The following is a 53630-nucleotide window of genomic DNA, read 5'->3' as shown; positions in this document are numbered from 1 at the left end:
CGGTCGATGAAGAATTTTGAGAGATTCATGGCTCCGCCCCCGCGTGCAGCGCCTAGCGCTGCACGACGTGCTGGTTGGTTTCAGTGGACGCCTGCTGCGTGCCGCGCGCGCCCATTTCGGCGACTTCCATCTTCAGAAGTGCGCCGGGACGCACACGCTGCAGGCCGTTGACGACGATACGGTCGCCGGATTTCAGGCCCGCGGTCACGATCCGCAGGCCGTCGACCGCGCCGCCGAGCGTGACCGGGCGATAGACCGCACGGCTGTCGTCGCCGACCAGCATGACGAACTTCTTGTCCTGGTCGGTCCCGACGGCGCGCTCGTCGATCAGCACCATCGTCTGCTCTTTCGGCTGGCCCATGCGCACGCGGGCGAACTGCCCTGGAATCAACCGGCCGTCATCGTTCCTGAACACGGCGCGGACGCGGATGGTGCCGCTTTGCCCGTTGACCTGGTTGTCGATGAGCTGGATGTGCCCCTTGGCGCTGAGGCCGCCTGAGGTCACCATGTCGACCGGGATCTGATCGAGATTGCCGCGCTTGCCGGAGGCGTCTGCGATCGAGTTCAGCGCACGCAGCACGACCTCCTCATCCGCATCGAAGCTCGCATAGATCGGATTGACCGACACCAGCGAGGTCAGCACCGGCGACGAGGTGCCCGCGGCGACCAGATTGCCGACCGTGATCTCGATCCTGCCGACCCGGCCGTCGACCGGTGCGCGGACCTCGGTGTAATCGAGATTGAGTTTTGCCGTCTGCAACGCCGCTTCGGCCGCCTTGACGTTGGCGATCGCCTCGCGATTGGTGTTGTCGCGCTGGTCGAAGTCGCGCTTGGTCACGATGTTGTTGCCGACCAGCTGGGCGCCGCGCTCGACTTCGCTCGCGGTGAACACAGCGCGGGCCTTGGCGGCCTCGAGCTGCGCCTGGGCACGGTCGACCTCGGCGGCGTAAGGCGCGGGGTCGATCTTGAACAGGATGTCGCCGGACTTCACCAGCGCGCCTTCGGTGAAGTTGGTCGCCAGGATCGCGCCCGCCACCCGCGGCCGGAGTTGGACGCGGTCGACCGCCTCGAGCCGGCCCGAAAAGTCGTCGAACAGCGTGGTCGGGCGCGGCTGGATCACGGCCACGGTCACCGGCACCGCCGGTTCGGGCGCGGCCGCTGTGGCGGTCGCCTGGGCGGCATGAAAATAGTGGCCGGTCGCGATCGAACCGGCGACGCCGAGGGCGCCGAGGATCACAATACCGCCGACGACGCGTCGGAAACGGCCGGAACGGGGATTTTGGGTTGACGAGGGCATTCACGCGCTCCAGATATCTGTAGTGTTCACTACAGATGTGGAGCTGGACGCCGGTTCGCAAGATACTTATGTATCGAGCACTATGATTTTCTTAGCGCATTCGTGGGGAAATGAGAAGCCGCGGAAAAACATCACGTGCAACAAGAGGATAAGCAGGGACAATCCGTCACAGAAACGGCACCCGGCTTACGGAGCAACGAAAATGGGTATGGGACGCCCCCGCGCTTTCGACGCGGATGCCGCTTTGGACCAGGCGATGGACGTGTTCTGGCGCCATGGTTACGAGGGCGCGACGATTGCGCAACTCACCGAGGCGATGAACATCAATCCGCCGAGCCTCTATGCCGCCTTCGGCAGCAAGGAAGGCCTGCTGAAGGCCGCCCTCGACCGCTACACCGAGCGCCGTGACGCCTGGATGGAAAAGGTCTTGGGCGCCGCCACTGCCCGCGAGGTGGCCGAACGATTTCTGATGGAGCACGCGGACGCCCAGACCGATCCCGCCAACCCGCCCGGCTGCCTGCTGGTCCAGGGCGGCCTTGCCTGCGGCACCGGCTCGGAAAATGTTCCATTCGAACTGGCGGCGCGTCGCACCCACACCGAAGACCAGTTGCGCGAACGCTTCGTCCGCGCCAAGGCCGAACGCGACCTGGACGAAAGCGCCGATCCGGCCATGCTTGCCCGCTATCTCTCCGCGGTCACATCAGGCATGTGCGTAATGGCCTCCTCGGGCGCCGACCGCAACGCGCTGCGCGAGATTGCGGCGGTGTCGCTGAAGGCGTTTGATGAGCAGGCGAAGGGATAGCGCGGTTCACGTCCTGCGCACGCGAGCCCCAACGCAGTTGGGAGTGACCGGCGATGCATCACTGGACCAGCTGGCTGCCAGGTCTCAACACGCTCCGTCGATATCAAGCGGCGTGGTTTCCACACGACATCGTCGCGGGGCTTGTGCTCGCGACCATGCTGGTCCCGGTCGGCATCGCCTATGCGGAAGCGTCTGGCTTGCCGGGCATCTACGGACTTTACGCGACGATCATCCCGCTGCTCGTCTACGCGTTGTTCGGGCCGAGCCGCATCCTCGTCCTGGGACCGGACTCGGCGCTTGCAGCCATCATCCTCGGCGTTGTCGTTCCGCTATCGGGCGGCGATCCCATGCGCGTGGTAGCCCTCGCCGCCATGATGGCCATCGTCTCCGGAACGATATGCATCGTGGCGGGCGTCGCGCGGTTGGGATTCCTGACAGAGCTTCTCTCCAAGCCGATCCGCTACGGCTACATGAACGGAATTGCCCTGACCGTGCTGATCAGCCAGCTGCCAAAGCTGTTCGGCTTCTCCATCGAAAGCGATGGACCTCTGCGCAGCCTCTGGGCGATCGGCGGAGCGATCCTTGACGGAAAGACAAATTGGGTCGCCCTCGGGATCGGTCTTGCCACTTTGGCGGTGATCCTGCTGCTCGCACGGAACAAGCGGTTGCCGAGCATTCTGATTGCCGTCGTTGCGGCGACGGTCGTCACCGGCGTGCTCGATCTCGGAGCGCGCTACGGCGTGACAGTTTTGGGTTCGCTTCCCCAGGGCCTGCCGGGATTCGCCATTCCCTGGATCGGCTATGGCGATATCGTGCAGGTGCTGATCGGCGGTGGCGCCGTCGCGCTGGTGTCATTCGCCGACACCAGCGTGCTTTCGCGGGCCTATGCGGGACGATTGGGCGATCGCGTTGATCCCAACCAGGAGATGGTGGGGCTCGGCGCGGCCAATCTGGCGGCCGGCTTCTTTCAGGGCTTTCCGATCAGCAGCAGCGGATCGCGCACGCCCGTTGCGGAAGCTGCCGGAGCGCGCACCCAACTCACCAGCGTCATCGGCGCGCTTGCCATCGCCCTTCTGCTGCTGATGGCGCCGAACCTGCTTCGGCACTTGCCCAACGCCGCATTGGCCGCCGTCGTCATCGCCGCCGCGCTCGGCCTGTTTGAGTTCAGCGATCTCAGGCGAATCTACGCCATCCAGCAGTGGGAGTTCTGGCTATCGGTGGTCTGCTTTGTTGGCGTGGCCGTGCTGGGAGTGATTCCGGGAATAGGCCTCGCCATCGTGATCGCCATTGTCGAGTTCCTGTGGGACGGATGGCGCCCGCATTCCGCCGTGCTGGGTCGCGCTTCCGGCGTGAAGGGTTATCACGACATCACGCGATATCCGGACGCCCGCCAAATCCCCGGGCTGGTCCTGTTCCGGTGGGATGCGCCGCTGTTCTTTGCCAATGCCGAGTTCTTCAAGGAACGCGCACTGGATGCCGTGGCGAAATCTCCGACGCCGGTGCGCTGGCTGGTCGTTGCGGCCGAGCCGGTCACCAGCGTGGACGTGACCGCCGGCGACATTCTCGCCGAGTTGGACGAGGCGTTGCAGGCGCGGAAGATCGAGCTGTGCTTTGCCGAGCTCAAGGATCCCGTCAGGGACAAGCTAAAGAAATTCGGCTTGTTGGCGCAGCTTGGCGAGAACAACTTCTTCCCGACCATCGGCGTCGCCGTTTCGCGTTACCTCGAGATCAACGCCGATGTCACTTGGGAAGACTGGGAAGACCGGGCTATATCCTAGGTTCAACCCCGACCGTCCGGGCGCACGTCACCACATCGTCTGGCGCGCGCGCTCCGGCCACTCGCGATCGTAGGTCTCGCCGCCGACCGTGTGCTCGCTCATCTCGGCGAGGATCTGGCCCGGCGTCGGCAGGGCCTTCGGATCGACCTGCTTGTCCGGATTCCAGAGGTCGGAGCGCACGATCGCGCGGGCGCACTGGAAGTAGATCTCGTCCACATTCATCACGATCACCGTGCGCGGCGCCTTGCCTTCCATCTTGAACGAGGCCAGGAGCTCCGGCTCGGCCGAGATATAGGCGCGGCCGTTGACGCGCAGCGTGCTCCCCGAGCCCGGAATCAGGAACAATAGCCCGACCCGGGGATCGCGAACGATGTTGCGCAGCGAATCGCAGCGATTGTTGCCGCGGCGATCCGGCATCATCAGCGTCTTCGCATCATGAATGCGGACGAAGCCCGGCAGATCGCCGCGCGGCGAGCAGTCGAGCCCCTCGGGGCCAGAGGTCGCGAGCGACACGAACGGCGACTTCTCGATCAGCACACGATAGAGCGGCGTCACGTGATCGGCGACCTTCACGGTCGACGCGTCATTCGGGAAACCGTAGATCGCCTCAAGCTGCTCGATCGTAGAAATCACCGACATTCGTGCATTGCTCCTCTGCTGTTAGTCGTCCCAGCGTTCGCCCTTGATGATGCGGACAAGCTGTCGCGCGTGATATTCGGCGGTACCGGAATTGATGATGGTGAAATCAGGCGTCGCCGTGCTCTCGTCGACGGTGCGTCCCAGCCGCCGTGCGAGCCCGCCGTCGCTGGCACGCCCCCGCGCGGCCAGTCGCGCGGCAAGTACGTCCGGCGGCGCCGTGACCGACACCACAATGGCATTGGCATAGTTGCGGCGGGCGGCCGCGATCACCGTGCGCGAGACGTTCGCGATCACGGTGCGCCCGGCGCGGATATCATCGTCGATCACCAGCGACAGCGCGTAGCGATGGCCATGCGCGTCCCAGTACATGGCGTAGTCGCCGGCGGCGACCGCGCGCTGGAACGTTTCCGCACTGACCTCCTCATTGTCTTCCGACACCGACGCCTGGCGGGTGATCAGCCGGCGCGCGAACACAATGTCGCGATCGTCGGCACAGGCCGCCTTCGCCAGCCCCAGCAGCGTGTCCTTGCCGGCGCCGCTCGGGCCGACCACCAGGATCAGCCGGCCGGGACCGATCGTGGTGGCGTGCTGCGCGGCGACGGCAGGGAGTTCGCTCATGCGACCCTGGCTCCTTCGCGCCAGACGCTGCGCACCACCGGCAGATCGCGCGCGACGTGCACGCGGATCAGATCGGCCCGCCTGCCGACCGCGATCTCGCCGCGATCGGCGAGCCCGACCGCCTCGGCCGGCGTCTTGGTCACGGTGCGGACGGCCGAGGCGAGATCGATCGCCGGCACATGAAGCGGCAGCTGCAGCGCCGCCATCAGCAGGCTGGACGGGATGTAGTCCGACGACAGGATGTCGAGCATGCCCTCATTGGCGAGATCGACGGCGGCGATATTGCCGGAATGCGAGCCGCCGCGCACCACGTTCGGCGCGCCCATCAGGATGTCGATGCCGGCGGCGTGCAGCCCGCGCGCGGCTTCCATCGTGGTCGGGAATTCCGCGACCGCGACCTTGTCGTTGACGGCGTCGACCACGTTTTCGTCGGTGGTGTCATCGTGGCTCGCCAGCGGGATTTTGTACGCATGCGCCAGCGCAACGATCGCGCGGGTGTTGGCGACGGCATATTCCTTCTGATAAGCGAAGCGCCGCGCGAACAGCACGTCGAGCTGGGCGTCGGTCATGCCGCCGCCCTTGCCGCGGTAATAGTCGCGCAGCTTCACCTCGTCGCGGAACTGGCGCTGGCCCGGGGTGTGGTCCATCAGCGACATCAGCCGCACGTCCGGCCGGTCGATCAGCTCCTTGGCCTCGGCGACGACATCCGGCATCGGGACTTCGCAGCGCAGATGCAGGAAGTGATCGGCACGCAGCAGATTTTCCTCGCGCGCCGCCGAGATCGCCGCCGCCAAGACGCCGGCGCGGCCGTCGACATCCTCGGCGCCGTCCTCGCGCCAGACCCGCAGCGAATCCAGCACCGTGGTGATGCCCGAGGTCGCGAGCTGCCCGTCATAGGAGATCACGGCCGCGATCGGGTTCCAGAACACTTTTGGCCGCGGCACGTAGTGCATCTCGAGATGATCGGTGTGCAGCTCGATCAGTCCGGGCATCAGCAGATCGCCGCCGGCGTCCTCGGCCGCCTCGGGCGCCCTGCCCTCGCCGAATTCGGCGATCCTGCCGTCCGCTATCGCGACCCAGCCCTGCTCGATCACGCGGTCGGCGAGGACCAGCCGGGCGTTGCCGATGATGGTGTCTTGCTTGGCGGTCATTTCAAACGGTCCTTCAGGCAGCAGCGGCGAACGAGGTCACGTCGACGATACGATCGGCAATCAGATGACGGATTTCGTCGTCATGGACAATCGCGACCATCGCGACGCCCCTGGTCTTTTTCTCTGCAATCAGCTCGACCACCACTGCGCGATTCGCCGCATCGAGCGAAGCGGTGGGTTCGTCGAGCAGCAGGATCGGCAGGTCCGAGATGAAGCCGCGCGCGATATTGACGCGCTGCTGCTCGCCGCCCGAGAAGGTCGAGGGCGGCAAGGTCCAGAGACGCTCCGGGATATTCAGCCGACGCAGCAGGCCGCCGGCGCGTTCGCGGGCCTCCTCGCGCGCTACGCCGTTGACGATCAGTGGCTCGGCGACGACGTCGATCGTCGCTACCCGCGGCACCGCGCGCAGGAACTGGCTGACATAGCCGATCGTCGAGCGGCGGATGCTCAGCACCTGGCGCGGCTCGGCGGTCGCGAGGTCAATCACCTTGCCGTGGTGGCGGATGCCGATCCGGCCGCTGTCGCAGCGGTAATTGCCGAAGATCATCTTCAGGATCGAGGATTTGCCGGCGCCCGACGGGCCGGACAGCACCACGCATTCGCCTGATACGACGTGGAACGAGACGCCGCGCACCACGGGCAGCTCGACGCCACCCTGCAGATGCATGGTGAAGGTCTTCTCGGCGTTGGTGAGTTCGATCATCGCGGTCATTGTCAAGCTCATGGCGGAAGAATCGAGGAGACGAGCAGCTGCGTATAGGGCTCGCGGGGATCGTCGAGCACCTGGTCGGTGAGGCCGGTCTCGATGACGCGGCCGCCCTTCATCACCATCACGCGGTGCGACAGCAGGCGCGCGACGGCAAGATCGTGGGTCACGACGATGGCGGCAAGGCCAAGCTCGCTGACGAGATTGCGCATCAGATCGAGCAGCCGCGCCTGCACCGAGACGTCGAGACCGCCGGTCGGTTCATCCATGAACACCAGCCGCGGCTCGGTGACGAGGTTGCGCGCGATCTGCAGCCGCTGCCGCATGCCGCCGGAATAGGTCTTTGGCGCGTCGTCGATGCGGCCGACATCGATCTCGACCCGCTCCAGCCAGGTCGATGCGGTGTCGCGGATCCGGCCGTAGTGATTCCAGCCGACCGCCATCAGCCGCTCGCCGACATTGGCGCCCGCCGAAACGCCCATGCGCAGCCCCTGCGCCGGGTCCTGATGCACAAAGCCCCAGTCGGTGCGAAACAGGAAGCGCCGTTCGGCCTCGCCGAGTTCGGCAAGATCGCGCAGCACGCCGTCGCGCATCCGGTAGGACACGTGCCCCGCGCTGGGCGCAAGCTGCGCCGACAGCAGCTGCAGCAGCGTCGACTTGCCCGAGCCGGATTCGCCGACGATCGCCAGCACTTCGCCGGGATAGAGCGCGAACGAGACGTCGCGGCAGGCCGGAAGCCGGCCGTAGTTCTTGCCGAGCCCCTCGGCCACCAGGAGCGGCTGGTCGGTGTCGAGGCTTGCGAGCTCAGACATGCGCCTTCTCCTTGTGCGGCGCTGCGCTCTCGGTGCCGTGATGGCCGGCGGCCTGGCGCTGCTCGCAGAAGTCGGTGTCGGAGCACACGAACATCCGCCCGCCTCTGTCGTCGGTGACGATCTCGTCGAGATAGGAGAAGTCGGCGCCGCACAGCGCACAGGGCGCATTGAAACGATAGCGCGTGAACGGGTGATCCTCGAAATCCAGCGAGACCACCGTGGTGTAGGGCGGGATCGCGTAGATGCGCTTCTCGCGGCCGGCGCCGAACAGCTGCAGCGCCGCGCAATTGTCCATCTTCGGGTTGTCGAATTTCGGCGTCGGCGACGGGTCCATCACGTAGCGTGCATTCACCTTCACCGGATAGGCGTAGGCGGTCGCGATGTGGCCGAAGCGCGCGATGTCCTCGTAGAGCTTGACATGCATCAGCCCGTATTCGGCGAGCGCGTGCATCCGCCGCGTCTCGGTCTCGCGCGGCTCGAGGAAGCGCAGCGGCTCGGGGATCGGCACCTGATAGACCAGCACCTGCCCGGCGTGCAGCGGCGCTTCGGGAATGCGGTGCCGGGTCTGGATCACAGTCGCATCCGTCGTCGACGTCGTGGTCGCGACACCCGCGGTCTTGCCGAAGAATTTTCGGATCGAGATCGCGTTGGTGGTGTCGTCCGAACCCTGATCGATCACCTTCAGCACGTCGTCGGGGCCGAGGATCGCGGCCGTCACCTGCACGCCGCCGGTACCCCAGCCATAGGGCATCGGCATCTCGCGGCTCGCGAACGGCACCTGATAGCCGGGGATCGCGATCGCCTTCAGGATCGCGCGCCGGATCATCCGCTTGGTCTGCTCGTCGAGATAGGCGAAGTTGTACGTCGGCGCGTTCATTCCGCGGCCTCCTGCAGTTCCACCGCCTGATTGGCCTCGGCAAACTCCTGCCGCAGCTTGCGCAGTAGGCCGAGCTCGGACTGGAAGTCGACATAATGCGGCAGCTTGAGATGCTCGACGAAGCCGGTCGACTGGACATTGTCGGAGTGCGACATCACGAACTCCTCGTCCTGCGCCGGCGCCGCGGCCTCCTCGCCGAGCTCGCGCGCGCGCAAGGCACGGTCGACCAGCGCCATCGACATGGTCTTGCGCTCGCTCTGCCCGAAGGCGAGGCCATAGCCGCGGGTGAAGCACGGCGCCTCGGTCGTCGAGCCCTTGAACTGGTTGACCATCTGGCATTCGGTCAGCTCGATCGCGCCGAGCGGCACCGCGAAGCCGACATCTTCGGCTGAGAATTCGACCTCGACCTCGCCGAAGCGGATCTCGCCGGCGAAGGGGTGGTTGCGGCCGTAACCGCGCTGCGTCGAGTAGCCGAGCGCGAGCAGAAAGCCCTCATCGCCGCGCGCAAGATTCTGCAGCCGCAGATCGCGATCGGCCGGGAAGCTCAGCGGCTCACGCGTGAGGTCGCCGACCGGCGTGTCGGCCTCGGCCTGCGGCGAAGACTCGATCAGGCCGTCGCGGCCGAGAATGTCGGTGACCCGCGGCGTTGCCGCCTGCGAGGCTTCCGACGTCGCCGGTTGCTCCGGCACAAAGCCTTCCGCGAGCTGCGGATCAAGCAGGCGATGGGTGTAATCGAAGGTCGGGCCGAGGATCTGGCCGCCCGGAACGTCCTTGAACGTCGAGGAGATGCGCCGCCGCACCTGCATCTCGCCGGTGTTGACCGGCTCGGTGGCGCCGAAGCGCGGCAGCGTGGCGCGGAACGCCCGGACCAGGAAGATCGCCTCGATCATGTCGCCGCGCGCCTGCTTGATCGCAAGCGCCGCGAGCTCGCGATCGTAGAGCGAGCCCTCGGTCATCACCCGATCGACGCCGAGCGCGAGCTGTTCGGAGATCTGCGCCAGCGTCACCTCGGGTACGTCGCGATCGCCGCGCCGCTCATGCGCGAGCAAACGGTGGGCATTCTCGATGGCGCGCTCGCCTCCCTTGACGGCTACATACATCGCTCACACTCCGCTTGCGATCAGCCGCGTGGTGCGCGGGATCGCCACAATGGCATCGTCATGGACCAGCACGACATCGATGCCGCGCGGGAACAGGACCTCGTTGATCGACAGCCGATCGAACAGGTCACGCGGCTTGATCATCGCCTGCAACAGCGCGCTGCCGTCGATGCCGGGCCCCTTCAGCTCGAAGGCCGGGCCCTGCGTCAGGCTGTCGACCTGCAGGATCAGCGTGGTCGAACGATCCGGATATTCGCTGCTGCCGAACGCGAAACGCTCGAGCGCCGGCAGCTTCGCCGCGTCGCCGATCAGCGCGAAGCTTGCGATCGAGGAATCCGCGACCACCGGCGCACTGGCGTGAAACTTCAGCCAGCGGGCGACATCCGGCGTCGCCGACATCGCGGCATCGAGCCAGATCGGCGTGTCGTGATCGAATAGCGTCAGCGCGATCGCGGCCGCGCCGCGCATCATGCCCGCGGGCGTGCCTGCGCTCGCCGCAACGCGCTGCACGCTGCCCGGACGCGCCATCGCATCCATCACGGAACGGAACGTTGATTGCGCCGACAGCACCTTGTCGGCAAAGCCTGCGGGCATTTCGGCAATCGTCGTCATTGCATTACCCCTCACCGCGCACCATCGTGTAGAAATCGACCCGCGTCGCCGCGGTCTCGGCGGCCTTGCGAGTGCGTTCGGCGTTCATGGCTACGCGCAGCGGCGCGATCACCTTCGCCTCCACCTCGCCGGACAGTTCCGTCGACTGCACCATGGCGTCGCACAGCGCGATCATCTGCGCCTTCTGCGCGTCGCGGCCGAGCGTGTAGCCGTAGCCGACCTCACCGGTCGCAAGCCGCACCGCCGCGCGCGACACCGTCGCCTCGCCGAGATTGAACGGCGCGCCGTCGCCGCCGATCCGCCCGCGCACCATCACGAGGCCGTTCTCCGGCTCGCGCAGGCTCTCATGCACCGGCACCGCGATCGCCGCGAGCTTGCCTGCGATGTCGGCCGCGGCGGCGTGCGCCAGCACCGTCATCGCGGCCTTGCGCTGGGCCTGTTTGCTGTTTGGTCCGGTCGAACTCATGGGCAACCTTGCTTGCATCAAGTTGTCTATGATAATAGACAACTTGATAGCCAAGCGCCATGACTGTTTCGTGACAAACCGACGATTTCTGGTATCACCGCACGATGAGCATGCAGGAAAGTTCCGGCGTCGCCTTGTGGCGGCAAGTTGCCGACGGCATCGAGCGCGGCATCGCTGACGGCCGCTTTGCCGCGGGCGAAAAGCTGCCGGGCGAGATGGAGATCGCCGAGACTTACCGGGTCAACCGCCACACCGTGCGGCGGGCGCTCGCCGCATTGGCCGAGCGCGGCCTGGTGCGCGCCGAGCGCGGCAGCGGCACCTATGTCGAGGCCCAGCGCCTCGCCTATCCCCTGCGCTCGCGCACAAGATTTTCGGAGATCGTCGGCGCCGGCGGCCACGAGCCGCGCGGCCAGCTGATCGAGGCCGGTGAGGATATCGCCAACCGCGAGATCGCGCGTGAGCTCGGCCTGAAGATCGGCGCACGGCTGATCCGGATCGAAGCGGTGCGGCTCGCCGACCGGACGCCGATCTGCGTCTCCACCACCTGGCTGTCGGCCGAGCGGTTTCCCGATGCCGGCAGCGTGTTCGCCAACGTCCACTCGATGACGAAGCTGCTCGGGCATTACGGCGTCAAGGATTACCACCGCTCCTCGACCCGGATCACCGCGGCGATCGTCGATGCGACCGACGCCGCGCGGCTTGATCTGCCGCTGGGGCGGCCGGTGCTGGTGGTCGACGCGACCGACGTCGAGATGCTGGACCAGCCGCTGGTGACCAAGCGCTCGCGCTTCGCCGCCGAGCGCGTGGAGTTTCTGGTCGAGAACGGTTGACGTCGCGCCCTTCTCCCTCGCCCCGCTCTTGCGGGGAGAGGGTCGGGGTGAGGGGCTATCTCCGCGAGTTCACTAGATATGAGTTCGGGGATACTCCCCTCACCCGGCGCTACGCGCCGACCTCTCCCCGCAAGAGCGGGGCGAGGTGTCTCTCTAGGCCACCGCCCTTTGACCGATAATCGCAAAGCGCAGCTTGCTCGAGATGAAGTCGATCGCCGCGACCGCGATCAGGATCATCAGGATCAGGAACGACACCTTCTGCCATTCCAGCACGCGGATCTGCTCGGCGAGCTGCAGGCCGATGCCGCCGGCGCCGACGATGCCGATGATGGTGGCCGAACGCGTGTTCGACTCGATGAAATAGAGCACCTGGCCTGCGATCACGGGCAGCACCTGCGGCAGCAGGCCGAAGCGGATTTCATGCAGCGTATTGCCGCCGGAGGCACGGATGCCCTCGACCTGCTTGCGGTCCGCCGCCTCGATCGCCTCCGAGAACAGTTTTCCGAACGCGCCGAAGTCCGACACCATGATCGCAAGCACGCCGGCGAACGGCCCGAGGCCGACGACGTTGATCCAGACCAGCGCCCAGATCAGCGTGTCGACGCCGCGGATCGAATCCAGGAAGCGGCGCACCGGAAAGCGGATCAGGTTCGAGGGGATGATGTTGCGCGCCGCCAGCAGGCTGACCGGCAGCGCCAGCAACGCCGCAAGCGTGGTGCCGAGCAGCGCGATCGACAGCGTCTCGCCGAGCGCCTGCATGTAGAGCGGGAACGACGCGCCGGGATTCGGCGGGATCATCAGCATGGTGATCCAGCCGAGCTGGCTGAGGCCCGCGATCAGCCTGGACGGTGAAAAGTCGAGATCGACCAGGCCGTACACGAAGACCGCAAGCGCTGCCACGGTCATTGCCGGCAGCGCCAGCCGCGCCGAGGCGGGCCGGTCGAAGGCGCTGGGATATTTTGCGCGCAGCTCCTCGGTATTCGGCTTCGGCAGCTGGCTCATCGCCGCGTCTCCTTGCCGAACAGCCGGCCGCGCAGCCAGCCGGTCGAGATGTCGATGATGAAGACGGTGATGATGATGGTGACCAGGATGGCGCTGACGTCGGAATAGTAGAACTTGTGGATCGCGACCACGAGCTCCTGGCCGATGCCGCCGGCGCCGACAAAGCCCATCACCGAGGCTTCGCGGACGTTGATCTCGAACCGCAGCAGCGCGTAGCTGGCGTAGCCCGCCGACACCTGCGGCAGCACGGCAAAGCGCATGCAGGACAGCCAGCTCGCGCCGGTGGAGCGGATGCCCTCGACCGGCTTCATGTCGGCGTTCTCGACGATCTCGGCGAACAGTTTTCCCAGCGCGCCGGTCGAGTGGATCGCGATCGCCAGCACGCCGGCCATCGGCCCAAGGCCGAACGCGATCACGAAGATCAGCGCGAACACGATGCCGGGCACCGTGCGGGCGAATTCAAGCAGCCGGCGCACCGCAAAGCGCAGCCACGGCGCCGGCGAGGTGTTCTGGGCCGCGAAGAAATTCAGCGCGAAGGCAAACACCGCGCCGGTCAGCGTGCCGACATAGCTGATCAGCACGGTCTCGCCGAGCATCCTCAGCCATTTCTTCCAGCCCCAGAACCATTCGGGAAAATCGGTCCACACCCGCGCGCCCGATTCGAGCGTCAGGATGCGGTCGAAATAGCTGACGAAGTTGCCGAAATAAGTGAACAGCGTGCGCAGGTTCACTTCCGCGCCGAACGCGGCGATCACCAGGGCAGCGCAGAATATTGCCGCCGCCAACGCGGCCTTCAGCCGCTTGCGCGAGACCGAACTGCGGTAGGCCTCTTCCAGCGTTGCCAGTTGCTGCGCCGGAAGAATGGATACGGCGGTCGCCATCGACGCGTGCCAGTCCGGTTCGGAGTTAAGAACAAAGGCCGGGCTGTCAGGCCCGGCCTCGTGACGTCAGCCGAACGATCAGCTCGCCTTCTTCTTGCGCAGAGCGTCGACGAACTTGATCAGCTCGATCGTGCCATCCCAGTCCTTGGTGGTGGCGGGATGGAAGCCCTTCTTCTGGCCGTCGGAGAGACGGTCGAACGCGGCCTTGTCCTTGGTCGGAGCTTCGAAGAAGGCCTTCGCGATCGCGGCCTTCAGGTCCTCGGGCAGATCGGCGTTGTAGGCATAGGGTCCGTTGATGATCGGCGCCGACTTGTGGATGATGCGGAAATCGTCCTTCTTCATCGCCGAGCCGTCGGCGTTCTTCAGCATGCCCTTGGTCAGCATCTGCGCGAGTGTCGAATCGTCGTCGCTGGTCCACTGGTTGGCGGCCATGTCGACGGTGCCCTGCGCCAGCGCCAGCACCGCGTTCTCGTGGCTGCCGGTGAACACGACCTTGCCGAAATAGGTGTCGGCGTCGGCGATGCCCATCTTGTCGAGCTCGAAGCGCGGCACGTTGTTGCCCGAGGTCGAGTTCGGATCGACCAGGCCGAGGTTCTTGCCCTTCAGATCGTCGACGCTCTTGTAGGGGCTCGAGGCCTTGACGAAGAACACCGAGTAGTAGCCGGTCGAACCGTCGGCGTTGATGTCGTTGGCGAACGCGTCGGACTTGACGCCGGTCAGGCGGGCGCGCGCGAACGAGGCCGAGCCGTAGCTGGCGATCTGGATGTTGCCGGCGCGTTGACCTTCGATGACGGCGGCGTAGTCATTGGCGATGCGCAGCGTGACCTTCACGCCGAGCTCCTTCGACAGATACGCCACGAACGGCGTCCAGCGCTCGGTGACGCCGGAGGCGTTCTCGGCCGGCACCACCGCGAAGGTAAGCTCCGGATATTTTGCCTTCCACTCCTGCGCGGATGCGGAACCGGTGAGCGCCAGCGCGGCGACGCCGGCCAGAACGATGCGACGAGTAAACATGACTACCCCTCTTTATTATGGTTGCACCTGTTGGCCGGGCAAAATGCCCGGCCATTCAGATTGGAAAACGCGCGACGCTCAGGCCGCGGCGGCGGTGCCGAGTGCCGGAACGGTCGCGCCGTCGGACGCGGGCATTGGCGCGCCGCCCATGACGTCGTTGGCCTCGAGGTCGTAGAGCTCGCGGGCGATATGGTCGGTCAGCGCCGCCGGGGCGCCATCGAACACCACGCGACCCGCCGCCATGCCGACCAGGCGATCGCAATAGGTCCGCGCCAGGTCGAGCGAGTGCAGGTTGCAGAGCACCGTGATGCCGAAATGCTTGTTGATGCGCAGCAACGCATCCATCACGATCCTGGTGTTGCGCGGATCGAGCGAGGCGATCGGCTCGTCGGCGAGGATGATGTCGGGCTCCTGCACCAGCGCGCGAGCGATCGCGACACGTTGCTGCTGGCCGCCCGAAAGCTGGTCGGCGCGCTGCGCCGCGAGTTGAGCGATGTCGAACTGATCGAGTGCGGACATCGCGAGCGCCCTGTCCTGCTCCGGCCAGGCTTGCGCCAGCGAACGCCAGGACGGGATCTGGGCCAACCGGCCCATCAGTACGTTGGTCAGCACATCAAGCCGCCAACCAGATTGAATTGCTGGAAGATCATCGCCGAGCGCGCCCGCCATTGCCGCAGCGCCTTGCCGCGCAGCGCGGTGACATCGGTGCCTTCGAACAGGATACGGCCGGAGGTCGGATCGGCGAGACGGTTGATCATCCGCAACAGGGTCGACTTCCCGGCACCGGAGCGGCCGATCACACCGACAAAGCTGCCCGGCGCGATCGAGAAGGACGCATTGTCGACTGCGGCTTTTGTGCCGAACCGGCACGTCAAACCTTCCACCACCAGCATGTAATGCTCCAACCGCGCCGTGTTGGGCCATCGCTATCCCCGGTGTTTTACAGTTATGTGACGCGACGTTGCGGTGCGGCGATCGTCCACACCCGCTCTCTTGCCGTCATCGTGACGTCATGATGTTGTCATCAAGCATCCCGATGACGAGCGCGCATCTCCCGGAAGCCAAAGATTTGCAAGATTTGCGGAGGCCCTGATGGCCGGAAAAACACTCTCGGTTGTGCCGACCCTCGACCCGACTGCGTCGGTCCGCGAGAGCAAGCTCGGCAAATATACCGAGGTCGGTGCGCGCACGATCCTGCTTGAAGTCAGCATGGACGACTATTCCTACGTCGTGAACGACAGCCAGATCACCTACACCTCGATCGGCAAGTTCTGCTCGATCGCGGCGATGACCCGGATCAATCCCGGCAACCACCCGATGCATCGCGCGACACAGGCGCATTTCACCTACCGCGCCAGCGCTTATTTTCCCGGCGAGAGCGACGACACCGACTTCTTCAACTGGCGACGTGCGCATCACGTGCATATCGGCCATGACGTCTGGATCGGTCACGGCGCGATCCTGCTGCCGGGCCGCAACATCGGAACCGGCGCTGTTGTTGCCGCCGGCGCGATCGTGACCAAGGATGTGCCCGCGCACACCATCGTTGCCGGTAATCCGGCGCGCCTGGTGAAGCGGCGCTTCTCCGAGACAACAGCGGATCGTCTCGCTGCGCTGGCGTGGTGGGACTGGGACCATGAGACACTTCGCCGTGTCCTGCCCGACTTTCGCAAGCTCGCGGTGGAGGAATTCCTCGACAAGTATGAGGCCGAGGCCGTATCCCAAGCACAGGCCAAACAACGGAGTGCCGCATCGTGACGGACATTTTCATCGAGGGCGGGCGCACGCTGGTTGACGGCGGATTGGTCGAGACCTCGCTGCGGACCGCAGGCCGCGACATCGGCGCGCTCGACGCCGAACAAGGCCGCGCCGCGCTTCACATCAATGCCGGCGGGCTCTTGGTATTGCCCGGCATCATCGATCTGCACGGCGATGCGTTCGAGCGGCAGATGATGCCGCGCCCGGGCGTCGACTTCCCGACCGACGTCGCGCTCATCGATAGCGACCGGCAGGCGATCGCCAACGGCATCACCACCGTGTTCCATGGCACGACCTGGTCGTGGGAGCCCGGCCTGCGCAGCGCGGAGAATGCGCGCAAGCTGCTCGATGCGATCGAGGCGCTGCGGCCGCTTCTCGCCGCCGATACGCGCTTCCACCTGCGTCACGAGACCCACAATCTCGACGCCGAAGCCGAGATCATTCAATGGCTCACCGAAGGCCGCATCGACCTGTTCGCCTTCAACGACCACAGCAATGTCAAACCGAAGAAGCGCAACCAGTCGGCCGAGCGCGCCGGGCTTTCGCTCGAGGCCTTCAACGAGCTGATCGACCGGGTCGTCGCGCGCCGTCCCGAGGTGCCGGCCTCGATCGCAAGGCTGGCCGCCGCGGCGCGCGCGGCCGACATCCGCATGCTGTCGCACGACGACAACAGCCCGGCGATGCGTCAGGAGTTTCGCGCGCTGGGCGCGGCGATCGCCGAATTCCCCGTCAACGAGGAGACCGCGCGCGATGCCGCCGATGCCGATGACTTCATCGTGTTCGGTGCGCCCAATGTGGTGCGCGGCGGCAGCCACACCGGCTGGACCAAGGCATCCGACATGATCGCAAAAGGCCTCTGCTCGGTGCTGGCGTCGGACTATTATTATCCGGCGCAGCTGCTCGCGGCGTTCCGCCTCGTTGCCGACGGCATCCTGCCGCTCGCCAGGGCCTGGGACCTGATCTCGTCTGCGCCGGCGCGCGCCGCGGGGCTCGCCGACCGCGGCGTGCTCGCCGCCGGCCGCCGTGCCGATATCGTCATCGTCGACGACAAGGTGCCGCTGCGGCCGCGTGTCGTCGCCGTGATATCAGCCGGACGGCTGGTGCATCTGGCGGATGCAAGCTGCTTCGTTCACGCGCTCGCGCCGCGCAAGACGGTTGCGGCGGCATAGTCAGGCTTTATTCTGCTGCCATGGCCCCCACTCCGCGCTACGCGATCTACTATGCGCCGTCACCTGACAGCGCCCTGCACCGCTTCGGTTCGACGCTGCTCGGCTATGACGCCGTGTCGGGCGACGAGCTGCGGTTTCCCGATGGCGTCGCGCCCGACTGGCGCGAGGTCACCGAGGACCCGCGCAAATACGGTTTTCACGCCACGCTGAAGGCGCCGACTGCGCTTGCGGACGGCAGGAGCGAGGCCGAGCTTCTCGACGCCTGTGCCGCCTTCGCAGGCCGCGCGCGGCGCATTCCCCTGATCGAGCCTGTTGTCGATGCCATCAGCGGCTTCATCGCCGTGATCCCGGCGAAGCTCTCCGACGAACTCCAGCAGCTCGCCGCCGATTGCGTCACCGAATTCGACGCGTTCCGTGCGCCACTCACGCAGGAAGATCGCGCGCGACGCAGACCCGAACGGCTCACGGAGCGACAGCGCGACTATCTCGACCGCTGGGGCTATCCCTACGTCATGGAGGAATTCCGCTTCCACATGACGCTGACCGGGCGGCTGAGCGACGAGCGGCGCGGCCCGATCATGGCGCGGCTGCGCGAGCGGTTCGCCGCGATCGAGCTCACGACGCTCGCGGTCGACCGCATCGCGCTGTTCAAGCAGGCCGACAGCGCATCCCGCTTCCGCATCATCGGCAGCTGGCCGCTGCGGACGTAGCAGCGCCGCTATTCCTCGACCCGGGTGCGGGCGATGATCTCGGCGGCGCCCTTGTCCAATAGCTCCATGCCGACGGCGCGGCCGAGTTCGCGCGGCCGGTCCGAAGGCCCGCGCCGCGTCACCTCGATGAAGCCGGCCCCGGCCTCGTCGAGCACCGAGGCACGCAGCGTCATCTCAGCCCCCGCAAGCGTGGCGTGGCCGGCGATCGGCGAATTGCAGTGGCCGTTGAGCACCCACAGCACCTCGCGCTCGGCCTCGGCGGCGAGCCGCGACGGCGCGTTGTCGATCCCGGCAAGCCGCGCACGCGTCGCCCAGTCGGTCTCGACGCATTCGACCGCGACGACGCCCTGGCCGACCGCGGGGAGCATCTCATCGACCGAGAAGTCATGTGCGATGCGCGCGGTCATGCCGATGCGCTCGAGGCCGGAGCGCGCCATCACCAGCGCATCCGCCGGCCCCACCTCGCCGCCATCGGGCAGCCGCTGCTTGGCCCCGCGATCGAGTTTTGCAATTCGCGTGTCGGCGGCGCCGCGGAAATGAATCACCGTCGCTTCAGGAAACAGCCTGCGCAGATAGGCGGCGCGGCGCACAGCGTTGGTGCCGATCATGAAGCCTTTCCCGCGCGAGGCGCGAAACGCATCCAGCGTCAGACCCGGCCGCAACACGAGCGAATCGTTGGCCGCATCGCGCGCCAGCATCGCGGCGAGGACCAGACCCGGCGTCTCCTCATTTCCCGGCACGTCCTTCAGCGAATGCATCGCGGCCTGCAGCGTGCCTGATCGCATCGCCTCGCGGATCTCGGCGACGAACGCGCCACCCTTGCCGCCGTGACGCAACAGCTTGCTGGTCTGGTCCTGGTCGCCGCGGGTCTCGAACTTGACGATGTCGACGGCAAGGTCCGGCGCCGAGGCGCGCAGCAGCCGCGCGACCTCGTCCGTTTGCGCAAGCGCCATCGCGCTCTTGCGCGTCCCTATCCGCAAAACCTGTCCCGACACGAAATCTCCGCTGCGCGTCATCATCAACGGCTGGGGATTAGAACAAAAGGCCAGTCAAAACAACGGTTTTCGCCGTTAGCCGGCTCCGCTCAGGCGATCTCCTCGACAAGCGCGGCGCCGGCCTCGCGCATCGCCGCGGTGGCGGCGGCAAGCGAGCCGCCGAGATCGATGGCACGGCAGCCCGACAGCACGACCGCGGTCTCGAAACCGAGCCGCCGCGCATCGAGCGCCGAATACTGCACGCAGAAATCGGTGGCGAGCCCCGCCATCACGACGCGCTTGAGGCCGCGCTCGCGCAGATAGCCGGCGAGCCCAGTCGGGGTTATCAGGTCGTTCTCGAAGAACGCCGAATAGGAATCGATCGCGCCGCGGAAGCCCTTGCGGATCACGAGCTCGGCGCGGTCAGTCGCGAGGTCGGGGTGAAACCCGGCGCCAGCCGTGCCCTGGATGCAATGATCCGGCCACAGCGTCTGCGGCCCATACGGCATCGCGATCGAGGAAAACGGCGCAGCGCCCGGATGCGAGGTCGCAAACGAGCTGTGGCGCGCCGGGTGCCAGTCCTGCGTCAGCACCACATGGTCGAAGCGGCTGGCGAGCCGGTTGACCACCGGCACGACGGCATCGCCGTCCGCGACCGCAAGCGCGCCTCCCGGGCAGAAATCGTTCTGCACGTCGATGATCAGGAAGAGATCGTCGGGCAAAATCTTCATCACGTTCCGATCCGCAAGGACGCGCGCAGCTTGCGCAGGCAGGCGATCACCGACAGCGCAGTGATGCGGCCGGTCTTCGGGTTCTCCGAGGGGATGTTCTCGATCATCATCGAGAACCGCGCCGAGTCGGAATCGACTTCGATCCGGTGGGTGTTGCGCGTCACTGTCGGGTCGGCCCAGATTTCCACCCTTGTGCGGTCGGGCCCGATGCCGGCCAGTGACAATGCCACGGCGACGTTGAGATTGGCCGGAAAGCCCTTGGCGGCGTCGCGCGCGCTGCCCTCGAAGATGCGCAGCGGCTCGGTGATCCCCTCGATCTGAATGTTGTTCTCGACCAGATGCGGCGCGCCGACGAGCCCCGCGACGGGCTTCCGCGTCACCAGCTTGGCCGAATGAATGGTCCCGATCGCCGCCGCAGTCACCGCATCGAGCCCGATCAGCGCGCCGGTCGGCACGATGATCTGGCCGCCATGCGCCCGGGCGAGATCGACCAAGTCCTCGTTCTGCAGCAGCGCGCCGACGCTGAGCACGACCGCGGTCTTGCCGCGCGCGACCACCGGGGCCACGATCGAGCGCACCAGCTTGCTCGGCGCGCACTCGACCACGATGTCGGCGACATCGGCGAGCCCGTCGATCGGCACCAGCTTCGGCGCAGAGTTGAGCTCCGCAACCCAGCCGCTGTGCTTGTCCGGACTGTTTGCCGACACCGCAACCAGCATCAATCCCTCGATGCCCTGATCGAGCGCCTTGACGACGTCAGTGCCGATCGCGCCGAGGCCGGCGACCGCCACCCGCAGCCTTGTCTTGCCGTCAGCCATCATTTTCCGCCGGCGAGCATCTTGACCAGGCGATAGAGATACTCCTCGCCCTCGTAGAACGACTTGACCAGCACGCGCTCGTCCTTGCCATGGTTCCGGTTGTCATCGACATCGGCGCCGAGCCCGGAATGACCATAGGTCGGAATCCCCGCATTGCGCAGATAGCTGCCGTCGGTCGCGCCGGTGCTCATGGTAGGGACGATTTCGGCATTCGGCCAGAACTCCTTCGACAGCTTCTCGATCGATCCCATCACCTCCTCATTCAGCGGCGACGGCGGGCTCAGCACGGCCTTGCCGGTCGGGGTCACCTCGATCTGCTTGTCGGCGAGCACGCGCTCGATCGTCGCCTGGACGCCGTCGACCGGCTCGCCGGGCAGGATCCGGCAGTTCACCTTGGCGGTCGCAAGCTGCGGCAGCGCGTTGATGGCGTGGCCGCCCTCGAGCATCGTCGCGACGCAGGTGGTGCGAAGCTGCGCATTGTAGCCGGGATTTTCCGACAATCGCGCCAGCGCCGCCGGTTCGGGCTGCGGCGCCAGGATCGCCTTGATGTCGTCGGCATGCGACTTGTCGACCTCGGCGATCTTCGCGAAATAGATTCGCGTGGTCTCGTTGAGATTCATCGGGAAGCTGTAATTGGAGAGCCGGACGAGGCCTTCGGCGAGGTGGTAGATCGCGTTGTCCTTGCGCGGCAGCGATGAGTGGCCGCCGCGATCCTTCACCGTGAGCTGGTAGCCGACCGAAACCTTCTCGCTGGTCTGCACGCTGTTGCGGATCGCCTTGCCGTTCTTGAGGCCGACGCCGCCGCCTTCGTTCAGCGCGAATTCGGCGTCGATCAGGTCACGGTGGTTCTTGATCAGCCACTGCATGCCGAGGCCGTTGGCATCGAGGATCTCCTCGTCGGTCTCGAGTGCGACGATGATGTCGCGGTCGGGCTTGTAGCCCTCCTTCTTGTAGCGGATCAGGTTGGTGATGAAGGCCGACGCCATGAACTTGTCGTCGCTAGAGCCACGGCCGTAGAAATAGCCGTCCTGCTCGGTGAGCTTGAACGGATCGACCGTCCAGTCCTCACGGAGGGCTGGGACGACGTCGAGATGGGCAACCAGGAGGATCGGCTTGCGCGCGCCGGAGCCGGGCAGCCGCGCCACCAGATTGCCCTTGCGCGGCGCCGGCGAGAACACGTGCACGTCGGCCTCAGGGAAGCCCGCCGCGCGGAGCCGCGCGCCCATCGCCTCCGCCGCCTTCTGGGTATCGCCGGTCGCGGTGGTGGTGTTGATCTCGACCAGTTCCTGATAGATGCCGCGGGCAAACTGCTGCTGCTCGGTCAGCCCCTGCGCCGTGGCACCGGTTGCGAGCAGGACCGGACCAAGTGCTGCTGCGAGCCGCAGCGTTCGAGCCATGTTTGGGGCCTTGTGCGACATCGTGCTCTCCCGGATTCCACCGCCTCAGTGGAGACGAATTCAGACAGGCGACACGCGCTTTGGCAAGACGGCGAGCCCTTCAATTTCCGCGCGCATGCTCCGCAGTTTCGCGCACGCCATTTGGAGTCCCTATTTGGCATCCTTGGCCGCGATCACCTCGATCTCGACCAGGAAGCCGGGATTGGCGAGCGCCGCGACGCCGACCACCGAGCGGGCCGGCAGGTTCGGCTGGCTGCCGCCGAAGAACTGGGTGTAGCCCTCCATGAAGGCCTTGAAGTCCATCGGTGCGGATGCGTTGTGCACCAGGAACACCTGCATCTTGACGACGTCGCCCATGCCAAGCCCCTGGCCTTCGAGGATGCCCTTGATGCGATTGAGCACGCCGACGGTCTGGGTCTTGGTGTCGCCATAGGCCTGCGGGCTCGACGGATCGGCATCCTTGTTGGCGACCGGCGGCACCTGGCCGCTGACATAGACGGTCGTGGTGTTGCCGGTGACGGTGACCGCCTGCGCGATCGGGAACGTCGAATTGGGAATCGGATGCCTGATCACGTCAGCCGAGGCAGCGTTTGCCACCACCGACAGCGCGGCGCCCAACAGGATACCTGTGACTTTCATCAAACTCTCCCCGAATTATTTGTTAGGGCGGGCGTCCTGGACATCCTTGGCCGTCACCGCGTCCTGATAGGTGTTGCCGAAGTGCGTCCGCAGATAATTCACAACGGCGGCGACCTGACCATCGGTCATCATGTCGCCGAACCCCGGCATGCCGCGGCGGCCATTGATGACAAGGAAGATCGGATAGCTGGCGGATTCGAGATTCTTGTTGCTGGCGAGTGCCGGATAAGTGCCGGCGCCGCTTGCGCCTGTGGCATCCGGCATGTGGCAGCCCTGGCAGACATTGCCGAACAGCTCCTCGCCGGTCATCTCCACGAAGCGGTAGCCCGAGGAGAAAGTGCGCTTGCCCGTGGCGTTATCCTGCCCCACCGCCACGGTGGCGGACAGCAGCGTCAACGCGGCAACCGCCGATATGCTGATACGCATCATCACGTCTTCACCACGCGTTCGTGCAATCGGCTGATGGCGTCGAGCGCGGACAGGATCGCGCCTTCCTGCCAGGCCGGCAGTTGCGAGGCATGCTCACCCGCCAGCGCGATGCGGCCGTCGATCTGGCAGAGATTGCGGTAATGCTGCGCGCGCCCGGCGTCGGTCCATTCGCCGGCACAGCCGAGCGTGAACGGCACACGATGCCAGGCCACCGCGACGCCGTTCTCGAATTCGCTTTTGTACTGCGGATGGATCTTGGCGCCGAACTCGACGGCACTGACGACGCGCTCGGCCGGCGTCATCGCCGTGAACTCGAAGGAATTGGCGCCCCCATACATGTAGCCGCCGAGCAGGACACCGCGTCCGCCACGGTTGAAGCCATAATTCGGATAGCCGATCTGCCGGATCGGCAGGTCAGTGTAGCTGATGCCGCCATAGATCGCCTCATCCTCCTCCCAGAACCGCCGCTTGAACTGCAGCCCGATCTTCACCGAGGCGGCATAGGATACGGAATCGATCGCATTCTTCATCGGCCCGCTGACGTCGACCGGCAGCTGGCTCAGGATCGGCAGCGGGATGGTGCAGATGCACCAGTCGGCGGTCGCCTGCTGCACCGTGGGTGGACCGCCCGTGTCGACGTAGCTCACGGTGACGCCGGAGCCATTCTGCTGGATCTGCGTGACCTTGGCGTTGTAGCGGATGAGATCGCCGACCTCGCGCGCGAACGCCTTGCCGATCATGTCCATGCCGCCGACCGGCTGGAACATGGTGGTCTGGAAGTCGTAGCGCGCATAGCTCTGCAGATAGCGCCACATCCGTGACCGCAACAGCTCCTGCAGTGAAATCGGGTCGCTCGGCAGCGGATCGTCCATCAGGCCGCCGCCGGGATCGCGCGTATAGCCGCGGAACTCGGCGGAGACGAGGTTGGCATTGTACTTGTAGTCGCGGTCCAGCGCGCCCCAGTCGCGCATCGCCTGCAGCAATATCTCCTGATCTTCCTTGGTGACGACCTCGTCGAGCCTGCCCTGCTGGGTGACTTTCGCGAGCAGCTCCGACACCTGGCCCTGGAAGTCCGCCTTGATGCTGCGGAAGCGTTGCGGCTTGCCGTCGAATGCGCGCGTCGCGTGCAGATAGGCGTTGTGGTTGAGCTGGAGGAAGGGTTCCAGCGTCACGTTGAGCCGGCGGCAGTAATCGAGCAGCGCGCGGTGATGATAGGGAATTCGCCACGGGCCGGGATTGAGATAGAGCCCCTGCTCGAACTGGCAGGTCTGCTTGAAGCCGCCGAGCTCGGTAAAGCTGTCGCCGCCGCGGATCGACCAGTTGCGGCCACCGGGCCGGTTGTTGAATTCGAGGATCTGGACCTTGTAGCCGGCCTTGCGCAGTTCCAGCGCCGCCGTCATGCCGGCAAGCCCGGCGCCGAGGATCAGCACCGAAGCGCCCTTCACATCGCCGGCGAGCTTGAGCGGCCCCTTGTAGGCAGACTCGGATGCGAAGCCGAGGCTCGTCATCGCGTGATACATCGCCGAGCTGCCGGCGATGGTGCCGATCAGCGCGAGCAGATCCCGCCGCCTGATCACAGATTCGTTCTGCACCCGCGTTCACCCAGCCGCTGATTTCGATGGCGAAGGGAAACGGTTGATGCGATCCGTGTCAAGGAAAGCCGCACGCTTCGCCATGCACCCACACGCGCTTTTGATGCAGCAGGTGATCGATGCATCACACCACGCGCTCGCGATGCACGCGCCGGCAATCCATTTCGAAGTCAAGCCCAATCACCGGCGGCCGGTCGAAATGCCAGGTCAAGCCGTTGCGTAGCACGCCGCGGTGGCCGAGCTCGCTTTCGAGCACGGGATAGGCGTCGTGGACGGTATAGAGTTGCACGGCGGTGGTGTCCTGCCAGGTGCCGTCGAACGCGCTCATCCGGCGTTCCATCTCGTTAGCCACGAATTTCGCTTTCGCCAGGATGCCGGCCGGACTGGTGTCGCCGAGGGCCACGGTGTGATCGCGATAATTGGCCTTGCCCTCGACCGACTCGCCGCTGCCGGCCACGACGAAGCTCGACGGTGCGTCCTTCGCAGCCGGCACCGTGTAGGAGAAGGCGTGGAACGACGGCTCGGCGGGCGGATCGAGCTTCGGGCAGACATTGCTGCGCGCCACCGGATTGACGCCGTCGCGCATCACGCCCCATTCGATCAGCGTCTTGATGTAGATCGCGTTGAAGGCCTTGAACCCGTCTTCGGTGAACGGCGCCGGCGAGCGCAATTCGCAGGCGCCGAATGCAGTGAGCGGACGGCCCGCGGACTTGAGGATGTCCGCGATCCTGTCAAAGCCCGCCTTCAGCGGCACCGGTTGAGAGAACCAGACGCGCTCGATCGCAAAACCCGGCAGCGCACTGACGCCGCAGGAATATTGACTGACGCCGGGCATGAAACGGTAGCCGCTGTCGAGGGCCTCGATGGTGTTGGTCATGTTGCCTCGTGATGGAAAGTGGATGCGGTCGTCACGATAACGTCTCGCGGCGGAGGATACTCTCGATAAGTTGTAAAACAACGCGGTGTCGTCACCCGCGAAAGCGGGTGATCCAGTATTCCAGAGACGCCTGTGCTTGAGCCGAGAGGCCGCGGCGTACTGGATCGCCCGTTTTCACAGGCCTGCACCGGAGAGAATGAGAGCCCGGCTCCTTCCCAGGCGTCGTCCCGGCGCAGGCCGGGACCCATACGCCGCGGCGGGTGTTGCGAACGGTACTCGTCGTAACAGCGTTGCGCGACAAGCAGCATCGGTGGTTATGGGTCCCGGCCTTCGCCGGGACGACGGTGAATGTGTGGCACGGCCTGTGAGTCAAACATCCGCATTCTCGCGACATGATTGCCCGAGCTTTGCTTCTCGTTCCGCCCTCTCCTCTAGCAGAGGGCGCAGGGAACGCCGGGTGCCGATCGCACCCATGGGTCCGGTGCAACAAAAAGCACCGGAGGTAGGACCACAGGTGTAACCGGAAACAACCCGGCTTTCCCTGCGCGATGGGTTACGGCTTACTTCGTGCTCTCCCCGGCGAGACTGGGCTTGTTTGTCACCGTCTTCGCAAAAGCGTTTGCGCGCTTCGCGAGGAGACACCTACCACTAGGGCGTCAGGACCACACGGCCCTATTTTGGCCTTGGGCGAGCCTATCTGGCCCCAAGAGAGCCTATCTAAGTGCTTCTAAAATAGGCCCTTTTGGATTTATCATTTTCCATCAAGGCAGCAGGCCGCGCCGCTGATCTGCCCCGGCTGGGGCAAGGCCCCAAGCCCCGCCTTTCCGCCTCGGCCTGACCGCCGAGGTTAGGGGGTCAGAACCTCGCACCGAGCGAGACTTCTGAAAAAAGGAAATTTCACTCATGAGAAGCTATCAGGCGATCACCACCAAATATTTCGGCGCTTCCAATTCCAAAGGCTCGCGGATCAAGGCGAGCGCGGCGGCGGGCAGCATCACGCTCCATCTCGACAACGCGCTGAGCATCGAGGCCAATCATGCCAAGGCGGCGCGGGCCCTCGCCGAGAAACTCGGCTGGCGCGGTGCTTGGGCTATGGGCGGGATGCCCGATGACCAGGGCTACTGTTTCGTATGCTCCGATATCGGAGCCGCGCCCGCCTTCATCACCGAGGGCGCTGATCGATGACCGAGCAAGAGATCATCACCGCCCGCATCGCTGAGATGACGCACCAGTTTCGCGATCTGCAGGCCGCAATCCGGCAGCTGGAGATCAGGCGAGCGTCGCACACTTTGCATTCCTACCGCCAAACCGAGCGAGCTGCCTCGCATTAGCTGCGAGCCGCTCCCTCCCGCCCCCGCCACCGAAAGGTCGCGGGGTTAGGCGGTCAGAACGCCCCGCATTCCGCGCGGCCTTCTGAAAAACGAAAAACTGCAAATGACTACCAAGAAAATCCACCCCGCCGATGTCGCCGATCTCGCGCTCATCCCGGCTTGCAAGAAATTCACCGCGACGATCCTGAAGAACAACAAGCCGCAGACCACCGAGCATGACTCGCTCGCTGCTGCGCGGATCGAAGCGGCGAGGCTGAACGCTACCGCGAACAATAGCCGCAAGGCGCTGGTGTACGCGATCACCGCCGAGGGCCGCGCGATCCTCGTGCCCGCATTGTATGGCCGCACGCCAGCCGATGCAGGCAGCGAAGCAGCGAAGGCCGATGATAAGGCGCGCGATGCGGCGAAAGCTGCGAAGCCAGCCGAGGCCGCCAAGGCAGAGAAGCAGGCCAAGCCAGCGAAGAAGGCCAAGGCCGCCAAGCCAGCCAAGAAGGCGAAGCCCGAGGGCAAGTCGAAGGTCGAGATCGTGATCGCGATGCTGCTCCGCAAGAAGCCAGTAACGCGCGCCGATATCGCCGAGGCGGTTGCATGGCCTTCGATCAACATCAAGGCGATCTGCACTCGCAAGGGGATGAAGCTGAAGCAGGCCGCTGACGGCACGCTCTCTGCCTCGGCTCCGAAATAACCCATCGATCAGGGCGGCCTCGCAAGGGCCGCCCGCAATGGCTTTCAAAGGATCATCATCATGACAAACTATCTGACCGAGTTTTCCGACTTCCCGGCCGCCGATATGCGCCGCAAGGCTTCGAGGACTCATCATGGCACAATGATAGCTGCCCGAACTTCACCAGCGCCGAGCTGGGCCTGCGCATCTGGATTGACTACTTCGATCCAGCGAAGCGCGAGATCAGCGCGGGCGGCTCACGCTTCACGCTGGAGCCCGCCGATAATCTCGATGACATCACCGATCCGATCTGCACCGATGACCGGGCGGTGATCCTCGCGGCCGTTGAAGAAGAGCGCGCCGAGATCACCGCTTGCCTCGCCGAGTTGGAGAAGGCCGAAGGCGCGGCCCTGCATTGGCAGCTCGACAACAAGAAGTTCGCGGTGCTGGAGAAGCGCGGCTTGATCAAAAGCGAGGGCGATCTGCTGATTCATCCGAAGGCCCGCAAGGTGAGCGAGCTGGCCTTCACGATGCAGCAGCCGAAGGATATGCGCGTGCTCTACATGGGCGACAACGAAGGCCCTGCCATCATGATGCTGTTGATCGCAAACTTCAATGCGGGCCGCAGCTGGTATGGCCACGACAGCGAGGAAACTCTGCGGCTGGAGATGGAGTCGCGCGGCTGGTGCGAAGGCCTGCACAGCAATGGCCACTACCTCGTTCTCGATCTGGAGCACGCGCATCTGATGCCGCACCCGGATCATCCCCGCAACGAAACCGAGAAGTAAAAGGAACGCTTCCAATGTCAAAGCGAGCATTCATTCCCGCGCTGATCGCCTGCACTTTCTTCGCGGTCATCGCCGCCGAAACCATCGCGCTGGCGAGCGGCCTGCAGTTCGGCCACTTCGCCTTCTGGATCATCGGCTTCGCGATCAGCGCCTTCCTGTACCTGCTGCCGAGCTATGTAGCTTGGCGGCGCGATCATCATGCGCTGCTGGCGATCTTCATCGCCAACCTGTTTCTCGGCTGGTCCTTCATCGGCTGGGTGGCTTCGCTTATCTGGAGCTGCACCCCGGTGAAGCCGCCGCGCCAGCTCTCCCTGATGGAGCGCGCCCTGATCGAGCGCAACATCGCCGACCATCTCTATCTTTGAAAACGGAAACCATCACCCATGACGATTCAAAATCCAAAGCCATCGGACGGGAAACGGATACACGGCGTGTACTGGCTCCACCTCCCAGAGCACACCGATCCCTTTACGCAAGGCTATGTCGGTATCACCCATCGTAAGAGCCGCCAGAAGGAGCACAGGGACAGCAGGCGCATTCCGTCCGGTTTCATCTTCACGGTTCTAGCCGAGAATCTCACGCGCTTTGAGGCTGCGACGATGGAGTGGGAGCATCGCAAGGAACGCAACATCGGCTGGAACACCAAGAAGGGCGGCGGCAAATTTATCCGCGCTCTAATGGCGAGCGGAGCATCACCCAATGTCTAACCTGATCTTCAAAGCCGCCGATGTGCTGCGCGTAGTCGAGCACACGCTCGCTGCGCCGAAGCAGTGCGCGGCCTTCACCGGCCCGGTCTCCGAGCCCTCGATCTTGCTGGTGCATGACGAGGGCGTCTATCTGATGAGCAATGGCGAGCCGCGCGATATCGCCGAAGGCGAGCGCTCGTATGTAGCCCACGCGCTGGGCTGCAATCCGAAGATCGACAGCGATTGGTACGACACCAGCCGCGATCTGGTCGGCGGCGATGACTTCGGCGAGGCCCTGCCATGGGCCGCCGAGATCAAGCAGCAGATCGAGCAAGGCGCGCAAGAGATCATCATCACCCTAACCGCCGACTCGCTGGAGCTGCAGCAGCTCCCGAGCCGCAAGCATTGAGGAGCATCACCATGCCGCAGAACATCACCAACAAGGACTGCATCGGCGAAGTGAAAAAGCGCGAAAAGATTTACGACGCGGAATGCTCGGGCCTGTACGTCAGCCTGAGCCCCACCGCGCCGCCGACCTTCTCGCTCAAATACACTTGCCGGATCACCAAGCAGCGCGCCACCCAATGGCTGGGCATCTATCAGAAAGGAGGTGAAGGCAGCCCAGCGCGCGACGTAGCCTATTGGCGCAGGGAAGCCATGAAGCTGAAGATCAGGATCGGCAACGGCGAGGACATCGCGCAGGCCGCGCGGCAGGCGCATGACCGGCAGGCCAAGCAGCAGCTGACGGTCGGCCAGCTGATCGATCAGCGCATTGCATGGATCAGCGAGGAGATCGAGGTGCGCCGCCACACCGAGGACGGCGTCATCATCAAGCGAAAGCCGCGCATGAAAGACTGGTCGAACATGGCCAGCCATCTCAATCGCTTCGTGCGGCCTCGGCTCGGCTCGATGGTGGCGCGCGAGGTTACCAACGATGATATCGCGCAGCTGCAGGCCGACATCCTCGCGGGCACGCTGATCATCCGGAACGGCAAGGCCGCCAAGAAGGGCTCGGTCTCCAGCGCGCGGCATATGCGTAAGGCTGTCTCGGGGCTGTTCAACTGGGCGGCTGAAGCTGGCCGCAAGTATGTCAGCACCAGCCCCTGCGTGAATTTGCCGGCGCTGCCGCAGGAGGAGCCGCGCAAGCGCAAGCTGAGCCCTGACGAGATCAGGATTCTCTGGCATGGCCTGGACCGGCCCGACATGCCGATTGATCGCCGCATCTGCCTCGCGCTGAAGTTCGCGCTGGCCTCGATGCTGCGCTCGGTCGAGATGCTGCACATCCATCGCGATGAGCTGGGCCGCGATGGCTTGGCCAGCAAGCTGCCGCTGGTGGTGATCCCCGAGGAGCGCGTGAAGAAGGGCCGCGAAATACATCAGCCGCTGAGCGATCTGGCGGTCGAGATCGCGAAGGAAGCGATGGGCAATTATCCATGGCTGTTCGCGGGCCGCTTCGGCACCGAGCCGCTGAACCGCAAGGCGATGGCCTGCGCGCTGCGCGGCAAGACCAAGCTGGTAAAGGGAAAGGTGGTGATCCAGAGCGAAGGCATCTGCCGCATGCTCGGGCTGAAGCCCTTCACGCCGCATGATCTGCGGCGCACCGCTGCCAGCCTGATGGGCAACATCAAGGTGCCGCGCTCGATTATCTCGCTCTGTCTCGACCACACTATCAAGAGCGACGAGCATGGCGATGTCTCGCCGATCACCGGCAAGCATTACGATCAGGCCCCCCGCATCGCCGAGAAGCGCGAGGCCTTGCAGCTGCTCGCCGATGAGATCAGGCGCATCGTCGCCGAGCCCGTGCAGGCGCAAGAGGAGATGAAGCGTGCGGCCTGAGCGAATATGCGGAAAGTGACATAGCTAAAAACGTTAGCTGATAAGGCCTCGCTCCGGTTGATCCGGGGCGAGTTATTTGTTGGCATCGGGTTCTGCAGCGAGGTGCGAGAATGCATCCGATGCTGCAGCCGATTTTTCCGACCAAGCTGGCCATCGCTTCAGGAGCCCTGTGGTGCGCGTGGACGGTCGCCGCTGTCTTGGTCCATACCGGCCAAATTTCCTCACCAGCGCCTGCGGCTGCTGATCCGCCGCCGCCAATTCCGGTGCTGGCTCGCTCGGATCGCCTGCCGCTGCCGCAGGCCTTCGATGATCGCTGGCGGGCTCCAGCCCCAGCTGTGCAGCATGCGATCATGGCTGAAGAGCCCCAGATCAAGCCAGATAAGGCCAGTGGGCCTCGCTTGAAGCCAAGGCATGCCAAGCGCCATGCAGATCGCGTAGCGCCCGAGATAGGCCAAAACCTGTTCTGGTCCGCCGAAGGGACGCTTGGCATAGACGACCCACTCGAGCTTGCGGAGGGCGTTGAGATGGTGGTCGAATGCCGCCGGTTCGGCGAGGTGACCAAGGTGGCCGAAGAACTGAAGCTTGGTGCTATCGAACGCCGCCTGCAGGCGCTCCAGGAATAGCCGACGATACAATCGTGACAGGACACGAACGGGAAGGAAGAAGCCGGGGCGACGATGGACCCAGCTTCCATCAGGGGCGATCCCGCCCGCCCGGCACGAGGCAATGTGCATGCGGATGATGCGTCAGGGTCTGGCCCCAGGTATGGAGAATCGCGATCATCCCGGTCTCGGCACCGAGATGCTTCGGGTCGGCGCTGATGAGACGTATCGTCTCGGCTGCCGTTTTGAGCAGGATGTCGTAGACCACCGCCTTGTTCTGCAGCGCGATGGCGGCCACGGGCGCCGGCACGGTGAAGACGACGTGGAAATAGGGGACCGGCAGCAGGTCGGACTGGCGATCAGCGAGCCATTGGGCGCGTGCGAGGGCTTGGCATTTTGGACAGTGCCGATCGCGACAGCTGTTGTAGGCGACGCGAACCAGGCCGCAGTCGTCGCACCGCTCGACATGGCCCCCGAGCGCTGTTGTGCGGCACGCCTCGATGGCCGCCATCACACGGCGCTGGTCGGATGAAAGCCGAGAGTCCTGCGCGCCACGAAACGCGGCGCCGTGGCGGCGGAAGATGTCCGCCACCTCAAGCACGGGGCGCATATGCGCAGCTCAGTCGGGTGGGATCACCGTGATGGAGAGCCCATCGAACGGGCTGGTTGTGCGGGCGAGCAGATTGGTCGCAACTTGTGCGTAGCGCGCGGTCGATCCGAGGTCGGTATGTCCGAGCAACACCTGAATGATGCGGATGTCGATCCCGCTTTCCAGAAGATGGGTCGCAAACGAGTGCCGGAGAGTGTGGACAGTGATCGGCTTGGCAGTCCGAGCGCGGCGGCGGGCGGCCCGGCAGGCTTGGCCTCAGAGACCTCCATGCCGCCGAATTTGGCCTTCCAATTGTAGATCGTCGCCTCGGAGATTCCATGCTTGCGAGCCAGGTCGGCCGTCTTTGCACCAGCCTCATGCTCCTTCAGCACCGCGATAATCTGCTCTTCCGTAAACCTTGCTCGCTTCTTCTGTCCGTCCTTCGTCAGGCCGGACTCTAACTCCATCTGGAGGAACTACGCAGTGGCAGGTCACGACCTGGTGCTACGTTTCGGGCAGCAGGTGTCGGTGAAGGTTGTCGCCCTGACCGACAGCCTCCGCCCCCCGGGCTTAATCGGCAGATGCGCAAGGCGATCGATCGACAGCGCCTCTATGAGGCGTCGGCCGAGGTCCAGGGCATCAAATGCGCCAACCTCGTCAGCAACAGAGGTTGTTTAGTCAAGCGCATGCAACAGCTCGTCGGAGTCCTGAAGGTGCTCATGGCCTCCAGTTCGAGGAGCGAAAGGGGCGGACCTTCATCAATGCAAATAATCCTTCACGAAAAGCAAAATGGCGTTCTCGATCTGGTCGTCGTCAACCGATCGCAATTCGAATTGCTTTGCGCGCGATTCGAGGTTCCGTTGATCTTCGTAATGCACTTTTAACACCCCATTTACGGTTGCCTTGAAGATGCACCGAGATGCGTTGGCTGTTTTTTGAGGATCACTTGTATACAAGCAACGAGTGCCTACATAGCCGAAAGTCGCCTTTTCGGTTTTGGCGTAGAGCTTCCGTCCGCCCTTCATGGCGTCATTTAGCTAGCAACGCACCTTCCACCTTCGAATCTGGTGGCCGGGAGAGCGCTGAAGCAGCGCACAAGCATAGCACGCGACCAAGCTAGTGGGCCTGTGCGGCGCGACACTTTAGGGTATACGGTTAGCCCGATGAGTTGTGCAAAGACCCATTCTTTTGTGACCAGCCATGGCGCGCCATTACAACGAGCAATTTCGTCAGCTCTGGATCGACGCGGGATACAGTAAGCACGCCGGGAGCGCTGCTGTTGTCCCGCCTCCGCCAATAGAGTATCGGCGAGTCTACTATTTGACTTCAGCCGAATATGGGCTGAGCAACATTGTCTTTGGCCGAATCAAGGTCTCACGACTATCGACGCTCAATGATCCATTTGAGGTACTGTGTCATGGTGCTTTGGGCCACGTTGTGAAGCGGCAGCTTCTCGACCTGAAAGATCGGCTCGACGCGACATTAGGGTTGATATGCTTCAGCGCTGATTGGACTGATCCCGCACTCTGGGCGCATTACGGTGATCGCAATCGAGGCATTTGTCTCGGAGTTGATATCCCGAGGGGGATGCTGCGGCAGATTGACTACATGACGGATCGGCTTCAAGGGAAAATCAACTCCGCTCATTTGGCGAGCCCAAGCGAAGCTCTCATCGATCAATTGCTGACGACGAAATTCTCAAGTTGGAAATACGAGGATGAATTTCGCCGGATCGTAGCGCTTTCCGATGCGAAACAGGAAGGACATCTGCATTTTCTTGATTTCGACAAAAATCTGCGCCTCGCTCAAGTAATTGTTGGACAAACCTGCCACCTAAACTGGGAAAAGGTCAAAGAGACGACCAAGAAAATGTATCCGAGCGCTGACGTTTGCAAGGCGCGCCTTGCCGACAACTACTTCAAGCTCGTTCCGGACGAGGATACGATCCCGGACCCGCGCGAGATCAAACCATGGTGGAAATAGTCTACATCCTGGATGATCGACCCAACCTGCACAACATGAAAAAATTGGCCGAAGACCGCCGCTACGCCGATCCCGAGAAGGCGGCGCGCCGCCTGATGGAGCACGCCCGCGCCTTCGAGCCGGTGCGGGACGGCCGGATTTATATTGAGAAGTTAAACAACCCCTTCCTATTCGAGGACAAGGCCTCCGTGGCTGAATACAGCGCCGGTCTCAAGTATGCGATCGTTCATGGTTGGCTGGAGCCGGTCCATGAGAGCGGGACCTTCACCCGGATGACTCAGGCTGGAAAGGACCTGTTCGCCTGAGCTGCGCGCTAGCAGCCCTGTGAATATCCGGGACAGCCGTCCCAATCATCGCAATGCTACCCTGCATTGTGCCAACGTGCGTATTCACCGATTCGCTTACTTGTGACAGACAATGGCTGATTTCGAATTCAACGATCGCGCCGACTTCCAGAAGATGGTTGATGCGCGGATCGAAGAAACACTTACCCTCGAATACAAGGCATCGCCCGCGCTATCGCGAAACAGTAAGGACGTACACGAGCTGTGCAAAGATGTGTCAGCTATGGCCAACTCGGCCGGAGGGCAGATCGTTTATGGAATTGAAGAGGACAAGAAGACCTGCAAGCCAGCCAAGGTCGATGATGGTGTGGTGGATGACAAGATCACGCGAGAGTGGATTATCCAAATCCTGAACTCCAAAATCCAGCCTCGCATTGACCGCGTGAGCGTTCAGCGGATTCCGTTGAGCGACAAAGGCCACGGATTTGTCGTTTCCGTCGAGCCGACCTTGACCGGCCCTCACCAAGCCCCGGACAAGAAATACTACAAGCGCTTTGAACTCCATGCCGTGCCGATGGAGGATTATGAAATACGAGACGTCCTCCGGAGGTCCACTATGCCTGACCTTGCGCGTGCGCTTCACGCTGAGCTGGCCGATCTAGTCGCGAGATGCTGCTTCGATTCGGAGAACAAGTGGCGTCAGTATTGGCCAGCGAGTGCGCAAGGCACTACCTTGGAAAAACATGAACTGCGGAGCTTTGCACCGGCAGAACCAACGATATTTGCCAACGCCTCGGGCGAGCTGGGGTTACTGGGCAAAGATGCCCCGTTGCGTCTGGTTCAATTCTATAACAGCTTAGCTGCGCTGCGACGGGATATCCGCGACATTGCCGATGGTCTAACTGGCAACCCGGCAAACGCGAGGCTCGTTCGGCAGGTCGCGCAACGCTTCCTTTTCACCCTTCAACCCGGGCTTGACGCCCTTCGCGCGCTGGAACATTTGGTACCGGATGCGGAGAAGGTCGAGGAAGCCGCGATTAAACCTTACGACGCCACTCGCCAGATTGGACCGGCGCCCGATGGGACTCTTCAGGATCGTATCCATCAACTTCTGCGATAGAAAGAACTTCCAATCTTTGCGCCGATGAGTCTCTTCGAGATAACCATTACGTCCCGTGCTGGTACCACCGTCTCGACCGCGTTCGACCAGCTTGCGGCACACGGCCGAGCTTGACTGTGCCTATTTATTGAGGGAGGAGCGATGGCTGATTTGCCGACGTTATCAGTCATCCTCCGGTATCGTTTTCAAAACGGCCTCGGCGTTTTCTGGTACTGTCTTAAATAGTGTTTGGAGGTCACTCAAGCCCAACACCGGAGCGGAACGCATTTGATCCTTTGCAGTAGCCTTCGAAACGTCGATCTCGTTGAAGCGGGCCTCCATCTTTCTGAAATGGGCGTAGCAGCCAATATCGATCGCAAATGCTTGGAAGTTTCCTGTCTGTGATTTGTGCGTGAGAGCGCTTCCGGCTTGATGGATGATGCGATAGTCAACGAGGCGGCTGAAAAGCGTTCTCCAGTTCTCGTCCTGCTGGAGCAGTTGCTCGGGTATTAGAAAGATGTTCGTTTTTTTTGCTAAGCAGAACTCCCTTAAAACATAGATACCGGCAATCAAGACGTTTTGTTCGTCGATTTGCGAATCTTGCTTTAGCTCCTCAATTCGCCGCTCCAGATTCGATCTACTGAGAACGCGCACCTCGTCTTTTCCAACTGCCTCACCCTCGCTTTGGCTCATTGCTTCCAAAAAGAGGGAAAGCACGTCGCGGGGAACGCCACCGCCAGCCATCACCAGCCGGGCGAAGCCTTCACCCTTAAACAGAGCATCTAGCTCATGCTTATCCATCCCAGCTCGTCGGCCGTACTCCATCAGGATTTGCCAATTCTGGGATTCCGTTCTGCCAAAAGTACGCATACGACGGAGGCCGCCTGATTGACGCATGCGCGCGGGCACGGCGAGGTCTATGATGGCATTGGGTGAAGGGTGAAGGTCAGGCGGCCTGCTGATTGGCTGGCTTGTCGGCCTGGCGCAGGAGCTTCCATTCCCAGGGCAAGAGCTCGTGCAGACGCGATGCGGGATGATCGGCGATACGGGCCAGGACGTCGGCGAGCCAGGCCTTGGGATCGACGTCGTTGAGGCGACAGGTCGTGATCATCGTCAGCATGATGGCGGCACGGTCGGCGCCGCGTTGGCTGCCGGCGAAGGTCCAGTTGCGCCTTCCCAAGGCGATGCCTCTCAATGCGCGCTCAGCGCAATTGTTGGTCAAGCAGATCCTGCCGTCGTCGAGGAAGCGGGCGAAGCCGTCCCAGCGCCTGAGCATGTAGTTAATCGGCTTCAGGACCTCGGAGGAACGCGAGAGGGTTTCGCGCTCGCGGAGCAGCCAGGCATGCATGTCCTCGAGAAGTGACTTACTCTGTTCCTGGCGAGCGGCACGCCGCTCGCCGGCACCGCGGCCGTTGATGGCGCGCTCGATCTCGAACAACGTATCGAGGCGTCTGACAGCCTCCAGCGCGATCGGGGAGACCGGTTTGCCTTTCTTGCCTTCCCGAGCATTTTTCTCGATATCAGCCAGCTCGAAGAAGCCCCGCCGCGCATGGGCCACGCAAAACGCCGGCGTAATCGGCAGCGCCTTCTTCTGCGGGTCGAACAGCGGCTCGAAGCCGCTGTAGCAATCCGCCTGCAAGATGCCGGCGAAGGCGGCCAGATGTCTCTGTGGATGCTCGCCTCGTCGGTCGCTCGAGGCGTAATAGACCGCTGCCGGCGGCGCAGGCCCGGCGAACGGCCGGTCATCCCGCACATAAGTCCAGATCCGCCCGGTCGTGCACTTGCCCTTCGCCAGAATACGGATGGTGGTGTCGTCGCCATGAAGGCGCTCGGCAGCGAGCACGTGGCGTTCGATCAAGTGGAAGAGCGGCATGACGGCGAAGGTCCCGTGGCCGACCTGGTCGGCCAGCGTCGACAACGGCAGGTCGATCCCCTCGGCCTTAAAGCGCGCACTCTGGCGGTTGAGCGGGATATGCATGCCGAACTTGTCGAACAGGATCGTCGCCAGCAATTGTGGGCCGATGAAGCCGCGCGGCGTGGCATGGAACGGCGCGGGCGGCTGGCTGATCTTCTCGCAATCGCGGCAGGTGAACTTCTCGCGTACCGTCTCGATCAGCTTGAAGCGGCGCGGGATCTCCTCCAGCGTCTTGGTCACATCCTCACCGATCTTCGCCAGCCGCGATCCACCGCAGCAGGCGCAGGTCGTTGGAGTCTCAATGACGACGCGCTCGCGTTCGATATCGTCAGGCCATGGCTTGCGCACCGGCCGCTTGCGCATGAAGGGGCGGACGTTCTGCGTCTTCGCCGCTGCGGCCTGTGCGGCAAGCTCATCCTCGCTCGCCGTGGTGACGAGTTCTTCGAGCTCCAACTCCAACTGCTCGAGCAGCCGTGCCGAGCGCTCGGATGTGAGCGTCACGAGAGGATCACGGGTGCCTGGGCTTGACTTGCGCGGAATGCTCTGGATAGCGCGGTCGGGATGATTGACGCCGCCGGCGCGCGGTGATGGGTTGATCCCGGTTCGGAGCGGGCAACGGGGATCAGAATGACCAGCGAGTCGCAGCTGCGCGAGAAGCTTCGGAAGATCGAGGCGTTGTTCGTGGGGGCCGGAACTGCTGGTGAGCGCCTTGCAGCGGAAGCCGCGCTGCAGCGGGTGCGGGCCCGGGTCGAGGAACTTGCTCGCCACGATCCACCGATCGAACAGCAATTCTCACTTCCCGACCAGTGGTCTCGGCACCTGTTTCTGGCGCTTTGCCGCCGATATGGGCTGCGGCCGTTTCGTTATCGCCGACAGCGACGTAACACGGTGATGGTCCGTGCGTCACGGGGCTTCGTTGATCGAGTCCTGCTGCCCGAGTTCACCGAGCTGGAGGGTGCGCTGCAAGTGTATCTGCACGAGGTAACGCTGCGCGTGATCCGCGAAGAGATCTACGACGACGCCAGCGATGCGCAGGAAGTTCCCGACGCCGTGCCGTCGAACTGATCAAGCGGCGAGCTTTGGCTCCGAACCATCGCGCTCGGCTTTCCAATTCCACGGCAGCAGCGTGTTCAGCTGATTGATCTTGGTACGTCCGGAGACGATGCGCTCGAGAACATCAGTAAAATAGTGCCGTGGGTCGATGTCGTGAAGCTTTGCGGAGTTGATGAGTGATGCGAGAGTGGCCCAGGTTTCGGCGCCGCCCTCACTGCCTGCGAACAGATAGTTTTTCTTTCCCAGCCCGATCGGCTTGATGCTGCGTTCGACCGTATTGCTGTCGATCTCGATGCGCCCATCATCGATGAATCGCGTCAGGCCATCCCAATGGTTGAGGGTGTAGCGGATCGCCTTGCCAAGGCCGGATTTCTTCGAGACTTCCAGCAGTCGCGCCTCGAGCCAGGGCTTGAAGTCCTCGATCAGCGGTCTGGTGTCGGATTGTCGCACCGCAGCTCGCTGCGTCGCCGGCAAACCGCGAATGCGATCCTCAATGGCGTAGAACATCGCGATCCGCTGCAGCGCTTCCGCGGCAATCGGCGATTTCGTCGCGATGTGGACGTCCCAGAACTTCCGCCGCGCATGCGCGAAGCAGAACGCCAGTTGTACCAGACGGCCGCCGTTTTTAATCAGCCCCTTGTACCCGGCGTAGCCGTCGACCTGCAGGATGCCGTCGTAGTCTCCAAACAGCTGCCTGGCGCGGATTGCCTTGCGATCCTCGGCGAACACGTAGACTACTGCCGGCGGCGCCGGGCCGCCCCACGGGCGGTCGTCGGTGGCGATCGCCCAGAACTGGCAGACTTTGGTTCTGCCACGGCCGGGATCGAGAACTGGCAGCGGCGTCTCGTCGGCAAACAGCCGCGGGTAGGACATCACTGCGCGGCGCAACAGCGCGTGAAGCGGCTTCAGCCACCAGGCGACGCGGCCCATCCACGAGGCCAGCGTTTGCCGGTCGAGCGTGATGCCTTGGGCGGCAAACATCTGTTCCTGGCGATACAGCGGCAGCTGGTAGCCGTATTTCATCACCGCGACGTGGGCCAGCAAGGCTTCCGTCACCATTCCACCGTCGATCGCCTGGGCCGGCGCGGGTGCCTGCAGAACACCCTGGCGGCATCCCCGGCAGCCGTACCGTGGACGCATGATGCGCTTGACCCGGTACTGCATCGGAATGACGTCGAAGGCTTCCTTGACGGTCTCCCCGATCTTGTGCAGCTGCTCGCCGCAGCAAGGGCAGATGTGGCTCTCGATATCGATCACGACATCGATGCGCGGCAAATGCTCCGGAAGCTTCCCCCGGTTGCGTCGCGCCGGTCGCTTTCCACGGCCCTCCGCTCCGTCAGGCAGCCTGCCTCCGGTCACGTCGTCGTTGGCGGCGGCACGAACCGCCTGTGCCCTGATGGTGAAGAGAGACAGCTGTCCGATATCCAGTGTCTCGGAGCGCGGACCGAAGATCGTGCGCTTGTACTGGGACAGGATCATCAGGAGCTTGTCGTTCTCCTGGATCGCAGCGTCGCGTTGGGCGATCGCTGCATCACGCTCGGTCGCCAGCGTGCTGCATTCCTCCGACAACGCCGCAAGCCGTGACGATAGCGTCATCACGGCTTGTCGGAGCAATGCTGGATCGGAAGGCAAATCACTCATGCAGAGCGATTCTACAACAACTCCGCATGAGTGACGAACGACTCTTGATAATGATCAACCAGCTCGCATCGGCTGATCCACAACTCGCATCGGCACACGCTTCCAGTCCGAGCCATCGAGCAGCACCGAGAGCTGAGCATGAGATAGCGACATGACGCCTTCCTTGATCGGCGGCCAGGTGAACTGCCCCTCGATTCTTTTGTAGTAAAGGACAAGGCCGCTTCCATCCCAAGTCAGGATCTTCACGCGATCTCGGCGCTTGGAGCGGAAGACATAAAGTCCGCCGTCGAACGGATCGGCTCCAAAGGCCTCGCTCACCAGCATCGCCAGCGAGTCCATGCCGCGGCGGAAATCGACCGGCTGCGTCGCAATCCAGATCGACAACCCAGCTCGAAGCCCGATCATCGACCAACCGTCCCGACCGCCGCCAGCACCTCGCACAGTGCCTCCCGGTCGACTGTCCCCCTGACACGGATGCGAATCGCGCCGACCTCGATCTCGATCGCCGCCTGCTCCTCACTCGGGCGCCCACAGCCGGTGATCGCGACCGGCACAAAGCCAGGTGGCATGCCTCTGTCCCCGCGCTCCGCGACCTGCGCCCGCGTAGCCTGGCGACGCCAGAGAAACAACAGGCTTGGACTGATGTCGTGTCGCCGCGCCACTGCGGACACGCTTGCACCCGGCGCAAAACTCTCCGCAACAATCGCCGCCTTCGCATCGGTCGACCAGCGCCGACGTCGGCCCGTCCCGGTGATGATCTCGACACGCTGCAGCGTGTCGGCGCCGTGTTCGAGGATAGGCATATGCCTATCCTTATCGCTATCCTTACGACTATCCTTTGACATTGTGACCTCGCGACAAACCATTCCGCGAGATCTTCCTAGCCGACCAGATCAACCCTCAGCGCGTGGTCTCCGCATGACGCTCACGCTCGGATCGCTGCCCGTGCAGTTCGCGTTTCAGCTTCTCGATGCGCAACTCGAGATGAGCGATCAGCGCCTCGGTATCCGACAGTTTCGCCTGCGCATTCGCGGCTTGCGCCTGCCAGTTGGCGGCCTTCGCCTCGGCTTTCTGTCGCGCCTCACGCTCGGCCTGCAGCGCCGCCAGGGCACTGACAAGGTCCGATGGAAGATCATCCGGCTTCGATATCATGGAGCCATTGAATCAGATCGAGCAGCAGATTCAAACCGTAAAACGACTATCCGACCCGCGTCGGACGCTGGGTTTCTTGAGGGTTGCGCCAATCGATCCCGGACAACAGATAGCTCAACTGCGCCGGAGAGATCGTTACCGATTCACCAGCAACCGATGGCCAGATGAACCTGCCTCTCTCGAGTCTTTTGGTGAACAAGCAGGCGCCCTGGCCATCGTGCCAAATGACCTTCAATAGATCACCGCGTTTGCCCCGGAAGCAGAAAAGACCGCCGCCCATGGCGTCGCGCTTGAGCACTTCCTGCACGCGCAGAGCCAGGCTCGGAAAGCCGCACCGCATGTCGGTATGGCCCGTCGCCAGCCACACCCGCACGCCCGTCGGGATCGGGATCATCGGCGCGCCAGGCCCCGAGCAATTCGAACGACCGCCTCGATATCCGCACCGGGGCCGAAGACCACGCGCAGCCCCTGAGGGCTCACGATTTCGATCTGACCTGTCTCGACAGCTTCCGTCGTTGGCGGCGTACTTGCCGCAACTATCGCAGGGACGAATGTCGGGCCGATCGAATCCTCTTCGGCCGGATCATGACAGGTCCAAGCCTTGCGCCAGCTCAGCAGAAGCTGACGTGATATCCCATACCGGCGAGCCGTCGCCGACACCAGTCGTGGCCCCGAGAAGCTCTCCTCTACGATTCTGAGCTTCTCCGCACGCGTCCAGCGTCGCCGCCGACCGGTCTCCACCAAATCCATGCGGCTCAGCACCGCACTGTCCTTATGTCCGTCCATAAGGACAGTCAGCTACAGATCGGAAAAACTCGCAAGACGGCCGCCCTCGGACGGATACTGCCAAAATCGCTGAACGTATAGTCAATGTTTATCGGCTGATAGTCGTGACGCTCCTGCGCACCTATAGGCTGCCCTTCTCGATCCGCAAACATTGTCGAGGCATGCCGCATTGTAGCGATCTTAAAAAACAGCGGCACGTCCTTGCAGAGCCTATGGATGTAGTCGACAACAAAGGCTTGGTCGGCTCGCTTTAGATGATAAAGATCATCGATCTGCAAGAAAATGCATTTGACGTTCGTCGAGACAGCAAAAAATTCTCGGATGCTTTTCTTCAGCTCGGGCAGCCAGAGGTCTAATTCTTGTAGTTTTTGACGGTGGCTCCTGAACGATCGTTCGGTTTCGCTTTTTGTCTTCCTAGAGCCTCCAAGTGAGAAGTTCACAGCTTCCGCATGAAGTCCGGCCTCACTATTCAACGCATTCTCATTAGCAGTCGTCTGTCTGATATCTTCCTCTTGAACATCTGGTGACTGGTGCATCGTCGCCAGTTTGGCGCGGATACTCTTGATGATTTCCTTGGTTCTCCTCTTCCTACCGAACCAACCGGAAAGATGGGAATCGATTTCTTCGAACAAGGACGACAGGATTTCGATCAGGACATTTGGAAATGTGTGCTGTTTGAAATCCTCACAATTCAGATAGATTGCTTTGATCTCTGGCGGAAGCTGCTTCGCAGAATCATGAAGCAATAGCGTCTTTCCACAACCGCGCCGAGCAAAGACGGTGTGATTTTGCCTTGCGCTAATATCCTCCATCGCGTGCCCGACGTTAATGTAAGTAATGGCCTCGTGCCCCAACTGGACACGTAAACCCTCAGTTATCAGCTGACGCAATTTAGCGAGCTTCTTTTGGTCAACCACTAGACCCCCACCGACATTCCATTGCTGGTTGTAAGATGGCGGAATTGTCCGCGATCGTCGAGAGAAACGTTGCGCGAACTCATTACACTTTCCTCTAGGAGCTTGTCTGGATAGTCGCTGTTCAAATCTGGTCGGGTCTGATTCAACATTGGGCGATGAGCAAGTATTTTCGGCCTTGGAACATCGATCAGACGCTGCTTCTGCCGCCGAATGTGCAGGACTTCGTGCCGAAAGGCCATGTCTCGCGGTTTATGGTTGATCTGGTGCGGGAGAGCCTCGATCTCAGGGAGATCATGGGCAGCTATGTGAGCGGGCTTGGGCAGCCGCCGTTTGATCCGCGGATGATGGTGGCGCTGCTGCTGCATAGCTATGCGAGTGGGCTGTATTCGTCGCGTCGGATTGCCAAGGCCTGCCGGGAGCGGAACGATTTTGTGATGATCGTGGCGCTGGATGCGCCGGATTTTCGGACGATCAGCGACTTTCGCAAGCGACATTTGAAGGCGCTCGGCGCGCTATTCGTGCAGGTTCTGAAGTTGTGCGAGACGGCCGGGCTGGTCAAGCTCGGTCATGTCGCGCTGGATGGTACGAAGATCAAGGCGAACGCGTCGAAACACAAGGCGATGAGTTATGAGCGCATGAAGAAGCGCGAGGCGGAATTGAAGGCCGAGGTCGCTCGCATGCTGGCGGCCGCCGAGGCGGCGGATGCCTCGGAGGATGAGACTTTCGGCAACAGCGACGAACTGCCGGACTGGACCGTCGACAAGCAGAAACGGCTGGCGAAGATCCAGCAAGCGATGGCGGCGCTGGAAGCGGACGCCAAACTGGCGGCGGAGGAAGAGCGCCGCATCGAGGCCGAAAAGGAACAGCAGCGCCAGGCCGAAGGCCGCAAGAAGCCGGGCAAACCGGCGGCGCTGCCATCGGAGGAACCCAATCCCAAGGCGCAACGCAACTTCACCGATCCGGAAAGCCGCATCATGAAGTCGAAGGATGGCTTCGTTCAGGCCTATAATGCCCAGGCGGCCGTCGATGCACATGCCCAGATCATTGTCGCGCAAGAACTGACCCAGCACGGCAGCGATCAGGGCCAGTTGGTGCCCCTGATCGAGGCCATCGAGAGCAATCTTGGCCGCAAGCCGCGGCAGGCCTCAGCGGATTCCGGCTACTGCAGCGAAGCCAATCTCGAAGCGCTCGACACACGCAGCATCGATGGCTATGTCGCGCCCGGACGCGCCAAACACCCGACAGTAGCGAACGGAAAAGTCGGCGGCCCGCTGACACAGGCCATGCGAAAGAAGATCGACGATGGCGGCTTCGAAACACCCTACCGATTGCGAAAGCAAGTGGTGGAGCCGGTGTTCGGGCAGATCAAACAGGCAAGAGGCTTCCGCCAGTTCCTGTTGCGGGGCATCGAGAAAGTGCGCGCCGAGTGGACAATGATCTGCACCGTCCATAACCTCCTCAAGCTGTTCAACCTCGCAAACGCAGCCTGAGCCTGCTACTCTACAACAAATGCCCGTCACGAAAACATATCTGGACGGGCTCCTAGCCCGCCTTATTCGTCAGAGTGCGCCTGAGAGGCTGGCGAGCGTGGTGTAAAGCGCTGATGCGGCGTAGGATTCGGTTGCGAAGCCAACCCCATCACCTTCAGCCGCGAACACCACGCCCGCCATGACCGACGATACGATTCCGCCCTTCTCGTTTCCAGCCGTTCACGCCAAGAAAGTCACAGCCGCCTTCGATGGCGGTCGGCTGGCCTCGAACGGGGGCGTGATGCTTCTGGCGATGGCCGAGCGGCGTCTCGGCTTGGCCGACAATCTGGCCCGGGTGTTCCCGGATCGGCGCGATCCGACGCGGGTCGTGCACAGCCTTGTCGATATGTTCCGCGCGCGCATTTTCGCGATCTGCTGCGGCTACGAGGACGCCGACGACCTCGATCATCTGCGGTCCGATCCCGCATTCAAGCTGGCCTGCGGACGGCTGCCGGACACGGGTCGCGATCTGTGTTCCCAACCGACGCTGTCGCGGCTGGAGAATGCTCCGCGCCTGCGCGACGTGATCCGACTGACCTACACTTTGGTCGACGCATGGATGGATAGCTACCCGCGCGAGCCGGCATCCGTCACGCTCGACATCGATGATACCTGCGATGTCGTCCACGGCCATCAGCAGCTCTCGCTGTTCAACGCTCATTATGACGAACGCTGCTTCCTGCCGATCCACGTCTACGACACGGAGAAGAGCCGGCCCGTGGCGGTCGTGCTGCGGCCCGGCAAGACGCCGGGCGGCGTCGAGGTGCGTGCCCATCTGCGCCGCCTGATACGGCATATCCGGACGCGGTGGCACAACACGCGAATTACGTTCCGTGGCGACGGGCGCTATGCTCGGCCGGAGGCAATGGCGTGGTGCGAGACCAACGGCATCGACTACATCTTCGGTCTGTCCGGCACCAAGCCGCTCGCCAGAAAAGTCGACGAGGCCGCCGACGACATCCGCACGCGACGCGCCATCGAGAACCTGCCGGTTCTGCGTGGCTATACCGAGACGCGCCACAAGGCAAAGTCCTGGGATCGCGAACGGCGCACCGTCGCCCGTATTGAGGCGACGATGCTCGGCCTCGACATCCGCTTCGGTCGTCACCGGCCTCGATGTCGGCTCGGCCGAGTGGATCTACGACAGCCGGCGGGCCTTTTCCTGTTTGAGCGCTCCCCTCAGCGCCACCAAGCATTATTCAGCTTGGGGGCGTTGTTTGATTCGGTGGCCTATTTCGCGTCTGCGAGTGGCAAATAGAAAATCCCAGCGCTCCGGCGTGAAGGCGCTGGGACTTTAAGGGTGAATGGAACGGGGCTGGGAAAAGTTCATCCACCCGATTGTCCAATTTCCCTGACCCGGATTCGTTCCTGCACAGTGGCCTGTTTTGATTTGGCGAGTGGGACGCTATTCGTTCTTTCCAAATCAACGAGTGGCGCGACAAAGGATTCAGCGTTCACCCCATGAAATGGGACGGGATAACGATAGCCGGTTGCGCCTCAATCGCACTTTCCGTGCTGATCCTAATTGTCATCTTTACGATGTAGTCGAGCGCTCCCCTGCAAGAGAGGAAAAGTGAGCAATTTTGCTCAGACCCCACGATGAGGATATGCAATTCGTGCCTTACCGGGGTTTTGCAAACCCACCCGGGGCGGGAAGCCGCCGCCCGCGATACATTTAAGCGGGCGGCGTTTTTATGTGAAGCGAGGCCGCCTCAGTTGGGTAGTGGGGGCGGTCATTCCGCAGCCTTCTTCGCTAGTTCCAGTCCTTGCTCACGCCCCTCGGAGATGCCTCGGGCGATTGCACTTATGATGCGGTTCGGGCTCGCCCCGCCCATCCCTTGGAAGGGCCGCAAGGCGTTATGAATCTCCCGGGCGCGCATCAAATCTGCTTCTGTGACGTTCGGCTTTGACATGATCGAAAGATGCGCCGTTGGTAGTCAACATTCCAGCCCAGAACCCCGCCACAATTTCGGGAAGCCCGTTCCATTGCAGGCCGGGCAGATACATCCTTTGATCTTCGGCTGCAGTTGAAGTTTTCCGGCCGCCTCAGTTGGGTGGCACTATTTGTCAGGCGCGATCACCGCAGGCAGCGGCTGCGTAGGCAGGATATCCGTATCGGTCTGGCGCCCACGCGACAAAGCCAACGCGAACGCCAATACGACTGCTGTTATGATGATCGCCCCACGCATACGAACGTCTTTGTTCCCTCCGGGCAATATGCACAATCTGACAGAAGTCGAAGGCCGCCCCAGTTGGCGGCCTTTTTCCACGGTATCAGGCTTGGTTCAATTTTTCCCAATTTGAATCCGGGAACGCCCCAATTCGCTAACGACACGTCAATTTCTTTTGGCACGTGAGCAATATTGACCAGCCTTGGAACGTCGGCTGTTCCAACCTCCGGCCATCACCGCCCTGTAACGGCGTCTGCCGGTGACTGAGAGCGTTCGCGCTCCCCGCCCAGAGACAAGGGAGCGTGGCATGATCGAACAACCCCATTACGATTCATATTCAATCCCAGCACGCGTCAGTCTTGGCATCGCTATTTTCGGCGGCACTCTGCTTATCGCGGTGATGCTTACGGGTGCCTTCATCGTGCACTGAGGCCGCCGCAGTTGGCGACCTCTTTTACAATCAGACAACCGCCGCGCCGCGTGCTTTGTCCGCCAGTGAAAGAGTCTACACGATGCAACGCAGCGATCAGTGGACCGAGTTAGTTTCATGCCCGAACTGTGGAATGTCAGGGGCTGCCCGTCTTTCGAAGGCCAAAAAGGGAGCCTTTGATTTTAGGGTGGAGGCCATTCCTGCGGGCTTTAAAGTGAGTCGCTTGGAATTCGGTAACACCTTCTTCTGTGGGGCATGCGATCAACCGGCGCGTACCCAGATAACAAAGCAATGAGGCCGCCTCAGTTGCGCCACTGAGAGCATCCCCGGCCCCGCGCTGGATGAGGCCACGGGGCCGGGAGCCAGCGGACCGGGAGAAAGGAAAACCGAAACCCCCGGTCCTATCCAATCAGAGATCAGTACGGGGACATGCCATGATCCATCGCGAAGCCGTGCCTGTCGGGCACACCTCACCCTACAAGCGCATCGAGATCGCGCACCTTGGACGTAAGACCATCATCACATCAGACGAGCTGGCAATCTCGGGTGATCGCCTGCCTGATCTTGCCGCGTATCGATACGATGAAGACTTGCGCGCCTATCTGCTCAAGGCCCGATACGGCTGAGCATCGGCTGCATAGACATTGAGGGCATTACGCAAAAGGTTCTTCCGGAGGCCCCCCGGCTTGAACGGGTCGTAGTTGGGGGGAGATGATCCCCGATCCCGCCCAAAAGAGCTGTCTTAAAAAACGGGACCGGAGACCATGCCCTTGTCCGTCCCCCGCCCCGGAAAGGTTTCGGGGTGCGAACGATGCGGCCGATCATGCTCTATACCCCGGCCGCACATTGGTTAGAGCGAGCCGGGACCGGGGTCACGTTCGCTCAATTGGATCGGGCGGCCCTCAGTGGCCCGCCCGTTGCGCGCGATAGACACGGTTGAATTCCTGCAGCCGCCCGGTGCCTTTGAGCGAATCCATGAATGCGTCGAGTTTCTGGACCGCGTCCTGCGCGCGCGAGATCGCTATATCGTGCGGCGTCAGCGTCTCGTGCCAATGTGCCGCCGCCCGTTCAAGCGCGGTTAGGCCGTCGCTGCACCGGGCCGCTCGCCTGCCTCTTTGCGAGCCTGCCGCGACACGGCGATGGCGTTTCCCTCCCGCACCCAATTCACCGAGACGGCGCGCGGGTCGATCTTGGTGCCAACGCGGAACGAACAGATGCCGGTCATGCCCGCCGGCGCGTCAAAGCTTAGCGCCGTTTCCTGCCCCAACGTCTTGATAATTTGCGTGCGCTCCGCAGCTGCGGAATCAATGCGCGATGCCCTGGCGCCGCAAGCCCGCTCACTTCCTCCGCTACTGGTCCGGTCCTGTCGATCGAAACGCCGGCTTCAAGACCGTTTTGGTGTCGCTTGCGATCACCCCAACGGCCGGCTGAAACTCGCCGATCTTCCGGATTGGGACTGGTCCGATATCTCGGCGCACCTCAAGTGCACCGCGTGCGGCAAGGTTGGTTGGGTCGATACCCGGCTAGACTGGGGCGAAGTGATCAATTTCGCCAAAGGCGTCTCTGGCTGACTGCCGAACGTCGGGTCTGCTGGCCTTGCTGCGTTTGCTCACCGGCGCTAACGCTGGTCTTGGGGGTTGGCGGAGAGGATGCACGATGAGCAAGGCGCGCGAGTTTATCGATTTCTGGATCGAGAATAGCGTTCACGCTGTCGAACAATATCGGACTAACGGCGCGTCGCAGGATGTGGCTGAGCTGAGCCGGCGCCTCATCGATGCTGCCAAGGAACAAGGTATCCCGGAAGCGGACCTGCAGGCTGAGATCGGCGATATCTCCGACTACATCGCAAGCCAGCTAAAGGCGGCGAATAGAGCTGAGAGCGAACGGCGTAAGCCTACCTAGACGCTTGTGGCAAGGCCAAGGCCGCCAACTGAGGCGACTCTGGGTTGCGAGCTTACTGCAACTTCTTTTCGATCTCGAAGGTGAACTTGAGCTGCATCACAGGGCCCTTGTCGTCTCGGACCTCTATCGCCATGCGGTGGTTGTGTACGCGCTGAGACTGATACACGGTGTCACGTACCATATCCGCCACCGACTTAGCAGCCTCCATTTGCGCGGCCTGCATGCTGTTGAGTTCCAGGCCCTCCTCATCGGGGGCCAACTCCTCACCGTCGCGCAGATCAAAATAATAGCGCGTCATGCTTCGCCTCACTGCTTTACTTGTCAAAGCAGGCAGGCAGAACAGGTTCCTGACGCGAGGCTAATGCCTTTTAGGGGCTGGAACCGTCTCTATCGCTATCATGTCAGCATCCCGAAGTGTCACGCGCCGCCCGGTCGCAGCGGCGATTTTTCGAGCCACCATCCTCGCGGTTTCATCGTCGGCAAGGTCGAGAGCGAACAGTTCCCGGGGCTTAATGTCGGGACTTACAACGTCTCCGATGATGGGACGCTGGTTCGTCCGCTTCACTTCGAACTCTGCGAGCCAGCGGAGGAAAGCCATTCGTCTACATGTGAGGCGGTTTCCATCTGCCGGGCCTTTTCGAGCGCCGCCTCCTTGGCCGCGCCAACAGGCAGTTCGGTGGCCATCGCCCGCAGGCGCTGTCCTTCGTCACACAGACGTTCTTGAAGGGATTGGTCTTGTTTGAAACGCCGCCGCTTGATGACCATGGGGCGCTCCTTTCCTGTTCGAGGAAGGCGGGAGCGCTAACGGGGCGGTCTCATCACCGATAAAAGCCACTGATCCGGGCGGTGATAAAGGCTAACGTACGCCCCTTGGCTGCAGTTCCAAAGGAACTTCGTCACGGCTACGTGTCCCCGCCGCGGTGTCGCGAATTGGATGGGATCGATTCCTCGGACGCCCGGGATGGCTAGTCATTTGGTCTATTGTCTGAGGTGATTGCTGACACGTCGCATCGTTCGCAAAACAGATCGATGCTAGCGAGATTGCTAGGCTGATTCACGACTTTAAAGCCTCGTGGAAGCTGCTCCACCATGGTTGTCTGGCCCGGCTCATCAAGTTCGGCCAAGTTGGCAACGCCGGTAAGCCCACAACGCGGGCACTTTAAGTAAGCCTTGAAATGGTCCCTCGCGGTCATCCGCCAAATATGCGGTTCGAGGCATAGATTTTCCAGCCCCGGCCGCCATCGCCTCATGCCGCGATTGCTAGCGACTCCCATTAACCGGTGCCCATCCTCGGGGGCGCATCAACCGAACGAATGATCGAGCCTCGCTTGCCGCAAGCTGTGCAGGTGAAGCGCGGCTCGAGATCGGACAGCCGCAGCTCGTCCGGCCATGGCTGCGGTCGACGAAGCCGCGGCGGAAACGCTGCATTGAAAAACGTTCTGAGCAGAACTGATTGCGGCTCGAGTGGAATTAGGAACGTTCAGTACAGCGTCCAGTTGGCGAAGGGGTAAGGTTGCCGCGCATAGGAACGAGCGCAGCGCGCCGCGGGTTGTCAACGCGTCCGGTGCCGTCTCTCGCGGCGACGCCGGGATGCCCAACTCGGCTCCAGCTTGCCCCCCTCGCTGGGGCCGTTTTTTTTTGAATTGGTTGCTCATGCCCGACATTTTGATCCGTTGCCCTGAGACCGGAAAGCTCGATAGCTTGGGTCTGGCGGGGGAAACCCGGTGCCGCACTTAGGGCCTGTACTCATTGGGGGGAGCGCTACCGAACTCGCAGTCACCGATAAATGCCGAAGGCCGCGCGGTGATATGCATGTATTTCACCTCGACAAATGCAGAGGCGTCGACAAGGACGGCGCATCGCCGGCCGAATACAGCGCCGGCCTCAAATACGCCATCGAGCATGGCTGGCTGGAGAAGCACGAGAGCGGGACCTACGTGAAGATCCTGCACGCGGGGAGCGACTTGCTCGCGTGAGATGCCCCAACTGAGGCGGCCTTCGTCTTCCGTCAAATTTGATCGTTAAGCTACCCCAGCAACCATAGGGGCCTGTGCATTGAGGGAGGCTGGCTGCTGGGGCCTTCTACCGGCCCGTTGGTGCATGTGGGCCAATGCCGATTTACTGCCCATACATTGCGATGCCGATGACAACGAGTGGGCTCAGCCCCAACAATACGATGCAGATGCTTCCAAGGAGACTGTCACTGCCCATGACACAACCTCCACTCCGAAGTTGAAATTTGATCTGCCAAAACAAAATCGTGATCGATTAAAAAACCGGCCTCAGAGCGGTACACGCCGTTTGGCGAAGCCGAAAGTCCTCTCATCCGAGCATTAGCCACGCCACGCTGGCGATCAGGGCGACAAACGACACCGCCGCTGTGCCTCTCTGATAAATAGTGTACGTGTCCCTGAGGCGGCCTACCGCGAAGCGCCGACTGGTAGACGTCCTCAAGCACGCACATTTCGGCAATATATTAGCAGCCATCCGTCAGCTCTCCAGCTTAAGAAATTGGTACGCCATGCCGACCAAGCGCCACCCGAATTAGGCGCGGCATGAATTGTGCTGATGATTAGCTGCTGGGAATTTCAATGTCCCGGTTCGGGAACAAACGGTCATCAGGTGTGTATTTTTGAGACCGGTGACCGCTCATTTTGGGAGGTATCGTTGCATTACACAGCGCTCCAACAAAACAGGTTCCTCGTTCGGAGAGGAAGCGGTGACGACTGGATGGTTTATGATCGGGAACTCAAGGGGCCAGCGCAGCCAAAGAAAAATGGCCCATTCGCCGAGAAGCTAACCAAGGACCAGGCCCAACAACTGATGCAGATGCTGACTGACGACCTGACCGGCGCCATGAAGGCGGTATAGTCATATCGGATACCGGTCCGCAGCAAAATCTGAAACGGACCGCGAACAGATGACAGCTGTGTTACCTACTAAGGTCTATGAACAGAGTTGGGCACAGCGAACGAGGCGCGGCAAAAAAGCGGCGCCCCGGTGGGTTAAAACTTAGCCGGCTCAAATTCGACATTGGCTACTGGGCCTTAAGCGCGAGCCACCCCGGCAGCCGTCGCGGAACGATCGGCGAACAGCTCAAATGCCGGCGCACTTGAACGCCTATCACGCTGAGCAGGACGATGTTCGAGGCGATCGAATCGCGGTCGGTACGCGTGATGGTTCTTTTAATCTTGACGCTCCTCAGGACCGCTCTGCCCTTTTGGCACCACATCCCTATCCCTCTCGGTTGTGCGCGGGCGTGGCGTAGACTTCGGCATACCGGCCTGACCGCCGTGCTTTCCGCCCTGATCTTGGACGCCCTCCGCGTCATTTTCTTTAGACATCACGCTCTCCTCGGTAAGAGCAATGGGTGCGCGCGCGGCCAAGCCGAGAATCTGATCAAGCTGCATAAGACACAGCTCGCCTCCGATCGCACCAGCTGCCGTTCGGCGCTCGCCAATCAAGTCCGCCTCGTTCTCCACACCGCCGCTTATTGGCTGATGCTGACCGTGCGCGACGCGATTCCCAAAGCCCGGGAATTGGCCACAGCCGAGTTCGCGACGCTGCGCTGGTTCCGGTCCTTCGTGCCCGGGGGCCCAGGCCGTCGGCGTGAGCCGCTCCAGCCTGAGCTATCCGCCCATGGCGACATCAGCCCCTGAGTCGGTTCTGCAGTGCCTGCCGATTGGCAACGAGGTTGCTGAGGTTCAGCAGGTCTGGTTCCCGTCCTTGCTCCAATTGCCTAACCAGCGCCCGCGTCCCGTCCACCACGAAGACGCCGCAATCATACCCGTTCCGCTGCCGGGCCATGCCGGCTGGCTCCAGGCGGAGGTCCAGCCGACCTGCGAGATGTTCTGCATCCTTGTGGTTGAGTCCCCCGTAGGAATCGTAGTGATAGGCGACCGGCCGCCCCCGGTCTCTGCGATCAACGAACAGCAGCGACCAATGGTTGCCGAGGCTATTAGGATCTTGAGGATCGGCATTAATCACGGGCAGGAACAGGAAGTCGGCTGTATCGTTACCATTATCGTAGACGATGCGCTGGAATTCGGTTCGCACGACGCCATCGTCGTTAGAGCGCAGATAATTTAGGACGATGAGGGGATTCACGAACCGCGTCCGGGCGGCGAGATCCGGATGGTACCTCTGCAAATCCTGCTCCTGGAGCCGGTAATCCCTGTCGATATGCTCGTCGCCCAGCCATTCCGTGTCCTCGAGCACCAGCCCGCGGCCGTGGGAGGAGGCTGTCGGACCTAAAGCCCCGATCTGAGCATCAGCGGAGGTGCTCGGAAACGGCCGTACAGAATTAGCATCGTCGCGTGGTTCGGACGGCGTGGGCGCAGTCAGATCAACCAATGGAAAACCACGGTAGGTGTCTGAGCGAGACCTGGCAGCGGGCGCCGGCTCAAAGTGAGCATCGTCGCGCAATTCGGACGGCGGGGGCGCATCCAGATCAACAAAAGACTCAAGACCGCCGTAGGTGTCTGAGCGAGACTTGGCAGCGGGCGCCGGCGCAAAGTGAGCATCGTCGCGCAATTCGGACGACGTGGGCGCATCCAGATCAACAAAAGACTCAAGACCGCCGTAGGTGTCTGA

General features: G+C 62.7%; 59 protein-coding genes and 8 pseudogenes (2 of these 67 running past the window's edge). 28 read left to right on the top strand and 39 right to left on the bottom strand.

Annotated elements, in window-relative coordinates; genetic code table 11:
* Together HAP48_RS28745 and HAP48_RS28740 are read right to left on the bottom strand one after the other, a co-directional pair.
* Nucleotides 1–29: the 5' portion of an efflux RND transporter permease subunit gene (locus tag HAP48_RS28745; RefSeq protein ID WP_166203024.1), read on the bottom strand. It extends 3154 nt beyond the left edge of the window; 29 of the gene's 3183 nt are visible here — the first part of the coding sequence; the start codon lies at nucleotides 27–29; the stop codon falls past the left edge of the window.
* A gap of 23 nt (nucleotides 30–52) precedes the next feature.
* Nucleotides 53–1297: an efflux RND transporter periplasmic adaptor subunit gene (locus HAP48_RS28740; RefSeq protein ID WP_166203022.1), complete on the bottom strand. Its 1245-nt coding sequence runs from the start codon at nucleotides 1295–1297 to the stop codon at nucleotides 53–55.
* A 202-nt stretch (nucleotides 1298–1499) separates the two neighbouring features.
* Here HAP48_RS28740 and HAP48_RS28735 point away from each other — a divergent pair, with 202 nt between their 5' ends.
* A complete protein-coding gene (locus HAP48_RS28735; RefSeq protein ID WP_166215221.1) occupies nucleotides 1500–2099 on the top strand; it encodes a TetR/AcrR family transcriptional regulator in 600 nt (199 codons plus the stop codon).
* Between the two features lie 53 nt (nucleotides 2100–2152).
* Nucleotides 2153–3877, top strand: coding sequence for a SulP family inorganic anion transporter (locus HAP48_RS28730; protein WP_166203020.1), 1725 nt, complete (start codon nucleotides 2153–2155; stop codon nucleotides 3875–3877).
* A 27-nt stretch (nucleotides 3878–3904) separates the two neighbouring features.
* Here the strand turns inward: HAP48_RS28730 and HAP48_RS28725 are convergent, their stop codons facing one another.
* From HAP48_RS28725 to phnG, 9 genes are read right to left on the bottom strand one after another with little or no spacing between them, the layout of a single operon-like run.
* Nucleotides 3905–4516, bottom strand: coding sequence for a pyridoxamine 5'-phosphate oxidase family protein (locus HAP48_RS28725; protein WP_166203018.1), 612 nt, complete (start codon nucleotides 4514–4516; stop codon nucleotides 3905–3907).
* Between the two features lie 21 nt (nucleotides 4517–4537).
* Nucleotides 4538–5134 carry a phosphonate metabolism protein/1,5-bisphosphokinase (PRPP-forming) PhnN gene (gene phnN, locus HAP48_RS28720; protein WP_166203016.1) on the bottom strand — a complete coding sequence of 199 codons (597 nt, stop codon included), beginning with the start codon at nucleotides 5132–5134 and terminating at the stop codon, nucleotides 4538–4540.
* The gene (locus HAP48_RS28715) at nucleotides 5131–6285 is read right to left on the bottom strand and encodes an alpha-D-ribose 1-methylphosphonate 5-triphosphate diphosphatase (protein WP_166203014.1); all 1155 of its coding nucleotides are present in this window, start codon (nucleotides 6283–6285) and stop codon (nucleotides 5131–5133) included. The genes phnN and HAP48_RS28715 overlap by 4 nt, the downstream gene beginning before the upstream one ends.
* A 13-nt stretch (nucleotides 6286–6298) precedes the next feature.
* Nucleotides 6299–6997 carry a phosphonate C-P lyase system protein PhnL gene (phnL, locus tag HAP48_RS28710; protein ID WP_166203012.1) on the bottom strand — a complete coding sequence of 233 codons (699 nt, stop codon included), beginning with the start codon at nucleotides 6995–6997 and terminating at the stop codon, nucleotides 6299–6301.
* Nucleotides 6998–7005: 8 nt separating this feature from the next.
* A complete protein-coding gene (phnK, locus tag HAP48_RS28705; protein WP_166203010.1) occupies nucleotides 7006–7803 on the bottom strand; it encodes a phosphonate C-P lyase system protein PhnK in 798 nt (265 codons plus the stop codon).
* A complete protein-coding gene (locus tag HAP48_RS28700; protein ID WP_166203008.1) occupies nucleotides 7796–8680 on the bottom strand; it encodes an alpha-D-ribose 1-methylphosphonate 5-phosphate C-P-lyase PhnJ in 885 nt (294 codons plus the stop codon). The genes phnK and HAP48_RS28700 overlap by 8 nt, the downstream gene beginning before the upstream one ends.
* The gene (locus tag HAP48_RS28695) at nucleotides 8677–9780 is read right to left on the bottom strand and encodes a carbon-phosphorus lyase complex subunit (RefSeq protein ID WP_166203006.1); all 1104 of its coding nucleotides are present in this window, start codon (nucleotides 9778–9780) and stop codon (nucleotides 8677–8679) included. The genes HAP48_RS28700 and HAP48_RS28695 overlap by 4 nt, the downstream gene beginning before the upstream one ends.
* A gap of 3 nt (nucleotides 9781–9783) precedes the next feature.
* A complete protein-coding gene (gene phnH, locus HAP48_RS28690; protein WP_166203003.1) occupies nucleotides 9784–10392 on the bottom strand; it encodes a phosphonate C-P lyase system protein PhnH in 609 nt (202 codons plus the stop codon).
* A 4-nt stretch (nucleotides 10393–10396) separates the two neighbouring features.
* Complete coding sequence (gene phnG / locus HAP48_RS28685) at nucleotides 10397–10858, bottom strand: phosphonate C-P lyase system protein PhnG (protein WP_166203001.1); 462 nt, start codon at nucleotides 10856–10858, stop codon at nucleotides 10397–10399.
* A gap of 104 nt (nucleotides 10859–10962) precedes the next feature.
* Between phnG and phnF the strand changes: the two genes are divergently transcribed.
* Nucleotides 10963–11688 (top strand): phosphonate metabolism transcriptional regulator PhnF, encoded by a 726-nt coding sequence (phnF, locus tag HAP48_RS28680; protein ID WP_166202999.1) that lies wholly within the window; start codon nucleotides 10963–10965, stop codon nucleotides 11686–11688.
* 153 nt (nucleotides 11689–11841) lie between these two features.
* Here phnF and phnE (HAP48_RS28675) read toward each other — a convergent pair whose 3' ends face one another.
* The 4 genes and pseudogenes from phnE (HAP48_RS28675) to phnC all read right to left on the bottom strand — a co-directional run bounded on the left by phnE (HAP48_RS28675) (nucleotide 11842) and on the right by phnC (nucleotide 15478).
* The gene (phnE, locus tag HAP48_RS28675) at nucleotides 11842–12690 is read right to left on the bottom strand and encodes a phosphonate ABC transporter, permease protein PhnE (protein WP_166202997.1); all 849 of its coding nucleotides are present in this window, start codon (nucleotides 12688–12690) and stop codon (nucleotides 11842–11844) included.
* Nucleotides 12687–13571 carry a phosphonate ABC transporter, permease protein PhnE gene (phnE, locus tag HAP48_RS28670; RefSeq protein ID WP_166202995.1) on the bottom strand — a complete coding sequence of 295 codons (885 nt, stop codon included), beginning with the start codon at nucleotides 13569–13571 and terminating at the stop codon, nucleotides 12687–12689. Before phnE (HAP48_RS28670) ends, phnE (HAP48_RS28675) begins: the two co-directional genes overlap by 4 nt.
* A 78-nt stretch (nucleotides 13572–13649) precedes the next feature.
* Complete coding sequence (gene phnD / locus HAP48_RS28665; protein WP_166202993.1) at nucleotides 13650–14585, bottom strand: phosphonate ABC transporter substrate-binding protein; 936 nt, start codon at nucleotides 14583–14585, stop codon at nucleotides 13650–13652.
* Nucleotides 14586–14663: 78 nt separating this feature from the next.
* Nucleotides 14664–15478, bottom strand: a pseudogene (phnC, locus tag HAP48_RS28660) (phosphonate ABC transporter ATP-binding protein).
* A 199-nt stretch (nucleotides 15479–15677) separates the two neighbouring features.
* On the opposite strand from phnC, the gene HAP48_RS28655 reads away from it, so the two are divergent.
* The 3 genes from HAP48_RS28655 to HAP48_RS28645 are packed head-to-tail and all read left to right on the top strand — an operon-like array spanning nucleotide 15678 to nucleotide 18222.
* Nucleotides 15678–16343 carry an LbetaH domain-containing protein gene (locus HAP48_RS28655; protein WP_166202991.1) on the top strand — a complete coding sequence of 222 codons (666 nt, stop codon included), beginning with the start codon at nucleotides 15678–15680 and terminating at the stop codon, nucleotides 16341–16343.
* The gene (locus HAP48_RS28650) at nucleotides 16340–17512 is read left to right on the top strand and encodes an alpha-D-ribose 1-methylphosphonate 5-triphosphate diphosphatase (protein ID WP_166202989.1); all 1173 of its coding nucleotides are present in this window, start codon (nucleotides 16340–16342) and stop codon (nucleotides 17510–17512) included. Before HAP48_RS28655 ends, HAP48_RS28650 begins: the two co-directional genes overlap by 4 nt.
* 20 nt (nucleotides 17513–17532) lie before the next feature.
* The gene (locus HAP48_RS28645) at nucleotides 17533–18222 is read left to right on the top strand and encodes a DUF1045 domain-containing protein (protein ID WP_166202987.1); all 690 of its coding nucleotides are present in this window, start codon (nucleotides 17533–17535) and stop codon (nucleotides 18220–18222) included.
* An 8-nt stretch (nucleotides 18223–18230) separates the two neighbouring features.
* Here the strand turns inward: HAP48_RS28645 and hemC are convergent, their stop codons facing one another.
* From hemC to cnbZ, 8 genes are all read right to left on the bottom strand, one after another.
* Nucleotides 18231–19241 (bottom strand): hydroxymethylbilane synthase, encoded by a 1011-nt coding sequence (gene hemC, locus HAP48_RS28640; protein ID WP_166202985.1) that lies wholly within the window; start codon nucleotides 19239–19241, stop codon nucleotides 18231–18233.
* A 65-nt stretch (nucleotides 19242–19306) separates the two neighbouring features.
* On the bottom strand, nucleotides 19307–19927 hold the full coding sequence (gene pncA, locus HAP48_RS28635) for a bifunctional nicotinamidase/pyrazinamidase (RefSeq protein WP_166202983.1): 621 nt from the start codon (nucleotides 19925–19927) through the stop codon (nucleotides 19307–19309).
* A complete protein-coding gene (locus tag HAP48_RS28630) occupies nucleotides 19927–20745 on the bottom strand; it encodes an aspartate dehydrogenase (RefSeq protein WP_166202981.1) in 819 nt (272 codons plus the stop codon). The genes pncA and HAP48_RS28630 overlap by 1 nt, the downstream gene beginning before the upstream one ends.
* A complete protein-coding gene (locus HAP48_RS28625; RefSeq protein ID WP_166202979.1) occupies nucleotides 20745–22163 on the bottom strand; it encodes a M20/M25/M40 family metallo-hydrolase in 1419 nt (472 codons plus the stop codon). Before HAP48_RS28625 ends, HAP48_RS28630 begins: the two co-directional genes overlap by 1 nt.
* Before the next feature lie 129 nt (nucleotides 22164–22292).
* Nucleotides 22293–22781: a Rid family hydrolase gene (locus HAP48_RS28620; protein WP_166202977.1), complete on the bottom strand. Its 489-nt coding sequence runs from the start codon at nucleotides 22779–22781 to the stop codon at nucleotides 22293–22295.
* Nucleotides 22782–22796: 15 nt separating this feature from the next.
* Entirely contained in the window at nucleotides 22797–23177 is a 381-nt protein-coding gene (locus HAP48_RS28615) for a c-type cytochrome (RefSeq protein WP_225024796.1), read from the bottom strand.
* 32 nt (nucleotides 23178–23209) lie between these two features.
* Nucleotides 23210–24802 (bottom strand): NAD(P)/FAD-dependent oxidoreductase, encoded by a 1593-nt coding sequence (locus HAP48_RS28610; protein WP_166202975.1) that lies wholly within the window; start codon nucleotides 24800–24802, stop codon nucleotides 23210–23212.
* Nucleotides 24803–24926: 124 nt separating this feature from the next.
* Nucleotides 24927–25679, bottom strand: coding sequence for a 2-amino-5-chloromuconate deaminase CnbZ (gene cnbZ, locus HAP48_RS28605; protein ID WP_166202973.1), 753 nt, complete (start codon nucleotides 25677–25679; stop codon nucleotides 24927–24929).
* Nucleotides 25680–26582: 903 nt separating this feature from the next.
* Here cnbZ and HAP48_RS28600 point away from each other — a divergent pair.
* The 3 genes from HAP48_RS28600 (at nucleotide 26583) to HAP48_RS28590 (ending at nucleotide 27695) form a co-directional block, all read left to right on the top strand.
* Nucleotides 26583–26864, top strand: a complete 282-nt coding sequence (locus HAP48_RS28600; RefSeq protein WP_029082600.1) for a hypothetical protein — start codon at nucleotides 26583–26585, stop codon at nucleotides 26862–26864.
* Nucleotides 26861–27010 (top strand): hypothetical protein, encoded by a 150-nt coding sequence (locus tag HAP48_RS28595; RefSeq protein ID WP_166202971.1) that lies wholly within the window; start codon nucleotides 26861–26863, stop codon nucleotides 27008–27010. Before HAP48_RS28600 ends, HAP48_RS28595 begins: the two co-directional genes overlap by 4 nt.
* A gap of 103 nt (nucleotides 27011–27113) precedes the next feature.
* Nucleotides 27114–27695: a hypothetical protein gene (locus HAP48_RS28590; RefSeq protein WP_029082601.1), complete on the top strand. Its 582-nt coding sequence runs from the start codon at nucleotides 27114–27116 to the stop codon at nucleotides 27693–27695.
* Between the two features lie 236 nt (nucleotides 27696–27931).
* Here the strand turns inward: HAP48_RS28590 and HAP48_RS28585 are convergent, their stop codons facing one another.
* Nucleotides 27932–28168, bottom strand: a complete 237-nt coding sequence (locus HAP48_RS28585) for a hypothetical protein (protein ID WP_165125073.1) — start codon at nucleotides 28166–28168, stop codon at nucleotides 27932–27934.
* Nucleotides 28169–28183: 15 nt separating this feature from the next.
* On the opposite strand from HAP48_RS28585, the gene HAP48_RS28580 reads away from it, so the two are divergent.
* From HAP48_RS28580 to HAP48_RS28560, 5 genes are read left to right on the top strand one after another with little or no spacing between them, the layout of a single operon-like run.
* A complete protein-coding gene (locus HAP48_RS28580) occupies nucleotides 28184–28462 on the top strand; it encodes a hypothetical protein (RefSeq protein ID WP_165125076.1) in 279 nt (92 codons plus the stop codon).
* Nucleotides 28463–28476: 14 nt separating this feature from the next.
* Entirely contained in the window at nucleotides 28477–28827 is a 351-nt protein-coding gene (locus HAP48_RS28575; RefSeq protein ID WP_035977336.1) for a superinfection immunity protein, read from the top strand.
* An 18-nt stretch (nucleotides 28828–28845) separates the two neighbouring features.
* Nucleotides 28846–29169: a hypothetical protein gene (locus HAP48_RS28570; protein WP_029082603.1), complete on the top strand. Its 324-nt coding sequence runs from the start codon at nucleotides 28846–28848 to the stop codon at nucleotides 29167–29169.
* Nucleotides 29162–29557, top strand: a complete 396-nt coding sequence (locus tag HAP48_RS28565) for a DUF3085 domain-containing protein (RefSeq protein ID WP_166202969.1) — start codon at nucleotides 29162–29164, stop codon at nucleotides 29555–29557. The genes HAP48_RS28570 and HAP48_RS28565 overlap by 8 nt, the downstream gene beginning before the upstream one ends.
* A gap of 11 nt (nucleotides 29558–29568) precedes the next feature.
* Entirely contained in the window at nucleotides 29569–30984 is a 1416-nt protein-coding gene (locus tag HAP48_RS28560; RefSeq protein WP_166202966.1) for a tyrosine-type recombinase/integrase, read from the top strand.
* Between the two features lie 416 nt (nucleotides 30985–31400).
* Here HAP48_RS28560 and HAP48_RS28555 read toward each other — a convergent pair.
* The 3 pseudogenes from HAP48_RS28555 to HAP48_RS28545 form a co-directional block, all read right to left on the bottom strand.
* Nucleotides 31401–32196, bottom strand: a pseudogene (locus tag HAP48_RS28555) (IS91 family transposase); the annotation flags it as partial.
* A 9-nt stretch (nucleotides 32197–32205) separates the two neighbouring features.
* Nucleotides 32206–32445, bottom strand: a pseudogene (locus HAP48_RS28550) (tyrosine-type recombinase/integrase); the annotation flags it as partial.
* Nucleotides 32445–32642 (bottom strand): annotated as a pseudogene (locus HAP48_RS28545) (transposase); the annotation flags it as partial. The pseudogenes HAP48_RS28545 and HAP48_RS28550, both read right to left, overlap by 1 nt.
* 114 nt (nucleotides 32643–32756) lie before the next feature.
* Between HAP48_RS28545 and HAP48_RS28540 the strand changes: the two are divergent.
* From HAP48_RS28540 to HAP48_RS28525, 4 genes are all read left to right on the top strand, one after another.
* Nucleotides 32757–33059, top strand: coding sequence for a hypothetical protein (locus tag HAP48_RS28540; RefSeq protein WP_029082606.1), 303 nt, complete (start codon nucleotides 32757–32759; stop codon nucleotides 33057–33059).
* A gap of 316 nt (nucleotides 33060–33375) precedes the next feature.
* A complete protein-coding gene (locus HAP48_RS28535; RefSeq protein ID WP_051346483.1) occupies nucleotides 33376–34158 on the top strand; it encodes a hypothetical protein in 783 nt (260 codons plus the stop codon).
* A complete protein-coding gene (locus HAP48_RS28530; protein ID WP_224496651.1) occupies nucleotides 34146–34463 on the top strand; it encodes a hypothetical protein in 318 nt (105 codons plus the stop codon). Before HAP48_RS28535 ends, HAP48_RS28530 begins: the two co-directional genes overlap by 13 nt.
* A gap of 112 nt (nucleotides 34464–34575) precedes the next feature.
* Entirely contained in the window at nucleotides 34576–35562 is a 987-nt protein-coding gene (locus HAP48_RS28525) for an AlbA family DNA-binding domain-containing protein (protein ID WP_029082608.1), read from the top strand.
* 162 nt (nucleotides 35563–35724) lie between these two features.
* On the opposite strand, the gene HAP48_RS28520 is transcribed toward HAP48_RS28525, so the two are convergent.
* Complete coding sequence (locus tag HAP48_RS28520; protein WP_166202964.1) at nucleotides 35725–36342, bottom strand: hypothetical protein; 618 nt, start codon at nucleotides 36340–36342, stop codon at nucleotides 35725–35727.
* A 145-nt stretch (nucleotides 36343–36487) separates the two neighbouring features.
* Nucleotides 36488–37945, bottom strand: a pseudogene (gene tnpC, locus HAP48_RS28515) (IS66 family transposase); the annotation flags it as partial.
* Nucleotides 37946–38083: 138 nt separating this feature from the next.
* Here tnpC (HAP48_RS28515) and HAP48_RS28510 point away from each other — a divergent pair.
* Nucleotides 38084–38521 (top strand): hypothetical protein, encoded by a 438-nt coding sequence (locus HAP48_RS28510; RefSeq protein ID WP_166202962.1) that lies wholly within the window; start codon nucleotides 38084–38086, stop codon nucleotides 38519–38521.
* Here the strand turns inward: HAP48_RS28510 and tnpC (HAP48_RS28505) are convergent, their stop codons facing one another.
* From tnpC (HAP48_RS28505) to HAP48_RS28475, 7 genes and pseudogenes are all read right to left on the bottom strand, one after another.
* A complete protein-coding gene (gene tnpC / locus HAP48_RS28505; RefSeq protein ID WP_166215215.1) occupies nucleotides 38522–40105 on the bottom strand; it encodes an IS66 family transposase in 1584 nt (527 codons plus the stop codon). It lies immediately after the preceding gene.
* A gap of 99 nt (nucleotides 40106–40204) precedes the next feature.
* Complete coding sequence (gene tnpB / locus HAP48_RS28500) at nucleotides 40205–40555, bottom strand: IS66 family insertion sequence element accessory protein TnpB (protein ID WP_166202960.1); 351 nt, start codon at nucleotides 40553–40555, stop codon at nucleotides 40205–40207.
* Nucleotides 40552–40953 (bottom strand): IS66-like element accessory protein TnpA, encoded by a 402-nt coding sequence (gene tnpA / locus HAP48_RS50205; RefSeq protein ID WP_166202958.1) that lies wholly within the window; start codon nucleotides 40951–40953, stop codon nucleotides 40552–40554. The genes tnpB (HAP48_RS28500) and tnpA (HAP48_RS50205) overlap by 4 nt, the downstream gene beginning before the upstream one ends.
* A 124-nt stretch (nucleotides 40954–41077) precedes the next feature.
* Nucleotides 41078–41302, bottom strand: a pseudogene (locus tag HAP48_RS28490) (IS66 family transposase); the annotation flags it as partial.
* Between the two features lie 46 nt (nucleotides 41303–41348).
* Nucleotides 41349–41696, bottom strand: a complete 348-nt coding sequence (gene tnpB, locus HAP48_RS28485) for an IS66 family insertion sequence element accessory protein TnpB (protein WP_063676425.1) — start codon at nucleotides 41694–41696, stop codon at nucleotides 41349–41351.
* Nucleotides 41693–42088: an IS66-like element accessory protein TnpA gene (gene tnpA / locus HAP48_RS28480; RefSeq protein WP_166202956.1), complete on the bottom strand. Its 396-nt coding sequence runs from the start codon at nucleotides 42086–42088 to the stop codon at nucleotides 41693–41695. The genes tnpB (HAP48_RS28485) and tnpA (HAP48_RS28480) overlap by 4 nt, the downstream gene beginning before the upstream one ends.
* An 8-nt stretch (nucleotides 42089–42096) precedes the next feature.
* Entirely contained in the window at nucleotides 42097–43005 is a 909-nt protein-coding gene (locus HAP48_RS28475; RefSeq protein ID WP_166202954.1) for a P-loop NTPase family protein, read from the bottom strand.
* Nucleotides 43006–43160: 155 nt separating this feature from the next.
* Here HAP48_RS28475 and HAP48_RS28470 point away from each other — a divergent pair, with 155 nt between their 5' ends.
* The 6 genes and pseudogenes from HAP48_RS28470 to HAP48_RS28450 all read left to right on the top strand — a co-directional run bounded on the left by HAP48_RS28470 (nucleotide 43161) and on the right by HAP48_RS28450 (nucleotide 49037).
* On the top strand, nucleotides 43161–44495 hold the full coding sequence (locus HAP48_RS28470; RefSeq protein ID WP_166202952.1) for an IS1182 family transposase: 1335 nt from the start codon (nucleotides 43161–43163) through the stop codon (nucleotides 44493–44495).
* 178 nt (nucleotides 44496–44673) lie between these two features.
* Nucleotides 44674–45682 (top strand): annotated as a pseudogene (locus tag HAP48_RS28465) (IS1380 family transposase); the annotation flags it as partial.
* Nucleotides 45683–47012: 1330 nt separating this feature from the next.
* A complete protein-coding gene (locus tag HAP48_RS50200) occupies nucleotides 47013–47135 on the top strand; it encodes a hypothetical protein (protein WP_256434709.1) in 123 nt (40 codons plus the stop codon).
* Nucleotides 47136–47569: 434 nt separating this feature from the next.
* Nucleotides 47570–47761 carry a hypothetical protein gene (locus HAP48_RS28460; RefSeq protein ID WP_165125094.1) on the top strand — a complete coding sequence of 64 codons (192 nt, stop codon included), beginning with the start codon at nucleotides 47570–47572 and terminating at the stop codon, nucleotides 47759–47761.
* A 513-nt stretch (nucleotides 47762–48274) separates the two neighbouring features.
* On the top strand, nucleotides 48275–48706 hold the full coding sequence (locus HAP48_RS28455; RefSeq protein WP_165125097.1) for a hypothetical protein: 432 nt from the start codon (nucleotides 48275–48277) through the stop codon (nucleotides 48704–48706).
* 85 nt (nucleotides 48707–48791) lie between these two features.
* Nucleotides 48792–49037 carry a DUF768 domain-containing protein gene (locus HAP48_RS28450; RefSeq protein ID WP_029085257.1) on the top strand — a complete coding sequence of 82 codons (246 nt, stop codon included), beginning with the start codon at nucleotides 48792–48794 and terminating at the stop codon, nucleotides 49035–49037.
* Between the two features lie 52 nt (nucleotides 49038–49089).
* Here the strand turns inward: HAP48_RS28450 and HAP48_RS28445 are convergent, their stop codons facing one another.
* Nucleotides 49090–49335 (bottom strand): DUF6894 family protein, encoded by a 246-nt coding sequence (locus HAP48_RS28445; protein ID WP_029085258.1) that lies wholly within the window; start codon nucleotides 49333–49335, stop codon nucleotides 49090–49092.
* 263 nt (nucleotides 49336–49598) lie between these two features.
* Nucleotides 49599–49802: a hypothetical protein gene (locus HAP48_RS28440; protein ID WP_165125100.1), complete on the bottom strand. Its 204-nt coding sequence runs from the start codon at nucleotides 49800–49802 to the stop codon at nucleotides 49599–49601.
* A gap of 1043 nt (nucleotides 49803–50845) precedes the next feature.
* Here HAP48_RS28440 and HAP48_RS28435 point away from each other — a divergent pair.
* From HAP48_RS28435 to HAP48_RS28425, 3 genes and pseudogenes are all read left to right on the top strand, one after another.
* Complete coding sequence (locus HAP48_RS28435; RefSeq protein ID WP_165125103.1) at nucleotides 50846–51013, top strand: hypothetical protein; 168 nt, start codon at nucleotides 50846–50848, stop codon at nucleotides 51011–51013.
* A gap of 691 nt (nucleotides 51014–51704) precedes the next feature.
* Nucleotides 51705–51908 carry a hypothetical protein gene (locus HAP48_RS28430; RefSeq protein ID WP_210292686.1) on the top strand — a complete coding sequence of 68 codons (204 nt, stop codon included), beginning with the start codon at nucleotides 51705–51707 and terminating at the stop codon, nucleotides 51906–51908.
* Between the two features lie 500 nt (nucleotides 51909–52408).
* Nucleotides 52409–52606: pseudogene (locus HAP48_RS28425) on the top strand (transposase); the annotation flags it as partial.
* A gap of 79 nt (nucleotides 52607–52685) precedes the next feature.
* Here HAP48_RS28425 and HAP48_RS28420 read toward each other — a convergent pair.
* On the bottom strand, nucleotides 52686–53630 hold the end of the coding sequence (locus HAP48_RS28420) for a Ulp1 family isopeptidase (RefSeq protein ID WP_224496650.1). The gene runs 4065 nt beyond the window's last position; the window shows 945 of its 5010 coding nt (coding positions 4066–5010); the start codon falls outside the window, past its right edge; its stop codon occupies nucleotides 52686–52688.

It is taken from the genome of Bradyrhizobium septentrionale (assembly GCF_011516645.4).
GTDB lineage: Bacteria > Pseudomonadota > Alphaproteobacteria > Rhizobiales > Xanthobacteraceae > Bradyrhizobium > Bradyrhizobium septentrionale.
This window is presented reverse-complemented; position numbering and strand designations above follow the sequence as displayed.

What these genes read in the sequence shown, in the direction of transcription:
- HAP48_RS28740 (WP_166203022.1), bottom strand. Translation starts at nt 1,297, where the DNA reads ATGCCCTCGTCAACCCAAAATCCCCGTTCCGGCCGTTTCCGACGCGTC.
- HAP48_RS28735 (WP_166215221.1), top strand. Translation starts at nt 1,500, where the DNA reads ATGGGTATGGGACGCCCCCGCGCTTTCGACGCGGATGCCGCTTTGGAC.
- HAP48_RS28730 (WP_166203020.1), top strand. Translation starts at nt 2,153, where the DNA reads ATGCATCACTGGACCAGCTGGCTGCCAGGTCTCAACACGCTCCGTCGA.
- HAP48_RS28725 (WP_166203018.1), bottom strand. Translation starts at nt 4,516, where the DNA reads ATGTCGGTGATTTCTACGATCGAGCAGCTTGAGGCGATCTACGGTTTC.
- phnN (WP_166203016.1), bottom strand. Translation starts at nt 5,134, where the DNA reads ATGAGCGAACTCCCTGCCGTCGCCGCGCAGCACGCCACCACGATCGGT.
- HAP48_RS28715 (WP_166203014.1), bottom strand. Translation starts at nt 6,285, where the DNA reads ATGACCGCCAAGCAAGACACCATCATCGGCAACGCCCGGCTGGTCCTC.
- phnL (WP_166203012.1), bottom strand. Translation starts at nt 6,997, where the DNA reads ATGACCGCGATGATCGAACTCACCAACGCCGAGAAGACCTTCACCATG.
- phnK (WP_166203010.1), bottom strand. Translation starts at nt 7,803, where the DNA reads ATGTCTGAGCTCGCAAGCCTCGACACCGACCAGCCGCTCCTGGTGGCC.
- HAP48_RS28700 (WP_166203008.1), bottom strand. Translation starts at nt 8,680, where the DNA reads ATGAACGCGCCGACGTACAACTTCGCCTATCTCGACGAGCAGACCAAG.
- HAP48_RS28695 (WP_166203006.1), bottom strand. Translation starts at nt 9,780, where the DNA reads ATGTATGTAGCCGTCAAGGGAGGCGAGCGCGCCATCGAGAATGCCCAC.
- phnH (WP_166203003.1), bottom strand. Translation starts at nt 10,392, where the DNA reads ATGACGACGATTGCCGAAATGCCCGCAGGCTTTGCCGACAAGGTGCTG.
- phnG (WP_166203001.1), bottom strand. Translation starts at nt 10,858, where the DNA reads ATGAGTTCGACCGGACCAAACAGCAAACAGGCCCAGCGCAAGGCCGCG.
- phnF (WP_166202999.1), top strand. Translation starts at nt 10,963, where the DNA reads ATGAGCATGCAGGAAAGTTCCGGCGTCGCCTTGTGGCGGCAAGTTGCC.
- phnE (WP_166202997.1), bottom strand. Translation starts at nt 12,690, where the DNA reads ATGAGCCAGCTGCCGAAGCCGAATACCGAGGAGCTGCGCGCAAAATAT.
- phnE (WP_166202995.1), bottom strand. Translation starts at nt 13,571, where the DNA reads ATGGCGACCGCCGTATCCATTCTTCCGGCGCAGCAACTGGCAACGCTG.
- phnD (WP_166202993.1), bottom strand. Translation starts at nt 14,585, where the DNA reads ATGTTTACTCGTCGCATCGTTCTGGCCGGCGTCGCCGCGCTGGCGCTC.
- HAP48_RS28655 (WP_166202991.1), top strand. Translation starts at nt 15,678, where the DNA reads ATGGCCGGAAAAACACTCTCGGTTGTGCCGACCCTCGACCCGACTGCG.
- HAP48_RS28645 (WP_166202987.1), top strand. Translation starts at nt 17,533, where the DNA reads ATGGCCCCCACTCCGCGCTACGCGATCTACTATGCGCCGTCACCTGAC.
- hemC (WP_166202985.1), bottom strand. Translation starts at nt 19,241, where the DNA reads ATGATGACGCGCAGCGGAGATTTCGTGTCGGGACAGGTTTTGCGGATA.
- pncA (WP_166202983.1), bottom strand. Translation starts at nt 19,927, where the DNA reads ATGAAGATTTTGCCCGACGATCTCTTCCTGATCATCGACGTGCAGAAC.
- HAP48_RS28630 (WP_166202981.1), bottom strand. Translation starts at nt 20,745, where the DNA reads ATGGCTGACGGCAAGACAAGGCTGCGGGTGGCGGTCGCCGGCCTCGGC.
- HAP48_RS28625 (WP_166202979.1), bottom strand. Translation starts at nt 22,163, where the DNA reads ATGTCGCACAAGGCCCCAAACATGGCTCGAACGCTGCGGCTCGCAGCA.
- HAP48_RS28620 (WP_166202977.1), bottom strand. Translation starts at nt 22,781, where the DNA reads ATGAAAGTCACAGGTATCCTGTTGGGCGCCGCGCTGTCGGTGGTGGCA.
- cnbZ (WP_166202973.1), bottom strand. Translation starts at nt 25,679, where the DNA reads ATGACCAACACCATCGAGGCCCTCGACAGCGGCTACCGTTTCATGCCC.
- HAP48_RS28600 (WP_029082600.1), top strand. Translation starts at nt 26,583, where the DNA reads ATGAGAAGCTATCAGGCGATCACCACCAAATATTTCGGCGCTTCCAAT.
- HAP48_RS28595 (WP_166202971.1), top strand. Translation starts at nt 26,861, where the DNA reads ATGACCGAGCAAGAGATCATCACCGCCCGCATCGCTGAGATGACGCAC.
- HAP48_RS28590 (WP_029082601.1), top strand. Translation starts at nt 27,114, where the DNA reads ATGACTACCAAGAAAATCCACCCCGCCGATGTCGCCGATCTCGCGCTC.
- HAP48_RS28585 (WP_165125073.1), bottom strand. Translation starts at nt 28,168, where the DNA reads ATGAATCAGCAGATCGCCCTCGCTTTTGATCAAGCCGCGCTTCTCCAG.
- HAP48_RS28575 (WP_035977336.1), top strand. Translation starts at nt 28,477, where the DNA reads ATGTCAAAGCGAGCATTCATTCCCGCGCTGATCGCCTGCACTTTCTTC.
- HAP48_RS28570 (WP_029082603.1), top strand. Translation starts at nt 28,846, where the DNA reads ATGACGATTCAAAATCCAAAGCCATCGGACGGGAAACGGATACACGGC.
- HAP48_RS28565 (WP_166202969.1), top strand. Translation starts at nt 29,162, where the DNA reads ATGTCTAACCTGATCTTCAAAGCCGCCGATGTGCTGCGCGTAGTCGAG.
- HAP48_RS28560 (WP_166202966.1), top strand. Translation starts at nt 29,569, where the DNA reads ATGCCGCAGAACATCACCAACAAGGACTGCATCGGCGAAGTGAAAAAG.
- HAP48_RS28540 (WP_029082606.1), top strand. Translation starts at nt 32,757, where the DNA reads ATGCGCAAGGCGATCGATCGACAGCGCCTCTATGAGGCGTCGGCCGAG.
- HAP48_RS28535 (WP_051346483.1), top strand. Translation starts at nt 33,376, where the DNA reads ATGGCGCGCCATTACAACGAGCAATTTCGTCAGCTCTGGATCGACGCG.
- HAP48_RS28530 (WP_224496651.1), top strand. Translation starts at nt 34,146, where the DNA reads ATGGTGGAAATAGTCTACATCCTGGATGATCGACCCAACCTGCACAAC.
- HAP48_RS28525 (WP_029082608.1), top strand. Translation starts at nt 34,576, where the DNA reads ATGGCTGATTTCGAATTCAACGATCGCGCCGACTTCCAGAAGATGGTT.
- HAP48_RS28520 (WP_166202964.1), bottom strand. Translation starts at nt 36,342, where the DNA reads ATGGATAAGCATGAGCTAGATGCTCTGTTTAAGGGTGAAGGCTTCGCC.
- HAP48_RS28510 (WP_166202962.1), top strand. Translation starts at nt 38,084, where the DNA reads ATGACCAGCGAGTCGCAGCTGCGCGAGAAGCTTCGGAAGATCGAGGCG.
- tnpC (WP_166215215.1), bottom strand. Translation starts at nt 40,105, where the DNA reads ATGACGCTATCGTCACGGCTTGCGGCGTTGTCGGAGGAATGCAGCACG.
- tnpB (WP_166202960.1), bottom strand. Translation starts at nt 40,555, where the DNA reads ATGATCGGGCTTCGAGCTGGGTTGTCGATCTGGATTGCGACGCAGCCG.
- tnpA (WP_166202958.1), bottom strand. Translation starts at nt 40,953, where the DNA reads ATGCCTATCCTCGAACACGGCGCCGACACGCTGCAGCGTGTCGAGATC.
- tnpB (WP_063676425.1), bottom strand. Translation starts at nt 41,696, where the DNA reads ATGATCCCGATCCCGACGGGCGTGCGGGTGTGGCTGGCGACGGGCCAT.
- tnpA (WP_166202956.1), bottom strand. Translation starts at nt 42,088, where the DNA reads ATGGACGGACATAAGGACAGTGCGGTGCTGAGCCGCATGGATTTGGTG.
- HAP48_RS28470 (WP_166202952.1), top strand. Translation starts at nt 43,161, where the DNA reads ATGAGCAAGTATTTTCGGCCTTGGAACATCGATCAGACGCTGCTTCTG.
- HAP48_RS50200 (WP_256434709.1), top strand. Translation starts at nt 47,013, where the DNA reads ATGATCGAACAACCCCATTACGATTCATATTCAATCCCAGCACGCGTC.
- HAP48_RS28460 (WP_165125094.1), top strand. Translation starts at nt 47,570, where the DNA reads ATGATCCATCGCGAAGCCGTGCCTGTCGGGCACACCTCACCCTACAAG.
- HAP48_RS28455 (WP_165125097.1), top strand. Translation starts at nt 48,275, where the DNA reads ATGGCGTTTCCCTCCCGCACCCAATTCACCGAGACGGCGCGCGGGTCG.
- HAP48_RS28450 (WP_029085257.1), top strand. Translation starts at nt 48,792, where the DNA reads ATGAGCAAGGCGCGCGAGTTTATCGATTTCTGGATCGAGAATAGCGTT.
- HAP48_RS28445 (WP_029085258.1), bottom strand. Translation starts at nt 49,335, where the DNA reads ATGACGCGCTATTATTTTGATCTGCGCGACGGTGAGGAGTTGGCCCCC.
- HAP48_RS28440 (WP_165125100.1), bottom strand. Translation starts at nt 49,802, where the DNA reads ATGGTCATCAAGCGGCGGCGTTTCAAACAAGACCAATCCCTTCAAGAA.
- HAP48_RS28435 (WP_165125103.1), top strand. Translation starts at nt 50,846, where the DNA reads ATGCATGTATTTCACCTCGACAAATGCAGAGGCGTCGACAAGGACGGC.